General features: G+C 68.2%; 59 protein-coding genes and 1 other RNA gene. 35 read left to right on the top strand and 25 right to left on the bottom strand.

Translation table 11 applies throughout. The features are described from left to right. Positions 1–64 precede the first annotated feature (64 nt). On the bottom strand, positions 65–901 hold the full coding sequence (locus AC3A5Z_RS19805; RefSeq protein ID WP_487521026.1) for an EAL domain-containing protein: 837 nt from the start codon (positions 899–901) through the stop codon (positions 65–67). A gap of 102 nt (positions 902–1003) precedes the next feature. Between AC3A5Z_RS19805 and AC3A5Z_RS19800 the strand changes: the two genes are divergently transcribed. Beyond that, on the top strand, positions 1004–1573 hold the full coding sequence (locus tag AC3A5Z_RS19800) for a DNA-3-methyladenine glycosylase I (RefSeq protein WP_487521025.1): 570 nt from the start codon (positions 1004–1006) through the stop codon (positions 1571–1573). 1 nt (position 1574) lies between these two features. On the opposite strand, the gene AC3A5Z_RS19795 is transcribed toward AC3A5Z_RS19800, so the two are convergent. Next, a complete protein-coding gene (locus AC3A5Z_RS19795) occupies positions 1575–2120 on the bottom strand; it encodes a TlpA disulfide reductase family protein (RefSeq protein WP_136793544.1) in 546 nt (181 codons plus the stop codon). 21 nt (positions 2121–2141) lie between these two features. Here AC3A5Z_RS19795 and argH point away from each other — a divergent pair, with 21 nt between their 5' ends. From argH to AC3A5Z_RS19765, 6 genes are read left to right on the top strand one after another with little or no spacing between them, the layout of a single operon-like run. Then, a complete protein-coding gene (gene argH, locus AC3A5Z_RS19790) occupies positions 2142–3572 on the top strand; it encodes an argininosuccinate lyase (protein ID WP_487521024.1) in 1431 nt (476 codons plus the stop codon). Beyond that, the gene (locus tag AC3A5Z_RS19785; RefSeq protein WP_487521023.1) at positions 3569–3709 is read left to right on the top strand and encodes an argininosuccinate lyase; all 141 of its coding nucleotides are present in this window, start codon (positions 3569–3571) and stop codon (positions 3707–3709) included. The genes argH and AC3A5Z_RS19785 overlap by 4 nt, the downstream gene beginning before the upstream one ends. Beyond that, positions 3709–3930, top strand: coding sequence for a hypothetical protein (locus AC3A5Z_RS19780; protein ID WP_487521022.1), 222 nt, complete (start codon positions 3709–3711; stop codon positions 3928–3930). Before AC3A5Z_RS19785 ends, AC3A5Z_RS19780 begins: the two co-directional genes overlap by 1 nt. Beyond that, the gene (locus AC3A5Z_RS19775; protein WP_136793549.1) at positions 3930–4247 is read left to right on the top strand and encodes a DUF2834 domain-containing protein; all 318 of its coding nucleotides are present in this window, start codon (positions 3930–3932) and stop codon (positions 4245–4247) included. Before AC3A5Z_RS19780 ends, AC3A5Z_RS19775 begins: the two co-directional genes overlap by 1 nt. Positions 4248–4255: 8 nt before the next feature. Then, on the top strand, positions 4256–5521 hold the full coding sequence (lysA, locus tag AC3A5Z_RS19770) for a diaminopimelate decarboxylase (RefSeq protein ID WP_487521021.1): 1266 nt from the start codon (positions 4256–4258) through the stop codon (positions 5519–5521). A gap of 28 nt (positions 5522–5549) precedes the next feature. Further along, a complete protein-coding gene (locus AC3A5Z_RS19765; RefSeq protein ID WP_487521020.1) occupies positions 5550–8084 on the top strand; it encodes a TIGR02302 family protein in 2535 nt (844 codons plus the stop codon). A 193-nt stretch (positions 8085–8277) separates the two neighbouring features. Here the strand turns inward: AC3A5Z_RS19765 and AC3A5Z_RS19760 are convergent, their stop codons facing one another. Next, on the bottom strand, positions 8278–9183 hold the full coding sequence (locus AC3A5Z_RS19760; protein ID WP_487521019.1) for a zinc-ribbon domain-containing protein: 906 nt from the start codon (positions 9181–9183) through the stop codon (positions 8278–8280). A 182-nt stretch (positions 9184–9365) separates the two neighbouring features. Here AC3A5Z_RS19760 and AC3A5Z_RS19755 point away from each other — a divergent pair, with 182 nt between their 5' ends. The 4 genes from AC3A5Z_RS19755 to AC3A5Z_RS19740 are packed head-to-tail and all read left to right on the top strand — an operon-like array spanning position 9366 to position 12294. Beyond that, a complete protein-coding gene (locus AC3A5Z_RS19755; RefSeq protein WP_487521018.1) occupies positions 9366–10037 on the top strand; it encodes a cell division ATP-binding protein FtsE in 672 nt (223 codons plus the stop codon). Beyond that, on the top strand, positions 10034–10936 hold the full coding sequence (locus AC3A5Z_RS19750) for a cell division protein FtsX (protein WP_487521017.1): 903 nt from the start codon (positions 10034–10036) through the stop codon (positions 10934–10936). The genes AC3A5Z_RS19755 and AC3A5Z_RS19750 overlap by 4 nt, the downstream gene beginning before the upstream one ends. Next, positions 10936–11673 carry a lysophospholipid acyltransferase family protein gene (locus tag AC3A5Z_RS19745; protein ID WP_487521016.1) on the top strand — a complete coding sequence of 246 codons (738 nt, stop codon included), beginning with the start codon at positions 10936–10938 and terminating at the stop codon, positions 11671–11673. The genes AC3A5Z_RS19750 and AC3A5Z_RS19745 overlap by 1 nt, the downstream gene beginning before the upstream one ends. A gap of 15 nt (positions 11674–11688) precedes the next feature. After that, positions 11689–12294 carry an MSMEG_1061 family FMN-dependent PPOX-type flavoprotein gene (locus AC3A5Z_RS19740; protein WP_487521015.1) on the top strand — a complete coding sequence of 202 codons (606 nt, stop codon included), beginning with the start codon at positions 11689–11691 and terminating at the stop codon, positions 12292–12294. A 1-nt stretch (position 12295) separates the two neighbouring features. On the opposite strand, the gene AC3A5Z_RS19735 is transcribed toward AC3A5Z_RS19740, so the two are convergent. From AC3A5Z_RS19735 to mobA, 3 genes are read right to left on the bottom strand one after another with little or no spacing between them, the layout of a single operon-like run. Next, the gene (locus AC3A5Z_RS19735; RefSeq protein WP_487521179.1) at positions 12296–12862 is read right to left on the bottom strand and encodes a GNAT family N-acetyltransferase; all 567 of its coding nucleotides are present in this window, start codon (positions 12860–12862) and stop codon (positions 12296–12298) included. A 14-nt stretch (positions 12863–12876) separates the two neighbouring features. Then, complete coding sequence (gene mobB, locus AC3A5Z_RS19730) at positions 12877–14229, bottom strand: molybdopterin-guanine dinucleotide biosynthesis protein B (protein ID WP_487521014.1); 1353 nt, start codon at positions 14227–14229, stop codon at positions 12877–12879. Continuing rightward, positions 14226–14801 (bottom strand): molybdenum cofactor guanylyltransferase MobA, encoded by a 576-nt coding sequence (mobA, locus tag AC3A5Z_RS19725; RefSeq protein WP_487521013.1) that lies wholly within the window; start codon positions 14799–14801, stop codon positions 14226–14228. The genes mobB and mobA overlap by 4 nt, the downstream gene beginning before the upstream one ends. Before the next feature lie 122 nt (positions 14802–14923). On the opposite strand from mobA, the gene AC3A5Z_RS19720 reads away from it, so the two are divergent. Together AC3A5Z_RS19720 and AC3A5Z_RS19715 are read left to right on the top strand one after the other, a co-directional pair. After that, complete coding sequence (locus AC3A5Z_RS19720; protein WP_487521012.1) at positions 14924–15631, top strand: AzlC family ABC transporter permease; 708 nt, start codon at positions 14924–14926, stop codon at positions 15629–15631. After that, positions 15628–15954, top strand: a complete 327-nt coding sequence (locus AC3A5Z_RS19715; RefSeq protein ID WP_487521011.1) for an AzlD domain-containing protein — start codon at positions 15628–15630, stop codon at positions 15952–15954. Before AC3A5Z_RS19720 ends, AC3A5Z_RS19715 begins: the two co-directional genes overlap by 4 nt. On the opposite strand, the gene AC3A5Z_RS19710 is transcribed toward AC3A5Z_RS19715, so the two are convergent. From AC3A5Z_RS19710 to AC3A5Z_RS19695, 4 genes are all read right to left on the bottom strand, one after another. Continuing rightward, positions 15955–16569 (bottom strand): hypothetical protein, encoded by a 615-nt coding sequence (locus AC3A5Z_RS19710; protein ID WP_487521010.1) that lies wholly within the window; start codon positions 16567–16569, stop codon positions 15955–15957. A 46-nt stretch (positions 16570–16615) separates the two neighbouring features. Then, a complete protein-coding gene (locus tag AC3A5Z_RS19705) occupies positions 16616–16771 on the bottom strand; it encodes an aa3-type cytochrome c oxidase subunit IV (protein WP_487521009.1) in 156 nt (51 codons plus the stop codon). A 114-nt stretch (positions 16772–16885) separates the two neighbouring features. Further along, positions 16886–17914, bottom strand: coding sequence for an MBL fold metallo-hydrolase (locus AC3A5Z_RS19700; RefSeq protein ID WP_487521008.1), 1029 nt, complete (start codon positions 17912–17914; stop codon positions 16886–16888). Beyond that, positions 17911–19599, bottom strand: coding sequence for an acyl-CoA dehydrogenase (locus AC3A5Z_RS19695; RefSeq protein ID WP_487521007.1), 1689 nt, complete (start codon positions 19597–19599; stop codon positions 17911–17913). Before AC3A5Z_RS19695 ends, AC3A5Z_RS19700 begins: the two co-directional genes overlap by 4 nt. Positions 19600–19707: 108 nt before the next feature. Between AC3A5Z_RS19695 and AC3A5Z_RS19690 the strand changes: the two genes are divergently transcribed. Continuing rightward, complete coding sequence (locus AC3A5Z_RS19690; RefSeq protein ID WP_487521006.1) at positions 19708–20652, top strand: L-threonylcarbamoyladenylate synthase; 945 nt, start codon at positions 19708–19710, stop codon at positions 20650–20652. Positions 20653–20918: 266 nt separating this feature from the next. Here AC3A5Z_RS19690 and AC3A5Z_RS19685 read toward each other — a convergent pair whose 3' ends face one another. Beyond that, positions 20919–21611, bottom strand: coding sequence for a glutathione S-transferase N-terminal domain-containing protein (locus AC3A5Z_RS19685; protein ID WP_487521005.1), 693 nt, complete (start codon positions 21609–21611; stop codon positions 20919–20921). A 148-nt stretch (positions 21612–21759) separates the two neighbouring features. On the opposite strand from AC3A5Z_RS19685, the gene mscL reads away from it, so the two are divergent. Continuing rightward, the gene (gene mscL / locus AC3A5Z_RS19680) at positions 21760–22194 is read left to right on the top strand and encodes a large conductance mechanosensitive channel protein MscL (protein WP_487521004.1); all 435 of its coding nucleotides are present in this window, start codon (positions 21760–21762) and stop codon (positions 22192–22194) included. A 37-nt stretch (positions 22195–22231) separates the two neighbouring features. On the opposite strand, the gene ald is transcribed toward mscL, so the two are convergent. Further along, positions 22232–23350 (bottom strand): alanine dehydrogenase, encoded by a 1119-nt coding sequence (gene ald / locus AC3A5Z_RS19675; RefSeq protein ID WP_487521003.1) that lies wholly within the window; start codon positions 23348–23350, stop codon positions 22232–22234. A gap of 141 nt (positions 23351–23491) precedes the next feature. Here ald and AC3A5Z_RS19670 point away from each other — a divergent pair, with 141 nt between their 5' ends. Then, a complete protein-coding gene (locus AC3A5Z_RS19670) occupies positions 23492–23950 on the top strand; it encodes an Lrp/AsnC family transcriptional regulator (protein ID WP_487521002.1) in 459 nt (152 codons plus the stop codon). 6 nt (positions 23951–23956) lie between these two features. Here the strand turns inward: AC3A5Z_RS19670 and AC3A5Z_RS19665 are convergent, their stop codons facing one another. The 4 genes from AC3A5Z_RS19665 to rpsU form a co-directional block, all read right to left on the bottom strand. Then, entirely contained in the window at positions 23957–24574 is a 618-nt protein-coding gene (locus tag AC3A5Z_RS19665; protein WP_487521001.1) for a class I SAM-dependent methyltransferase, read from the bottom strand. A 20-nt stretch (positions 24575–24594) separates the two neighbouring features. Further along, on the bottom strand, positions 24595–25308 hold the full coding sequence (pssA, locus tag AC3A5Z_RS19660) for a CDP-diacylglycerol--serine O-phosphatidyltransferase (RefSeq protein WP_487521000.1): 714 nt from the start codon (positions 25306–25308) through the stop codon (positions 24595–24597). A 27-nt stretch (positions 25309–25335) separates the two neighbouring features. Beyond that, the gene (locus tag AC3A5Z_RS19655) at positions 25336–26040 is read right to left on the bottom strand and encodes a phosphatidylserine decarboxylase (RefSeq protein WP_487521178.1); all 705 of its coding nucleotides are present in this window, start codon (positions 26038–26040) and stop codon (positions 25336–25338) included. Between the two features lie 358 nt (positions 26041–26398). Then, positions 26399–26605 (bottom strand): 30S ribosomal protein S21, encoded by a 207-nt coding sequence (gene rpsU, locus AC3A5Z_RS19650; protein WP_107325789.1) that lies wholly within the window; start codon positions 26603–26605, stop codon positions 26399–26401. 109 nt (positions 26606–26714) lie between these two features. Here rpsU and AC3A5Z_RS19645 point away from each other — a divergent pair, with 109 nt between their 5' ends. Together AC3A5Z_RS19645 and AC3A5Z_RS19640 are read left to right on the top strand one after the other, a co-directional pair. Further along, positions 26715–27404, top strand: coding sequence for a COQ9 family protein (locus AC3A5Z_RS19645; protein WP_487520999.1), 690 nt, complete (start codon positions 26715–26717; stop codon positions 27402–27404). A 28-nt stretch (positions 27405–27432) separates the two neighbouring features. Continuing rightward, positions 27433–28419 carry an NAD(P)H-quinone oxidoreductase gene (locus tag AC3A5Z_RS19640; protein WP_487520998.1) on the top strand — a complete coding sequence of 329 codons (987 nt, stop codon included), beginning with the start codon at positions 27433–27435 and terminating at the stop codon, positions 28417–28419. 69 nt (positions 28420–28488) lie between these two features. Here the strand turns inward: AC3A5Z_RS19640 and AC3A5Z_RS19635 are convergent, their stop codons facing one another. Continuing rightward, positions 28489–29109 (bottom strand): ribonuclease T2 family protein, encoded by a 621-nt coding sequence (locus tag AC3A5Z_RS19635; RefSeq protein WP_487520997.1) that lies wholly within the window; start codon positions 29107–29109, stop codon positions 28489–28491. 122 nt (positions 29110–29231) lie between these two features. On the opposite strand from AC3A5Z_RS19635, the gene AC3A5Z_RS19630 reads away from it, so the two are divergent. Then, positions 29232–29984, top strand: coding sequence for a DUF1013 domain-containing protein (locus AC3A5Z_RS19630; RefSeq protein WP_487520996.1), 753 nt, complete (start codon positions 29232–29234; stop codon positions 29982–29984). A 347-nt stretch (positions 29985–30331) separates the two neighbouring features. Here AC3A5Z_RS19630 and recR read toward each other — a convergent pair whose 3' ends face one another. The 5 genes from recR to AC3A5Z_RS19605 all read right to left on the bottom strand — a co-directional run bounded on the left by recR (position 30332) and on the right by AC3A5Z_RS19605 (position 33956). Next, on the bottom strand, positions 30332–30931 hold the full coding sequence (gene recR / locus AC3A5Z_RS19625) for a recombination mediator RecR (protein ID WP_487520995.1): 600 nt from the start codon (positions 30929–30931) through the stop codon (positions 30332–30334). A gap of 1 nt (position 30932) precedes the next feature. Next, on the bottom strand, positions 30933–31277 hold the full coding sequence (locus AC3A5Z_RS19620) for a YbaB/EbfC family nucleoid-associated protein (RefSeq protein ID WP_487520994.1): 345 nt from the start codon (positions 31275–31277) through the stop codon (positions 30933–30935). A 12-nt stretch (positions 31278–31289) separates the two neighbouring features. Next, positions 31290–33020, bottom strand: a complete 1731-nt coding sequence (locus AC3A5Z_RS19615; RefSeq protein ID WP_487520993.1) for a DNA polymerase III subunit gamma/tau — start codon at positions 33018–33020, stop codon at positions 31290–31292. A 164-nt stretch (positions 33021–33184) separates the two neighbouring features. Further along, positions 33185–33282: signal recognition particle sRNA small type (ffs, locus tag AC3A5Z_RS19610), an RNA gene on the bottom strand. A gap of 41 nt (positions 33283–33323) precedes the next feature. Next, the gene (locus AC3A5Z_RS19605) at positions 33324–33956 is read right to left on the bottom strand and encodes an HAD family hydrolase (RefSeq protein ID WP_487520992.1); all 633 of its coding nucleotides are present in this window, start codon (positions 33954–33956) and stop codon (positions 33324–33326) included. Between the two features lie 135 nt (positions 33957–34091). Here AC3A5Z_RS19605 and nudC point away from each other — a divergent pair, with 135 nt between their 5' ends. Together nudC and AC3A5Z_RS19595 are read left to right on the top strand one after the other, a co-directional pair. Continuing rightward, the gene (nudC, locus tag AC3A5Z_RS19600) at positions 34092–35045 is read left to right on the top strand and encodes an NAD(+) diphosphatase (RefSeq protein ID WP_487520991.1); all 954 of its coding nucleotides are present in this window, start codon (positions 34092–34094) and stop codon (positions 35043–35045) included. Between the two features lie 19 nt (positions 35046–35064). Next, positions 35065–35538 (top strand): SRPBCC family protein, encoded by a 474-nt coding sequence (locus AC3A5Z_RS19595; protein ID WP_487520990.1) that lies wholly within the window; start codon positions 35065–35067, stop codon positions 35536–35538. A 4-nt stretch (positions 35539–35542) separates the two neighbouring features. Here AC3A5Z_RS19595 and AC3A5Z_RS19590 read toward each other — a convergent pair whose 3' ends face one another. Beyond that, on the bottom strand, positions 35543–36346 hold the full coding sequence (locus AC3A5Z_RS19590) for a prephenate dehydratase (protein ID WP_487521177.1): 804 nt from the start codon (positions 36344–36346) through the stop codon (positions 35543–35545). A 150-nt stretch (positions 36347–36496) separates the two neighbouring features. On the opposite strand from AC3A5Z_RS19590, the gene AC3A5Z_RS19585 reads away from it, so the two are divergent. From AC3A5Z_RS19585 to AC3A5Z_RS19560, 6 genes are all read left to right on the top strand, one after another. Beyond that, positions 36497–37009, top strand: coding sequence for a c-type cytochrome (locus tag AC3A5Z_RS19585; RefSeq protein WP_487520989.1), 513 nt, complete (start codon positions 36497–36499; stop codon positions 37007–37009). Positions 37010–37156: 147 nt separating this feature from the next. Further along, entirely contained in the window at positions 37157–39085 is a 1929-nt protein-coding gene (locus tag AC3A5Z_RS19580) for an extracellular solute-binding protein (RefSeq protein WP_487520988.1), read from the top strand. A 19-nt stretch (positions 39086–39104) separates the two neighbouring features. Next, positions 39105–40190 carry a microcin C ABC transporter permease YejB gene (locus AC3A5Z_RS19575; protein ID WP_487520987.1) on the top strand — a complete coding sequence of 362 codons (1086 nt, stop codon included), beginning with the start codon at positions 39105–39107 and terminating at the stop codon, positions 40188–40190. Beyond that, positions 40191–41297, top strand: a complete 1107-nt coding sequence (locus tag AC3A5Z_RS19570; RefSeq protein ID WP_487520986.1) for an ABC transporter permease — start codon at positions 40191–40193, stop codon at positions 41295–41297. Further along, positions 41294–42898 (top strand): ABC transporter ATP-binding protein, encoded by a 1605-nt coding sequence (locus AC3A5Z_RS19565; protein WP_487520985.1) that lies wholly within the window; start codon positions 41294–41296, stop codon positions 42896–42898. Before AC3A5Z_RS19570 ends, AC3A5Z_RS19565 begins: the two co-directional genes overlap by 4 nt. Positions 42899–42907: 9 nt before the next feature. Next, positions 42908–44122, top strand: a complete 1215-nt coding sequence (locus tag AC3A5Z_RS19560) for a glycosyltransferase family 4 protein (RefSeq protein WP_487520984.1) — start codon at positions 42908–42910, stop codon at positions 44120–44122. Here the strand turns inward: AC3A5Z_RS19560 and hemN are convergent, their stop codons facing one another. Continuing rightward, on the bottom strand, positions 44123–45475 hold the full coding sequence (gene hemN / locus AC3A5Z_RS19555; protein WP_487520983.1) for an oxygen-independent coproporphyrinogen III oxidase: 1353 nt from the start codon (positions 45473–45475) through the stop codon (positions 44123–44125). Between the two features lie 61 nt (positions 45476–45536). Here hemN and fnrL point away from each other — a divergent pair, with 61 nt between their 5' ends. Beyond that, complete coding sequence (gene fnrL / locus AC3A5Z_RS19550; RefSeq protein WP_487520982.1) at positions 45537–46283, top strand: transcriptional regulator FnrL; 747 nt, start codon at positions 45537–45539, stop codon at positions 46281–46283. Between the two features lie 3 nt (positions 46284–46286). Here fnrL and AC3A5Z_RS19545 read toward each other — a convergent pair whose 3' ends face one another. Further along, on the bottom strand, positions 46287–47135 hold the full coding sequence (locus AC3A5Z_RS19545) for a universal stress protein (protein WP_487520981.1): 849 nt from the start codon (positions 47133–47135) through the stop codon (positions 46287–46289). A gap of 198 nt (positions 47136–47333) precedes the next feature. On the opposite strand from AC3A5Z_RS19545, the gene ccoN reads away from it, so the two are divergent. The 7 genes from ccoN to AC3A5Z_RS19510 all read left to right on the top strand — a co-directional run. Further along, positions 47334–48935, top strand: a complete 1602-nt coding sequence (gene ccoN / locus AC3A5Z_RS19540) for a cytochrome-c oxidase, cbb3-type subunit I (RefSeq protein WP_487520980.1) — start codon at positions 47334–47336, stop codon at positions 48933–48935. A 12-nt stretch (positions 48936–48947) separates the two neighbouring features. Then, positions 48948–49721: a cytochrome-c oxidase, cbb3-type subunit II gene (gene ccoO, locus AC3A5Z_RS19535; RefSeq protein WP_487520979.1), complete on the top strand. Its 774-nt coding sequence runs from the start codon at positions 48948–48950 to the stop codon at positions 49719–49721. Between the two features lie 12 nt (positions 49722–49733). Beyond that, positions 49734–49937 carry a cbb3-type cytochrome c oxidase subunit 3 gene (locus tag AC3A5Z_RS19530; protein ID WP_487520978.1) on the top strand — a complete coding sequence of 68 codons (204 nt, stop codon included), beginning with the start codon at positions 49734–49736 and terminating at the stop codon, positions 49935–49937. Next, complete coding sequence (gene ccoP / locus AC3A5Z_RS19525) at positions 49934–50812, top strand: cytochrome-c oxidase, cbb3-type subunit III (protein WP_487520977.1); 879 nt, start codon at positions 49934–49936, stop codon at positions 50810–50812. Before AC3A5Z_RS19530 ends, ccoP begins: the two co-directional genes overlap by 4 nt. Before the next feature lie 226 nt (positions 50813–51038). Next, a complete protein-coding gene (gene ccoG, locus AC3A5Z_RS19520; protein WP_487520976.1) occupies positions 51039–52469 on the top strand; it encodes a cytochrome c oxidase accessory protein CcoG in 1431 nt (476 codons plus the stop codon). A 1-nt stretch (position 52470) separates the two neighbouring features. After that, a complete protein-coding gene (locus tag AC3A5Z_RS19515; protein ID WP_487520975.1) occupies positions 52471–52929 on the top strand; it encodes a FixH family protein in 459 nt (152 codons plus the stop codon). 3 nt (positions 52930–52932) lie between these two features. Then, positions 52933–53153: heavy-metal-associated domain-containing protein (locus tag AC3A5Z_RS19510; RefSeq protein ID WP_487520974.1), on the top strand; the 221-nt coding region annotated here is incomplete at its 3' end.

Raw genomic sequence — 53153 nt, 5'->3', positions numbered from 1 at the left:
CAACCTAAGAGGCGGATGCTGTCAGCGCAAGGATATTGCCGTCGCAGGGCGGGGGGCGCAAGCTTCATGCCGTCTTGCGGCGGGCCTCCTCATCCCAGGCGGGGCGGACCATCGGGGCGCCGAAAAGGTAGCCCTGCATGCAGTCCACCCCGGCGCGGCGCAGCCAGTCGGCCTCCTCCGGCGTTTCGACCGATTCCGCCACGGTGAACATGTCGAAATGCTTGCCGATTGACAGCAATGCCTGGGTCATCACCTGATTGTCGGGGTCGCGGTGGATTCCGCGGATGAATTGGCCGTCGATCTTGAGGATGTCGAAGAAAAAGTCCTTCAGGTAGCGGAAGGCGGTGTAGCCGGCGCCGAAATCGTCCAGCGCGAAGGCGATGCCCTTGCGCTGCAGTTCGGCCATGAAAGCGATGACCAGCTCGGGCACCAGCATGGCCGAGCTTTCGGTGATCTCGAGGATCAGCCGCTCGCCCAGCGTCGGGCAGGCGGTCAGCCCGCGGGCCAGCGTGTTCATCCAGCGGGTATAGCCGACCGAGCGTGCCGACATGTTGATCGCCAGCCGCAGTCGCGGATTGCGCGCCAGCGCCGCCAGCCCCAGCTGCAGCGCCGCGCAGTCGATCAGCCGGCCCAGTTCGTGCGTTTCGACCGCTGCCATGAAATCCTTGGCCGGGATGATCCGCCCGGTGTCGTCGAGCACGCGGATCAGTCCCTCGTAGAAGGCAATGCGCGTGGGGTCGCTGCCCAGGACCACCGGCTGATAGGCCAGGAGCACCCGCTTTCGCGTCAGCGCCGCCTCGACCATGCTCAGGGTCTGGCGATCGACCTCCGACATGGCGAAATCAAGCGGGGTGGAGCCGCCCACCAGCGATGTCGTCGGAATGCGATCCTGTCCTGTCATCGTCGGCTCCCCGCAGCAAATCCGGTGACAGACTGCGGCGGCAACGGTAAACAGAGGCTTAAGATTCGCATTTTGTTCTAATTCTCAGCATTCGGAGAGCCGATGACCGAAGTCCGCTGCGCCTGGTGCGGCACAGACCCGCTTTATGTCGCCTACCACGATCACGAATGGGGGGTGCCCGAGCGGGACAGCCGCGGCTTGTGGGAGAAACTGGTGCTCGACGGCTTTCAGGCGGGACTGGCCTGGATCACCATCCTGCGCAAGCGCGAGGCCTTCCGCGCCGCCTTCGCCGGTTTCGATCCCGCAGTGGTCGCCACCTGGGGCGAGCCGGAGGTGCAGCGCCTCCTGGCCGATCCGGGCATCGTCCGGCACCGCGGCAAGATCGAGGCCACCATCGGCAATGCCCAAGCCTACCTGCGGATCGAGGAGCGGGGGAGTTTTTCGGAATTCCTCTGGCAGCATGTCGGCGGCCATCCGGTGCAGAACCGCTTCACAGGCGGCGACATTCCGACCGAGACGCCGGAGGCCCGCGCGATGTCGAAGGCGCTGAAGGCCGAGGGCTTCAAGTTCTGCGGCCCGACCATCGTCTATGCCTTCATACAGGCGACGGGCATGGTGAACGATCACGTCGTCACCTGCCACGTCCACGACCGGGTCGCGGCGCTGGGCTGACTCAGCCGCCCGCCATCAGCGCGGCCAGCGCCGCCTTGGCCTCGGGCGCGTCCCATTCGGCATCGCCGATCAGCCGCGCCACCTCCTGCCCCTCGGGGTTCAGCACCAGCGTCACCGGCAGGCCCATCACCCCTGCCTTCCGGGCCAGCGCCGACTTCGGGTCGCGCAGGCCGGGCAGGGTGGTGACCTCGGCCTCGGCGAAGAACTTGCGGATGCCGGGCACCGCGTTGCGCCCGGTTGCCACCGTCACCACGGCGAAATCCTCGCCGCCCATCTCGGCATTCAGCCGGTCGAGCCCCGGCATCTCGTGCCGGCAGGGCGCGCACCAGGTCGCCCAGAAGTTCAGCACCACCCATTTGCCGCGATACTCCGACAGCGAGCGCGGCTGGTCCTCCAGATCGACGAGGCCCTCCTCGGGCAGGTCGCGTGCTTCGGAATGGATGGCGAGCTTCTTCATGTCGCCCGTCAGGGCCGGGGCCTGGGCTGCCGCGCCATTTGCACCGAAGATCAAGGCCGTGTAGACCACGGCAACCAGCAGACGCAGCATATTCCCTCCCGAAGGCTTCCCATGACCGCTTCGCCCAAATCTCCCGATGCCGCCACTCAAGCCAATGCGATGTGGGGCGGGCGTTTCGCTGCCGGACCGGACGCGATCATGCAGGCGATCAACGCCTCCATCGGGTTCGACCAGCGGCTCTACGCCCAGGATATCCGGGGGTCGCGCGCCCATGCCGCGATGCTCGCCGCACAGGGTATCCTGACCAATAAGGATGCCGAGGCCATCGGGGAAGGCCTTCTCACGGTGTTGTCAGAGATTGAAACAGACGCCTTCCCCTTCCGGGTGGAGCTGGAAGACATCCACATGAACGTGGAGGCCCGGCTGAAGGAGATCATCGGCGAGCCCGCCGGACGGCTGCACACGGCAAGGTCGCGCAACGATCAGGTGGCCGTCGACTTCCGGCTTTGGGTCCGCGACCAGTGCGATGCCGCCATCACCGGGATCGAGGCGCTCATCGCCGCCTTCCTCGCCCAGGCCGAGGCCGGGGCCGATTGGGTCATGCCGGGCTTCACCCATCTGCAGACCGCGCAGCCGGTGACCTGGGGCCATCACATGCTGGCCTATGTCGAGATGCTGGGTCGCGACCGCTCGCGCTTCGTCGACGCCCGGGCCCGGATGAACGAATGCCCGCTCGGCGCCGCCGCCCTCGCCGGCACCGGCTTTCCCATCGACCGCGAGATGACCGCCCGGGCGCTTGGCTTCGACCGCCCGACCGCCAACAGCCTCGATTCCGTCTCCGACCGCGATTTCGCGCTGGAGTTCCTCTCGGCCTCGTCGATCTGCGCGCTGCACCTGAGCCGCTTCGCCGAGGAGCTGGTGATCTGGTCCTCGGCCCAGTTCCGCTTCGTCCGGCTGTCGGACAAGTGGACGACCGGCTCCTCGATCATGCCGCAGAAGAAGAACCCCGACGCCGCCGAACTGCTGCGCTCCAAGATCGGCCGCATCCTCGGCGCGACGGTGGCGCTGTTCACGGTGATGAAGGGCCTGCCGCTGACCTATTCCAAGGACATGCAGGAGGACAAGGAGCAGGTCTTCGACGCCGCCGACACGCTGATGCTCGGCCTCGCCGCGATGACCGGCATGGTGCAGGACATGACCGCCAACCGCGACAGCCTCGCCGCCGCGGCCGCCTCGGGCTTCTCCACCGCGACCGATCTCGCCGACTGGCTGGTGCGCGAGCTGGACCTGCCGTTCCGCGAGGCGCATCACATCACCGGCGCGCTGGTGGCCGAGGCCGAGGCGCAGGGCTGCGACCTGCCCGACCTGACGCTGGAGCAGATGCAGGCCGTCCATGCCGGCATCCGCGCCGATGTGTTCGAGGTGCTGGGCGTCGAGAATTCGATCCGCAGCCGCACCTCCTACGGCGGCACCGCCCCCGACAACGTGCGCGCGCAGGTCGCCCGCTGGAAGACCGCCCTCTCGACCCTGGAGAAGTCATGACCCGTCCCCTGCTGATCCTCGCCCTCCTTGCCCTCGCCGCCTGCGGAGCCGATGGCCCGCCGAAGAAACCCGGCACCGACGAGCCGGGCATCAGCATCGGCGGTCAGGTCAAGCTCGGCGTCTCCGGCACGCTCTGATGCGCGCCCCGGCCCTCGCGCTCGCGGCGCTGCTGGTGCTGGCGGGCTGCGCCGACCCCAATGCGCCACGTCTGGGCATGGGGGTCGGGTTCGGTCCCAACGGGGTGCGGGTGACGCCACGCGTCACCACCCGCGTCGGAGCGACCAGCCTGGGCGTCAGCCCCTATGGCACCTCGGTCGGCACGACCGTGGGCAATGTCGGTATCGGAGCCTCGCTATGATGTCACCGTTGCGCCTGATCTTCCTCGCCCTCGCCGTCTGGGGCGCGATCCACCCGATGTACTGGTTCCTGCGCCATATGGCCGAAACCGGCGGCGGCCTCTCGGGCCTGATCGACGCATGGTATGTGAACGCCTCGACCACCGGCCTCACCTGGGATCTGACGATCGCCGCGGTCACCCTGACCGTCTGGATCATCGCCGAAACCGCCGTGCGCAGGAACTGGCTGGCGCTGGTCGCCATCCCGGCGACCTTCTGCATCGGCGTCTCCTGCGGCCTGCCGCTCTATCTCTTCCTCCGCTCCCGACCCGTTACCTGAAGGCCAAGATGGACCATTTCCTTTACCGCAACGGCGCGCTGCATGCCGAAGACGTGGCCCTCGCCGATATCGCGGCGACGGTCGGCACGCCGTTCTACTGCTACTCCACCGCCACGCTGACCCGGCACTACCACCTCTTCACCGAGGCGCTGAGCCCGCTGCCGCACATGGTCTGCTTCGCCATCAAGTCGCTCTCGAACATCGCGGTGTTGAAGACGCTGGGTGACCTCGGCGCCGGCATGGATGTGGTTTCGGGCGGCGAATACCTGCGGGCGAAGGCGGCGGGCGTCCCGGGCAGCCGGATCGTCTTCTCCGGCGTCGGCAAGACCCGCGAGGAGATGCGGCTGGCACTGGAGGGCGGCATCCGCCAGTTCAACGTCGAGAGCGAGCCCGAGATGCGGGCGCTGTCCGAGGTGGCCTCGTCGATGGGCGTGACCGCCCCGATCACCGTCCGGGTGAACCCCGATGTCGATGCGCGCACGCATGAGAAGATCGCGACCGGCAAGAAGGAGAACAAGTTCGGCATCCCGATCGCCCGCGCCTCCGAAGTCTATGCCGAAGCCGCCCGCCTGCCGGGGCTCGAGGTCATCGGCATCGACGTGCATATCGGGAGCCAGCTGACCGAGCTCGAACCCTTCGAGCAGGCCTATCTCAAGGTGGCCGACCTCACCCATCGCCTGCGCGCCGAGGGACATGACATCCGCCGTCTCGATCTGGGCGGCGGTCTGGGCATCCCCTACGAACGCTCCAACTCCGCCCCGCCGCTGCCGGTGGAATATGGCGCGCTGATCAAGCGCACCGTCGGCGATCTCGGTTGCGAGATCGAGATCGAGCCGGGGCGGCTGATCTCGGGCAATGCCGGTATCCTCATCAGCCGGGTGATCTATGTGAAAGAGGGCGAGGGCCGAGACTTCCTAATCCTCGACGCGGCGATGAACGACCTCGTGCGGCCCTCGATGTATGGCGCGCATCACGACATCGTCCCCGTGGTCGAGCCCGAGCCCGCCACCGAGGCGCAGCCCTATGACGTGGTTGGCCCGGTCTGCGAGACCGGCGACACCTTCGCCAAGGCCCGCCCGCTGCCCCGCTTGGCCGAGGGCGATCTGGTGGCCTTCCGCTCGGCCGGGGCCTATGGCGCGGTGATGGCCTCGGAATACAACACGCGCCCGTTGATCCCCGAGGTTCTGGTGAAGGGCGATCACTTTGCGGTCATCCGGGCAAGACCGACGTTTGACGAAATCCTGAACCGCGATACCATCCCCGAGTGGCTGTGATCGGCGCAGCCGCTCCCGAGCGAGGCGCATGACCGAAAATCCCCGCGAGACGGCAACCCAAGCGGCGCTGCACCGGCTGATCTGGCCGATGCGGCTCACGCTGGCCGGTCTCTGGGCCGAGCGGATCGCTCGCGCCTTCTGGCCACTCTGGACGCTGGTCATCGCCACGCTGGCCGTGCTCTCCTTCGGCGCGCAGGACACCTTGCCGCTCGAGGCGGTCTGGGCAGGGGCGGTGCTCGTCGTGCTCGGGCTGGTGGCTTCGCTGGTCTATGCCTTCCGCAACTTCCGCCGACCCACGAGAACCGAGGCGATGGCCCGGCTCGACGCCTCGCTGCCGGGGCGGCCGATTTCGGCGCTGACCGACACGCAGGCCATCGGCGCCACCGATCCGGCCTCGCTCGCGGTCTGGCAGGCGCATCTGCGGCGCATGGCGGCACGGGCGGCGGCGGCGAAACCCATCGCTCCCGATCTGAAGCTCGCCCGCCGCGACCCCTTTGCCCTGCGCTATGTCGCGCTGACTGCGCTGGTCATCGCGCTGATGTTCGGCTCGATCTGGCGCGTCGCTTCGGTCGCGGGCATGGGGCCGGGCGGGGCAGATGCCATGGCCATGGGGCCGACATGGGAAGGCTGGGCCCAGCCCCCGGCCCATACCGGCAAGCCCTCGCTTTATCTCAACGACATCAAGGAAGGCGCGCTGACCCTGCCGGTCGGCAGCCGCATCCAGCTGCGGCTCTACGGCGAGGTCGGCGACCTGACCGTGGCCGAGACCGTCTCGGGCAGCACCCAGCCGGAGCCCGCCTCGGCCCCGGCGCAGGATTTCGTCGTCACCCGCAGCGGCAAGATCAGCATCGAGGGTCAGAACGGCCGGACATGGGAGATCACCGCGCTGGCCGACGCCCCGCCGAAGGTCAGCGCCACCGGCGACATGGCACGCGAGGCCGATGGCCAGATGAAGCTGCCGTTCAGCGGGCAGGACGATTACGGCGTGACCGGAGGTCAGGCGGTGATCGCGCTCGACCTGCCTTCGGTGGATCGTCGCTTCGGCCTCGCCGCCGATCCGGAGCCGCGCGAGCCGGTGACGCTGGATCTGCCGCTGCCGATCTCGGGCAACCGCGCCGATTTCAACGAGGTGCTGATCGACGACCTGTCGAAGCACCCTTTCGCCAACCTGCCCGTCACCATCACCCTCTCGGCCAGCGACGCCGCCGGCCAGACCGGCACCACCGGGCCGCTGAACGTCGTGCTGCCCGGCAAGCGCTTCTTCGACCCGCTCGCCGCCGCGTTGATCGAGATGCGGCGCGACCTGCTCTGGGCGCGCGGCAATGCCCCCGAAACGGTGATGCTGCTCAAGGCCGTCACCTACAAGCCCGAGGGCCTGTTCCGCAACGAGCGCGCCTACCTGCGCACCCGCGTCATCCTGCGCCGTCTGGAGGCCGAGGCCACGACCCTCGCCCCCGAGGCGCGCGACGAGATGGCCGAACAGCTCTGGGAAATCGCGCTGATGGTCGAGGAGGGCGATCTGGCCTCCGCGCTCGAGGCGCTGCGCCGCGCGCAGGACCGGCTCGACGAGGCGATCCGCAACGGCGCCTCCGAGGACGAGATCCAGCAGCTCATGGACGAGATGCGGCAGGCGCTGGACAATTACATGAAGGAGCTGGCCGAAGAGGCGCAGCGCAATCCCGACCAGCAGCAGGCCGAGAACCAGCAGACGATGGAGATGTCCTCCGACCAGTTGCAGGAGATGCTCGACAAGCTCCAGCAGCTGATGGAGGAGGGCAAGATGGCGGAGGCCGCCGAGCTGATGGAGATGATGCGCCAGCTGATGGAGAACATGCAGGTGGCGCAGGGCCAGGGGCAGGGGCAGGGGCAGGGCGAAGGCAGTCAGGCCATGCGCGATCTGGCCGAGACGCTGCGCGACCAGCAGGGGCTGTCCGACGACGCCTTCAACGACCTGCAGAACCGCCAGCCCGGTCAGGGCCAGCCGGGGCAACCGGGCCAACCCGGTCAGCCGGGCGAGGGTCAGCAAGGTCAGGGCCAGCAGGGTCAGCAGCCGGGGCAGGGCGGCCAGAGCCTCGCCGAGCGCCAGCAGGAACTGCGCGACCGTCTGAACGGGCTGAACGGCCTGCCCGGCGAAGGGTCGGAGCGGGGCGAGGCCGGGCGGCAGTCGCTTGACGAGGCGGGCCGGGCGATGGAAGAGGCCGAACGCGCGCTGCGCGACGGCGACCTGCCCGGCGCGCTCGACCGACAGGCCGAGGCAATGGAAGCGATGCGCGAGGGCATGCGCGATCTGGGCGAGGCCATGGCCGAGGAGCGCCAGAACCAGCAGGACGGCACCTCGCAGGGCGAGGCCTTCGGTCGCGCCGATCCCAACAGCCAGCGCGATCCGCTGGGCCGCGAGCCGGGCGACTCCGGCCGCATCGGCTCCGACCGCAACCTGCTGCAGGGCGAGGACGTCTATCGCCGGGCGCAGGATCTCTTGGACGAGATCCGCCGCCGCTCGGGCGAACAGGCCCGCCCCGAGACCGAACGCGACTATCTGAGGCGGCTGTTGGAGCTGTTCTAGGCCGCGCGTCCCGGCCCTGCGGGGGATCGCATCGCCCACCCGACCGGGGACGCCCGGGTGTCGACAGCGACGATCTTCGGGGGTTGTGGGAGTTGTTCTGGACTGTAGGGATCAGCCCTGCACGCTGATCGCTTCCGCCCAGCCACGCCCCGAACCGGGTGGAAGCTTCCACCGCCGTCTCAGGCCGTCAGCCTCAGCCCTGCAGTCCCTGCAGCGCGCTGATTGCTGAGCGCATCAGCCCGTCGAGCCAGACCCGCCCCTGATCCACCTTGGCGACATAGGCCTGCATCGCGGACGCGCTGGCCGGGATCTGATCGGCAATCTTGGGCGCCATCACATAAGCTGCCGCCAGCCCCGCCGCCACCGCCAGCATCAGGAAGAACCCGGTGCGGAAGCCGCCGCGCTGCTCTTCCGCCGGCGCGGGCAGGTCTTCGGTCTCGGTCCGCCGCTCGTTGCTGGCGCGGAGCGTGGAGTTGATCTCTTCGATATCGGGCAGCAGGTCGCGGCTGCGGCCCGCCTTTGCCGGTTCGCTCTCCGCCGCGGCTTCGGTCTCCTCGGCCTCCGGCTCGGGCGTGGCGGTCACCGACCGCAGCGCCGGGCGCGGACGCGGCTCGGGCTCTGACAGGCCGAGATCGGGCTGGGTCTCGATCGGGCGCGCAGTCTCGGCCTTGCGCTGGGTCGCCTCGAGCGCGGCTTCCTCGCGCAGGACGGCCAGCAGGCTCTCGTCCAGACTGCGGCGCGGCGGCGGCGGCGGGGTGGCAGGCTCGCCCTCCTCCTCCTCGTCGGGTTCCGCGGCGGGCGTCGCTGCGGGCTCCGGCATCTCCACCATGACCGGGGCAGGGGAGGGCTCCGGCGCGGCAGGTTCCGCCACCTCGGGCTCCACGGCGGAAGGCTCCGCCACGACCTCGCGCGGGCGGGACGCGGCGTGATGGCCCAGCACCTCGGGCGAGCCGAAATCGGTTTCTTCTCCGGCGTTCATGTTCGGCATCTGGAACCAGCCATGCCCGCAATTCGAGCATTGCACGTCGCGACCGCTGGGGGGGATAGCATCGTCGCCGACCTCGTATTGAGCGTCGCAATTCGGGCAAATAAGCCGCATACCTTTTGTCCCCGCCCTCATCACTGAAGTCTTTGCGTCATCTTGTAGCAATGATACCGCTGTTCTCCAAGCCTTTGCGGCTCGCGGGCGCGGAGAAGCGGTTGGAAACGCTGGTTCTGCCGGATAGTCTCCGCCGCGCGTGACATGAAACGCACACCACCCGCCCGGAACGGAGACACCGTGTGATCGCCTTCGAGAATGTTGCCTACAGTTACGGCGGGGCCGAGCTTCTCACCGAGGTGACGCTGCGCCTCACGCCGGGATCGTTCCACTTCCTCACCGGCCCTTCGGGGGCAGGCAAATCCACCTTCCTCAAGCTCTGCTACGCCGAGCTTCTGCCCACGGCGGGCCATGCGATGATCTTCGACCGCGAGGTGCGCAGCCTCGACCGCGACGAGGTGGCGCGGATGCGCAGACGGGTAGGGGTCGTTCATCAGGATTGCCAGTTTCTCGACCATCTGCCGCTTGCCGCCAATGTTACCCTGCCCTTGGCGGTTTCGGGCCGTGACACGGGCGCGCAGGATCTAACCGATCTGCTGACCTGGGTCGGGCTCGGCCATCTGGCCGATGCCCTGCCGCCCTCGCTCTCGGGGGGCGAGCGGCAACGCGCGGCGGTGGCCCGCGCCGTCATCACCTCGCCCGATGTGGTGCTGGCCGACGAGCCCACCGGCAACCTCGACTGGGAGATGTCGCTGCGGCTTCTGACGCTGCTGGTCGAGCTGAACCGGATGGGCAAGACCATCCTGATCGCCACCCATGACCTGAACCTGATCCGCACTGCCAAGCAGCAGGTTGCGGCGCGGGTTCTGAGGATCAAGAACCGGCGCATCCAGCTTGCGGGGGCCGACTTGTGACCTTCCGCGACATCCTCGCCGATCTCACCACCCCCGACCGCCACGCCGCCCGCGTCGTGCCGCCCTCGGGTCACACCGCCTGGCTCACCAGCTTCACCGCCGGAGCGATGACCTTCCTCGCCGTCTTCGCGCTGGCCCTCTCGCTCGCCTCCGGTCGCCTTGCCGACCGCTGGTCCGAGGCGCTGGCCCGCACCGCGACCATCCGCATCTCGGCTCCGCCCGATCAGCAGGCGGCGCAGACGCAGGCAGTGCTCGACCTGCTGGCGACGACGCCCGGCATCGCCTCGGCCCGCGCCCTGACCGACGAGGAGCAGCGCGCCTTGCTGGAGCCGTGGTTCGGCCCCGACCTGCCGCTCGACACCCTGCCGGTGCCGCGGCTGGTGGAACTGACCGAGACCGGCGACGGCTATGACGCCGAGGGCCTTCGCCAGCGCCTCGCCGCCGAGGCGCCCGGCGCGCTGCTCGACGACCACACCCGCTGGCGTCAGCCCCTGGCCACCGCTGCGAGCCGCCTGCGCCTGCTGGGGGCCGTGTCGATGCTGCTGATCCTCGCCACCATGGGGGCGATGATCACCCTTGCCGCCAATGCAGCCCTTGCCGCCAATGCGCAGGTGATCCGCGTGCTGCGCCTCGTGGGCGCACGCGACACCTACATCGCCCGCGCCTTCGTCCGCCGCTTCACCCTGCGCGCGCTGACCGGGGCGGCGGTGGGGACGGTGGCCGGAACGCTCGGCATCGCCTTCCTGCCCTCCGCCGATGCGGCGGGCGGCTTTCTCACCGGGCTCGGCTTTCAGGGAGCGGGCTGGTTCCTGCCGCTGCTGCTGCCGCCTCTCGCCGCGCTGGTCGCCTTCTTCGCCACGCGCCTTGCCGCCTTCACCAAACTCAAAGAGCTGACCTGATGCGCCACGCCCTGCAATGGATCCTGTCGGTGCTGTTCATCGCGCAGATGTATGTCACCATCATCACCATCGCGCTGCTGTTCACGCCCGCCGCGTTCTTCACCCGCCGCGCCTCCTTCGCCTGGATGCGGATATACTCCAACTGGATCCGCTTCTCGGCCCGCTGGATGCTGGGCCTGCACACCGAGGTGCGCGGCCCGGTCCCGACCGGCGCGGCGCTGATCGCCTCCAAGCACCAGTCATTCCTCGACAGCCTGCTGCTCTTCGCCATCCTCGACACTCCCCGCTTCATCATGAAGAAGGAGCTGGCCTGGATCCCGCTGATGGGCTGGCACGCCATGCGCATCGGCTGCGTCCCGGTGGACCGGGGCCGTCGCGGTGCCGCGATCAAGAAGATGCTGTCCGATGTCGACCGCGGAGAGCAGCGCCCGGGCCAACTGGTGATCTACCCGCAGGGCACCCGCGTCGCCCCCGAGGCGAAGCTGCCCTACAAGGTCGGCACCGCGCTGATCTACTCGCAGCTCGACCAGCCCTGCATCCCGGTTGCCACCAATGTCGGCTTCTTCTGGCCGCGCCACGGCTTCTACCGCCGCCCCGGCAACGCGATCATCGAGTTCCTCGAGCCGATCCCGCCCGGCGTGCCGCTGAAGGTCTTCATGGCCCGGCTGGAGCTGGAGATCGAAACCGCCTCGGACCGGCTTCTGGCCGAGGCCAAGGCCGCCGCCACCACCCTCTGACCAGCCGAGACCGCCATGGACTTCATCGACACCCTCGACGATCTGCACGCGCTCTACGGCACCCCCTCGGAGCCTGCGATGCTGAAGGTCACGCCGCGGCTGACCGATGCCTATGCCGCCTTCCTCGCCCGCAGCCGCTTCTGCATCCTGACCACGGTCGGCCCCGAGGGCACCGACGGCAGCCCGCGCGGCGACGAGGGGCCGGTGGCGACCATCCTCGACGCCGGCACGCTGGCCTTGCCGGACTGGCGCGGCAATGACCGGATCGACAGCCTGCGCAACATCGTCCGCGACGGGCGGGTCAGCCTGATCTTCCTGATCGCCGGTGCCAAGAACGCGCTGCGGGTGAACGGCACCGCCCGGCTCACCGCCTACGAGGGGCTGCGCCGCCGCTTCGAGCGCGACGGCAAGCTGCCGCGCACGGTGATCGTCGTCGATGTGGCCGAGGTCTATTCGCAATGCGCCCGCGCCATCGTCCGCGCCGAGCTCTGGACCTCGGGCGACCAGTCGCAGGGCCTGCCCACCGCGGGCGACATGCTGCGCGACGCGACGGATGGCAGCTTCGACGGCGCGGCCTATGATCGCAACTGGAAGACCCGCGGTCCCGCGACGCTCTGGTAGCTCAGACCGGGCGGACCATGGTGATGGCGCTGGAAAAGCCGAAGACCAGCCGCAACAGGCCGATGCCATGGCTCTGCACCGCGACGAAGCCGAGCCGGCGATACAGCGCCTGCGCCCGCCAGTTGCTGTCGATCACGTCGAGCCGCACCGCGCGATAGCCGCGCCGCACCGCCTCGCCGCAGATCTCGCGCAGCAGCGCCGAGCCGATGCCGCGCCCGCGCATCTCGCGCGCGACGCAGATGCCGTCGAGCAGGAAGCGGTCGTTGTCGGTGTCGCCGTGCAGCAGCCGCAGCAGCAGGGCGCGCCATGTGCCGCCGTAAAGGCCATAGACCGCCTGCATGTCGGCGATGCCCCCCGCGGCAAAGGCGCCCCCCGGTGTCTTGAACCCGGCGAGACCGACCAGCGCACCCGCCTCGTTCACCGCGGCGATCGCATGGTCGTCGCGGATCACCCGCGCCAGAAACTGCAGCGCCAGCGGCTCCGGCCCCATCACCCGCTCCAGCTTGCCGCCGAAGGCCTGCCAGTAGAGCCGCGCGGCCGCCTCGCGCTGCTCGGGCTCCAGCCCCATCTGCAGCGAGACCTTCACGACAGCGCCTGCCGCAGCAGATCGGCCTGACCCGCGCCGAGGATCCAGCCCTCCTCGGACCGTCCCGGCCAGTCGGGCACGGCGTCGAGCAGCTGCCCCAGCTCCCCCGCCCGCCCCAGCCGGTAGAGCGCCCGCGCCAGAAGCCGCACCTGCGCCCGGTCCTTGATCTCGTCGCCCGAGGCCGCGACCTGCGGGGCGAGCAGCGAGGGGTAGATCTCGGCCAGCACCAGAGGCCCGGTCGCCGGCTCGAACGGCCAGACACTCGCGCCGAAGCGCTGCCGCAGCCGCGCCAGCACCGGCAGGCCCATGAGCGCCTGCGAGCCGACCGAGCCGGTGGTGTAGAGCTTCCACACCGATTGCGCCCGCGGCACCGTCCGCTCCACCCGCCGCCGCTCGGCCAGCCCCAGCACGTCATGGTCGCAGAGCCTGCGCTCGGGCAGATGCGCCAGCGGCTGACCGGCGGGCCGTCCCCAGAACGGCCCCTGCACCGGGAAGCCCGCGTTGATATCGCTGGCGACCTCGAACCGGTTGTTGCCATTGTCGGGCGCATCCTCGATCCGCGCCGCCAGCCAGTCCCACAGCGCCAGCGCGCTCGCCTCGCCGGTCAGGCGCCGGGCGAAGCCCTCGGGATAGCCCAGAGGGAAGTCGAAGCCCGCCAGCACCCGCCGCCCCGCCGCCGCCTCCAGCGCGAAGAGGTCGTTCAGATGCGCCTCCGCATCGGCACGGGTGCGGTGATAGCTGACCGTCTCGCCGGTGACCCCGGCCACCCCGATCCAGATCGCATCCGCCGACGGCCTGCGCGGCGAGGGTGTCGCCGCCCCCGACCAGTCCACCACCACCACCGTATCGAAGCCGCTGCCCGCCAGCCCGGTCTCGGTCAGGATGAAATCGGCCACCGCGCCCGTGTCGTTCAGGTCCAGTACCGGCACCGGCAGTTCCAGCGGCAGGTCGGTCGCCACCGCCCGCACCAGCGGATCGCCGGGCTGGATCAGCGATTGCCCGGTCTCCTCGCGGAACACCTCGATCTTGGGGTGGGCGTCGCGCTTGTAGCCCTCGACCAGCACCAGATCGACCGGGGCCATCCGCGCCAGAACCGCCGTCAGCTCCGGCTCCGGCCCGCGATGCTCGCGCATCAGCGCAAAGCGATGCGCCGAGGCCAGCATTACCTCCGAGGCCCCCGCCGCGCGGTGGCGGTAGCTGTCCTTGCCGGGCTGGTCCAGATCGACGTCGTGATGCACATGCTTCACCGTCGAGACGGTGAAGCCGCGCCCGGTGATCTCGGCCACCAGCCGCTCCATCAACCCCGTCTTGCCCGAATTCTTCCAGCCGATGATGCCGTAGACCTTCATGCCCTCAGTGCCGCCTCCGCTGCCGCAACGTCTTCCGGCGTGTTCAGGTTCATGAAGCCGGTCGGGTCGGAAAAGCCAGCCCGTGCGGCCCCATGCCGCGCGGCAAAGCCCATGACCTTCGCTTCGCCCGAGGCGAGCCAGCCGCGCAGATCGTCGCGCAGGCTGACCGGCCAGAGCGCACAGGTCGGATGCAGCCGCCCGTCACACTCCGCCACCGCCATCCCGCCATCACCCGCCAACCACAGCTGAGGCACGAGGTCGCCGGGCAGGAAGGGCGTGTCCACCGAGGCGCTGACCACGGCATCCGCGCCTTGTGCCGCAGCCCAGTCGAGCGCCGCCAGCACGCCCGACAACGGCCCCTGCGGCGTGGCATCGGCCAGCACCGGCAGGCCGAAGCCCGCAAAACGTGCGGCATCGCCATTGGCACTCAGCGCCAGCGCCTCCACCTGCGGCTCCAGCCGGTCGCGGACATGCGCGAGCAGCGGCCGCCCACCGATGCTCAGCAGCGCCTTGTCGGTGCCACCCATCCGCCTGCCTTCCCCGCCCGCAAGGATCACGCCGAAAATCCGCACCCTGCGCCTCCTGCCCACCGGCCCTGTCTCGCCCGACGATTGCATCGTCAGGTGAGATTGCCTAAGCCCTGCAGGCCGGGCCGTAAAGCCCGGGCGCCACGCAAAGCCCGAGGTCCCCGCCCATGACGCAACGCCGCTCCGCCTTCCTGCGCGGCTGCCTCGCCTCCGCTCCCTTCGCGCTGGTGATCGTGCCCTTCGGCATGCTCTTCGGTGTGGTCGGCACCGAAGCGGGGCTGAACCTCGCCGAGGTGATGGGCTTCTCGATCATGGTCATCGCCGGGGCGGCGCAATTCGCCGCGCTGCAGATGATGGCCGATGACGCGCCGACGCTGATCGTTTTGGCCACGGCTCTGGCGGTGAACCTGCGCATGGCGATGTATTCCGCCGCGCTGACGCCGCATCTGGGCCAGGCGCCGACGGGCATGCGGGCGCTGATGGCCTATTGCCTCGTCGACCAGACCTTCGCCGCAAGCTCCATGCAGTTCGAGCGCGAGCCCGCCATGCCGCTGCCGCAGAAGATCGCCTTCTTCTTCGGCACCGTCACGCCGATCTGCCCGCTCTGGTATGTCGCGACCTATCTCGGCGCGGTGGTCGGCACTGCCATTCCGCCGGAATTCGCGCTCGATTTCGCCCTGCCGATCACCTTTCTCGCGATGATCGCGCCGCTGCTTCGCACGCCCGCCCATATCGCCGCCGCCTTCGTCTCCATCGCGGTGACGCTGGCGCTGGCCTTTCTGCCCTACAACACCGGCCTGCTGATCGCCGCCGTCGCCGCCATGGTTACCGGCGCGCAGGTCGAGATCTGGACCGAACGGAGACTCGCGCGATGATCGAAGACACGGCCCAGATCTGGACGGTGATGATCGCCCTCGGGCTCGGCACCTTCCTGTTGCGATTCTCGTTCCTCGGGATGATCGGCAGCCGCCAGATGCCGGGCTGGGCGCTGCGCCTCCTGCGCTACACGCCGGTCGCGGTGATGCCGGGGCTGGTGGCGCCGCTGGTGCTCTGGCCCGCGGCGACGGGAGGCGAAACCGATCCCGCCCGCCTGACCGCCGCGCTCGTCACGCTGGCGGCAGGCGTTCTCACCCGCAATGTGCTGGCGGCGATCTGTTTCGGGGCGGCGGCGCTCTATCTCACGCCGCTGCTCCTCTGATCAGTAGTTCAGCCGCGGATCGCCGGCCTGCACCAGCAGCACGCCGTGGTTGTTGTCGGCATCGGTGTCGGTGATCGTGCGCTGGGTGACGCCAGGCAGCTTGGCGAAGGCGCGCATCAGCTTGTTGGGGAAATAGGTCGTCGGCAGCGACTCGAAGCCCGGCACGTCACTCAGGATGCTCGAGATGCTGCGCGCGCAATTGGCCTTCGGCACCGCGCCATAGCCCATCGCCCGCTGCATCACCAGCTCGGCCACCTGCGGCGAGACGATGACCGTCTGCTCATGCACGTCGAAGGTCTCGCGGGCGTGGTAGTCGATGTAGAAGTTCACCATCTTCGGCGTCAGCCCGAAATGCACGTCGTTGCGTTCGGGCAGACCGGGGTGCATCCAGGTGCCCGCCGGGTCGAACATCACCCGTTGCGAGCCGTTGATCAGCAGCCCCGAATGCGCGCCGCTGCCGTTGGTGGTGCTGGTGACGGTGAACAGCGTGATCGAGGGCGGGCCGTCATGCACATAAGTCGCCCGCGCCACATCGGCATCGGGCGCCCATTTCGGCTCGGCGGCGCCGCAGGCGGTCAGGACGATCAGCGCCAGACACAGGAAGAGATTACGCATGAGGCATCCTTTGCGTGGCGCGTCGGTCAGGTGGCTGTAAGGAGGGTCAGACGTTCACGAGGGCCATGAAGACGAGGATCGCGATGCAGATCCCGGCGCCCCAGGTCACCATGCGGATGAAGCCCGCGAAGGTCTTCTCGTGCTGCGAGATGTCCATCGTTCCGACAACGTGGTCATGCGTGTCGTGCGAGTGATCGGCCATCGGTTCGGTTCCCTTATTCTTTGCTGTGCTTGCCATTAGCTGATTCATCCTGCCCTGTCACGCGCTGGCGACGCCCCGCGGCCCTCGTTTTCTGGTGCCGTTGCAGCTCTGCCCTCAGGCGAGCTGCCAGTGCCACGACCCGTCCGCAGCCTCAACGCGCCGGACCTCGCCGCGGTGCCACAGATAGTTCAGATGCGCCACCGCCTCGACCAGCCCCATGCCATAGGCGTCGCCGGTCAGTTCGCGCCGGAACAGCGGCACGAAGCATTGCACCGCCGTCCGCGGCTCGCGCAGATGCGCCCGGAGCCGCTCCAGAGCGCCTAGATGGTTGTCGATCATCTGCTCCAGCCGCACCGGCAGCCCGGTGAAGGGCAGCTTGTGCCCGGGCAGGATCAGCTGCCCGCCCTCGGCAAAGGGCTTGAACCCCTCGCAGGAGGTCAGCCAGTCCCGCAGCGGATCCGCCTCCGGCTCCGAGGCATAGACCCCGATATTGGCCGAGATCGAGGGCAGCAGCTGATCGCCCCCCAGCACCAGCCCGTCATCCAGGCTCCAGAGCGTCGCATGCTCCGGCGCATGGCCATGGCCGATCCGCACCACCCATCTGCGACCGCCCGTCTTGACCACGTCGCCCTCGGTGATCCGAGTAAAGCCGAGGGGCAGGGGGGCCACCACATCGGCAAAGTTGAAGGGTCGCGCCAGCGCCCGCTCGGCCAGCATCGGCCCCGGCATCCCCGCCGCGCGCCAGAAGGCCAGCGTCTCCGGCCCCGGCACCGCATGCTGATCCAGCACCAGCATCCGGGCGTAGAGCCACGAGGTCCGCGTCGTCACCAGCTCGGCGCCCTGCGCCTGAAACCAGCCGGCGAGGCCGATGTGGTCGGGATGGTAATGCGTGACGATCACCCGCTTCACCGGCCTGCCGCCCAGAGGCCCTGCCAGCAGCCGCTGCCAGATCGCCCGCCCGCGCCGGCTGTCGAAGCCGGTATCGACCAGCGTCCAGCCGTCGCCATCGTCGAGCGCGAAGACATTCACATGATCGAGCTGCATCGGCAGCGGCAACCGCAGCCACAGCACACCTTCGGCCACCTCGGTCGCTGCCCCCTCGTCGGGCGCGAGTTCGAACGGGCTGCGGATCGGCGCGGTCACGCCGCCAGATCCTCGGCGCTCAGCGCGAACAGCCCCTCGGCCCCCTCGCGCACCTGCGCCAGAAGCGCCGCATGCTCCGGCAGCAGCCGCCGGATCGCCACCCGCGCCAAGGCCAGCCGCGACGGGTCAGCCAGTGCCGCCGTCAGATGGTAGTGCGCCCCGAGCACCCGGGCAAAGGCGCGCAGGTAGGGCACCGCCCCGGCATTGCGGTCGGTTGCCCCCTGCGCCACCAGCGCCTCGGTCGCCTCCCACAGGGCTTCCGCCGCATTCCAGACATCGCCCGCCAGATCCGGCAACCGGTGCCGCGCCACCTCGGCGGCGTCCTGCACTTCCTGCAGCAGCCGGAAGGCCGCCTCGCCGCCATCCATCATCTTGCGCCCCACCAGATCCATCGCCTGAATCCCGTTGGTGCCCTCGTAGATCGCCGTCACCCGCACGTCGCGCAGATATTGCGCCGCCCCGGTCGCCTCGATGAAGCCGGTGCCACCATGCACCTGCACCCCCAGATCGGCGACCTCCACCCCCATCGCTGTGCCATAGGCCTTGGCGATCGGCGTCAGCAGCGCCGCCCGTGCCTGCCACTCGGCCGAGCCCGTGGCCCGCGCCATGTCGATGGCTACCGCGCAGGCCAGCGCAATGGCCCGGGCCGAGAAGGTCTCGGCCTTCATCACCGCCAGCATCCGCCGCACGTCGGCATGGTCGATGATCGTCCCGGCCCCGCCCTGCCGCCGCTCCAGCGCATAGCCGAGCGCCGCCTGCGTCGCCGCCTCGGCCACGCCGATGCCCTGCACCCCGACCCCGAGCCGGGCGTTGTTCATCATGGTGAACATCGCCGCCATCCCGCGGTGCGGTGCGCCCACCAGCCAGCCCACCGCGCCGTCATACTCCATGACGGCGGTGGGCGAGCCGTGCAGCCCCATCTTGTGCTCCAGACTGACCACGCTCAGGCTGTTGCGCTTGCCCGGATTGCCCTCGGCATCCGGCAGGAACTTCGGCACCAGGAACAGGCTGATCCCCTTGGTCCCCGCCGCGCCATCGGGCAGCCGCGCCAGCACCAGATGGCAGACATTGCCGGTGAAATCGTTGTCGGCCCAGCTGATGTAGATCTTCTGCCCGGTCACCGCATAGCTGCCGTCGCCCAGCGGCTCGGCCCGCGTCCGCAGGGCGCCCACATCCGACCCCGCCTGCGGCTCGGTCAGGTTCATCGTGCCGCACCACTCGCCGCTCACCAGCTTCGGCAGATAGAGCGCCTTCAGGTCGTCCGAGGCGTGATGCTCCAGCGCCTCGATCTGTCCTTGGGTCATCAGCGGATTGAGCTGCAGCGACAGGCAGGCCGAGGCCATCATCTCGTTCACCGCCGTCGTCACCGTCATCGGCAGCCCCATGCCGCCATGGTCGGGGCTGGCGGCGATCGACACCCAGCCGCCCTCGACGATGGCGCGGTAGCCCTCGGCAAAGCCCGGCGAGGTGCGCACCACCCCGTTCTCCAGCCGCGCCGGATGGATGTCGCCCGACCGCTGCAAGGGCGCCAGCACCTCCTCGCAGAGCTTGCCCGCCTCGCCCAGCACCGCCTCCACCGTCTCCGGCGTCGCCTCGGCAAAACGCTCGGTCGCGGCGACCTGTGCGAAGCCCACCACCTCGGCCAGAAGGAAACGGAAATCGGCGAGCGGGGCGCGATAGGGCATCGGTCTTCTCCTGCAGGCGCGGCTTGGCATTCGCGCCAAGCCCACGTATGTCGGCGGAAAGCCTATCCTAAGCGCCCTTCTCCTCAAGCTCAACGCTGCGTCACGCCCATGCCCGAAACCCGGACCCTCACAGCCACGCCGGATGGCATCGCCGAGGCGGCCCGCCTGCTGCAGGAGGGCGGTCTTGTCGCCTTTCCGACCGAGACCGTCTACGGCCTCGGCGGCGACGCCCGTTCCGACCGGGCGGTGGCGCGGATCTTCGACGCCAAGAACCGGCCGCAGTTCAACCCGCTGATCGTGCATCTCCCCGACCTTGCCGCCGCCCGCGCCTATGCCGAGATCGGCCCCGAGGCCGAGCGTCTGGCCGAGGCCTTCTGGCCCGGCCCGCTGACGCTGGTGTTGCCACTGCGCGGCGCCGGCATCTCGCCGCTGGTCACGGCAGGGCTCGACACCGTGGCGATCCGCATACCGGCGCATCCCTTGGCCCGCGATCTCCTGCGCGCCTTCGGCGGCCCGCTCGCCGCGCCCTCGGCCAATCCCTCTGGCCGGATCAGCCCGACCCGCGCCGCCCATGTGCTCGACGGGCTCTCGGGCCGGATCGAGGCGGTGCTCGACGGCGGCCCCTGCGCGGTGGGGGTGGAATCCACCATCCTCGCGCTCGAACCGCCCACGCTGCTGCGCCCCGGCGGCCTGCCGCTGGAGGCGATCGAGGCCTGCCTCGGCCAACCCGTCGCCAGCGGCGGCAGTGCCGAGAAGCCGAGCGCCCCGGGCCAGCTCGCCTCGCATTACGCCCCGGCCGCCAGCCTGCGTCTCGACGCGCTGCGCAAGCACCCGGGCGAGGTGCTGATCGGCTTCGGCCCGGTCGCGGCGCCGCTCTCTCTCTCGCCTTCGGGCGATCTGATCGAGGCGGCAGCGAACCTGTTCCACATGCTGCGCGAGGCCGACCGCCGCGCCGGGCCGGGCGGGCGCATCGCCATGGCGCCGATCCCGCAGCACGGTCTCGGCCGCGCCATCAACGACCGCCTGACCCGCGCCGCCGCCCCCCGGCCCTGACAGGGGCCCTCGCAAACCGGGAGCCGCCGCCGGGGGCATCGAGCCCCCGCCAGCGGCATTGCCATGGAAGGCGGAAGCCGGTCGCGGTTCGCCATGGTTTCGTCTTGGCTGAAATACTGCCGCCGGAGGCGCCCGCAGCCGACCGCGGACACTCCGCGGGGGGTATTTCCGCAGGGAAGAACCGCATCCGCTCCGCACCACGTCGGGCCTCCGGTCCATGGCAATGCCGCCCGAAGGGGCTCGATGCCCCTGAGGGCGGCTCCCCCTCAGCGCGGCGGTTGCTCCAGCCCGCGCTGCACGGCCGGGCGGGCGAGGAAGCGCTCGAGATACGCGGGCACGTTCTTCAGCGCGTCGAAGCCCACCATGTCATTGGCCTTGTAGAAGACGCCGAGCCCGCGCAGCCAGGGGCAAAGGGCGATGTCGGCGATGGAATACTCCCCCGCGATCCAGTCGCGCCCCTCAAGCGCGCCGTCCAGCACCTTCAGCAGCCGTTCCACCTCGGCGCGGTAGCGCTCCTTCGGGCGCGGGTCCTCGATCTCCTTGCCGGCATAGGCATGGAAATAGCCGAGCTGGCCGAACATCGGCCCGACGCCGCCCATCTGGAACATCAGCCACTGCAGCACCTCGTAGCGGTTCGCCTCCGGCAGCAGCTTGCCGCTCTTCTCCGCCAGATAGATCAGGATCGCCCCGCTCTCGAACAGGCCGAGTGGCGCGCCATTCGGTCCCTCGGGGTCGAGGATCGCCGGGATCTTGTTGTTGGGGTTCAGCGACAGGAACTCCGGGGTCATCTGGTCCTGGGTCTCGAAGCTGACCAGATGCGCGTCGTAGGGCAGCCCCATCTCCTCCAGCGCGATCGAGATCTTCACCCCGTTCGGCGTCGGCAGCGAATAGAGCTGGATCGCCTTGGGGTCGCGCGGCGGCCAACGGCGGGTGATCGGGAAATCGGCGAGGGAGGTCATCGGGCAACTCCTGTGAATTCCCTGCCAAGCTAGGGTCAATTTGCGGTAAGAAAACATGAATCCCTGTGACATACTGAGAGAGGCGCTGTGCGCCGCTGCGCAGGGCCCCGGTGCAACCCGACGGGCCATCAACGAGGATCATCGCGGAATGCTGAACGAATTCAAATCCTTCATCGCCAAGGGCAATGTCATGGACATGGCCGTGGGCATCATCATCGGCGCGGCCTTCACCGCCATCGTCTCGAGCCTGGTGGCCGATCTTATCAACCCGATCATCGGCATCATCACCGGCGGGATCGACTTCTCCAACCTCTTCGTCAACCTCGGCGACGGCGAGTTTGCCAGCCTCGCCGCTGCGCGCGACGCCGGGGCCCCGGTCTTCGCCTATGGCGCCTTCATCACCGCGGTGATCAACTTCCTGATCATCGCCTGGGTGGTGTTCCTCCTCGTGAAGGTGGTGAACCGGGTGAAGGACTCGGCAGTCCGCAAGACCGCCGCCGAGGCCGCAGCCGAACCCGCCGGCCCGACGCAGGAGCAGCTGCTGTCCGAGATCCGCGACCTCTTGCGCAGCCGCGCCGCCTGAGCCGAAGGCCCGTCCCCCAAAGGGACGGGCCGCCCGCTTATTGCTTCAGCGCCAGCCGGGGCGAGAGCACGTCGATCCCCAGCGCGATGCCCACTGCCGCATAGGTCAGATGCCCGGCATGGGTGTTGAGCCCGGCCAGGAGATGCGGGTCCTCCTCGCAGGCGCGGCGCCAGCCCTTGTCGGCCAGCGCCAGCAGGAAGGGCATGGTCGCATTGCCGAGCGCGATGGTCGAGGTCCGCGCCACCGCGCCGGGCATGTTGGCCACGCAGTAATGCAGGATGCCGTCCACCTCGTAGATCGGGTCCTGATGGGTGGTGGCATGCGAGGTCTCGAAGCACCCACCCTGATCGATCGCCACATCGACGATGGCCGCACCGGGCTTCATCGTCGCCAGCTGCGCCCGGCTCACCAGCTTCGGCGCCGCCGCCCCGGGGATCAGCACCGCGCCGATCACCAGATCGGCCTCGGCCACCAGCTCTGCCGTGTTGCCCGCCGAGGCATAGACCGACTTGAACGCGCGCCCGAAGACATCGTCGAGATAGCGCAGCCGCGGCAGCGAGCGGTCGAGCACGGTGACATCCGCCCCCATCCCCGCCGCGATCCGGCCCGCATGGGTTCCCACCACCCCGCCGCCGATCACCACCACCTTCGCCGGGCCGACCCCCGGCACACCGCCCAAAAGAACGCCGCGCCCGCCATTGGCCTTCTGCAGCGTCCAGGCCCCGACCTGCGGCGCCAGCCGCCCGGCGACCTCCGACATCGGCGCCAAGAGCGGCAGCCCGCCGCGGTCGTCTGTCACCGTCTCGTAGGCGATGGCGGTGACGCCCGAGGCCAGCAGGTCGCGGGTCTGCTCCGGGTCGGGCGCGAGGTGCAGATAGGTGAACATGAGCTGCCCCTCGCGCAGCCGCTTGCGCTCCACCGCCTGCGGCTCCTTCACCTTCACGATCATCCCGGCCTCGGCAAAGACCTCCTCCGCCGAACCCGCGATCCGCGCGCCTGCCGCCTCGTAATCCGCGTCTGCAAAGCCGGAGCCCACGCCGGCGCCGGTCTCCACCAGCACCTCGTGGCCATGGGCCACCGCCTCCCGCGCGGCATGGGGCGTCAGCCCCACGCGAAACTCCTGCGGCTTGATCTCCTTCGGACACCCGATCTTCATGGCTACGCCCTCCCTGCGTTCATTTGCCCCAGTCTCGCGCGGGCGGCGTGGCAATGCTTTGATTTCTGACGTGACGCGACGCGGGGTCTGCAGTAGCTTCTGCGGCGCACCGTCCCTCCCATGAAAGAACCTTGCGCGAAAATGGACCTCGACGCGACAGACCGCCGGATCCTCACCGTTCTGCAACGGCAGGGCCGCATCACCAACGCCGAGCTGTCAGAACAGGTGCATCTGTCGCCCTCGGCCTGTCACCGAAGGGTGCAGCGGCTGGAGGAGGAGGGGATCATCGCGGGCTATGTGGCGCTCTTGAACCCGCGCAGCCTCGGCCGTCCGACCACGGTCTTTGTCGAGATCACCCTGCAGGGGCAGGCCGACGAGCTTCTGGAAGCCTTCGAGCGCGAGGTGGCCCGGGTGCCGGACATCCTCGAATGTCACCTGATGGCGGGGACGGCGGATTATCTCCTGAAGATCGTCGCGCAGGACACCGAGGATTTCGCCCGCATCCACCGCCAGTATCTGACCCGCCTGCCGGGCGTGGCGCAGATGCACTCCAGCTTCGCGCTGCGCACCGTGTTCAAGACCACGGCGATCCCGGTCTGACGCCGGTCAGACCCGGCGCTGGAACCGCAGGAAGGTGAACAGACCGCCGGGCGAGAGCGGGCGGCGCTGCACCACCTCCAGCCGCGGATCGCCGCTGACCCGGTCGATCGAGAAATCCGAATGCCAGCCCAGTGTGTTCTCGAACCGGGCGAAGGCCTTCTCCACCGCCGCCAGCGGGCCCTTCTCGGTGGCGAAATGGTTCACGATCACCACCTCGCCGCCCACCTTGCAGACCCGCGCCATTTCCGAGACGACCTTCTCCGGCTCGGGCACCACCGAGACGAGGAACATCGCCACCACCGTATCGAAGCTCTCGTCGGGGAAATCCAACGCCCGGGCGTCCATCTGGCGCAAGGCCTTCACCGCGGTCAGCCCCAGCGCGCCGACCTTCTCCTGCGCCTTGGCCAGCATGTCATGCGAGAAGTCGATCCCGGTCACATCCAGTTGCGGATCGTAGAGCGGCAGCGACAGGCCGGTGCCGACCCCGACCTCTAGCACCCGCCCGCCCCGTGCGTTGACATGGGCGGCGGTCTGCCGGCGCGGGCTCTCGCTCACCTTGCCGAAGCTGAAGTCGTAGATCGGAGCCCAGCGTTTGTAGCTGCGGCTGACGGCGTCCAGTTCCATCCGGTCTTCCTTCTAGCAGGTCAGGGACGCTTTCCCCTGAGATACGACACGATGGCCCAGAGCGTGACCACCGCATATCCGGTTCCCGCCACCACCATCAGCAGCCAGAACCGCGTGACCAGCAGACCGATGGCGATCGCCATGCCGATCAGCACGAAAACCGTCTTGTCGCGCGGGATACGCATGGCCTTGGCCGAGATGGTGGGGATGCGGCTGGTCATCAAGAGGCCGACCAGCGCTAGATAGATGCCATAGGCCAGCGGCGCCGCCGAGAAATCGGCGATGTCCTGAAACGACATGAACAGCGGCAGCAGCGCCAGCATCGCCCCGCCCGGCGCCGGCACGCCGACGAAATGCGGCTTGGTGCCCGGCGGGGGAGGGGTGTCGCGATTGGTGTTGAACCGCGCCAGCCGCAGACAGGCGCAGATCGTGTAGACCAGCACGAAGACCCAGTTGGTCGTGTAGGTGCCCGCCAGCGCGTATTGGTAGACCATCAGCGACGGCACCACGCCGAAGTTCAGGAAATCCGCGAGCGAGTCGAGCTCGGCCCCGAAGGTGCTCTGCGCGTTCAGCCGCCGCGCGATCAGCCCGTCCAGCCCGTCGATGGCGGCGGCGAAGATGATCAGCATCGCGGCATAATCCAGCCGCCCCACCATGACGAAGCGGATCGCCGTCAGCCCCGCGCAGAGCCCGGTGATCGTCACCAGGTTCGGCAGCAGGAGCAGGATCGGCATGCTTCTCTCGCGATCGCGCGGCATGGCTCAGCGCACCATGCCGAGCCGGCGCGGCTCGGTCGAGGCCAGATCGGCCAGCACGGTCTCGCCCGCGATCGTCCCCTGTCCGAGGCAGACCAGCGGGTTCACCCCCTCCGGCAGATAGACATCGACGCGCGAGCCGAAGCGGATCATCCCGAAACGCTGCCCGGTCTGCATCGCCGCGCCCTCGGTGGTCTCGCAGAGGATACGCCGCGCCACCAGCCCGGCAATCTGCACCACCGCCACGTCGCGCCCGTCCTCCATGCGGATCACCAGCGCATTGCGCTCGTTGTCCACGCTCGCCTTGTCCAGCGAGGCGTTGAGAAACTTGCCCGGCCGATAGGCGATGCGGGTGATCGTCCCCGGCACCGGCGCGCGGTTCACATGGCAGTTGAACACGTTCATGAACACCGAGACCCGCATCCGCGGCTCCGGCCCCAGCCCCAGCTCCTCCGGCGGCACAGCCTGCTCGATCAGCGAGACGACGCCATCCGCCGGGCTGATCATCAGCCCCTCGCGCAGCGGCGTCACCCGGTCGGGATCGCGGAAGAAGTAGTAGCACCAGACCGTCAGCCCGACGCCGATCCAGCCGAGCGGCTCCCAGATCAGGAAGAGCACGAGCGTGACCGCGGCGAAGATCGCCACGAACTTGTAGCCCTCGCGGTGCATCGGCTTCACGAAGGTGGAGAGCATGTCTACGGCCATCGAAATCCTCTTAGCCTGCGGGTCGCAGGGCGTGGGTCGGTTATGCAGATAACACCCCACATGACAATCGGTTTCAACCCGGGGGGCGGATTGTGGCCGGGGCGGGGTGACGCAGCGGATGCGGGAAGGGGCCCACGGCTACGATCCGTGCAACGGGCGGTCGCTGCGCGGACGAAGCGGAGGGTCTGCGAGGGCGCGCCCGCCCATGGGGTTGTCGCTGAACAAGCTGCCGGGGGCCCGCGCCAGCCGAGGTCTCCCGTCCTCGGGGACTCACCCCCAATGAAAAACCCCCGACACTCGCGCGCGGGGGCCCTTCGCATGACGGTCGGGCCGGGGCCTTTCCATCACAGTGTCGCGTGACGTCTCAGAGACCGCCTTCGCGTTGCGCCTTCTTGCGCGCGAGCTTGCGCGCACGGCGGACGGCTTCGGCTTGCTCACGGGCGCGCTTGACGGAGGGTTTCTCGAAATGCTGCTTGAGCTTCATTTCGCGGAACACGCCTTCGCGCTGGAGCTTTTTCTTCAGGGCCCGAAGGGCCTGTTCGACGTTGTTATCGCGGACGCTGACCTGCATGTGGTTGTCACCACCTTCCTAAGTTAGAGTTGCACGAATGTGCAGGCTGGGCGCCTATATCAGAGCAAGGGGTGGCTTGTCCACCTCGCGAACCGCAAAGGAGACGGCAATGGAAGCGGAAGACGGACTGGAAACGGCGAAAAACGCCATTCTCGACGCAGCGCTGCTGCATGTGCCCTTCGACGGCTGGTCCGAGGCCACCCTGCGCGCCGCCGTGCGCGATTCGGGCGTGGCCCCCGGTCTGGCCAAGGCGCTGTTCCCGCGCGGCGGCGTCGATCTGGCGCTGGCCTATCACGCCCGCGGCGACGCGGCCATGCAGGAGAAGGCGGCGAATGCCAATCTCGGCATGATGCGCTACTCCGAACGGGTCGCGGCGCTGATCCGCTTCCGGCTCGAGGCGGTGGAGGACAAGGAACTGGTGCGGCGCGGCTCGACGCTGTTCTCGCTGCCCCAGCATGCCGCCGACGGCGCCGCCGCGATCTGGGGCACTGCCGACAGGATCTGGACCGCCCTCGGCGACAGTTCGCGCGACGTGAACTGGTACACCAAGCGCGCCACTCTCTCGGCGGTCTACGGCTCCACCGTGCTCTACTGGCTGGGCGACGACAGCCCCGGCCATTTCGCGACATGGGAGTTCCTCGACCGCCGCATCGAGAACGTGATGCGCTTCGAGAAGCTGAAGGCCGATGCCGTCAAGAATCCGCTGGTCAAGGCGCTGGTCGCCGGCCCGATGAAGCTGATCGACCGGATCAAGGCCCCGAACCTGCCCGCCGACCTGCCCGGCCAGAGCCGTCGCTGATCCCCCTCTCCCTACCGAAAGTCCCCGAATGACCCTGCCCGAAGACATGCGCGCCATGGCCATCCCCGAGCCCGGCGGACCGGAGGCGTTGCGCCCCGCCACCCTGCCGCTGCCGGTGCCGCTGCATGGCCAGATCCTGATCAAGCTGGCCTATGCCGGGGTGAACCGCCCCGATGCGCTGCAGCGGGCCGGGGCCTATGCCCCGCCGCCCGGCGCCTCGCCGCTGCCCGGTCTCGAAGGCTCCGGCCATGTCGCTGCCATCGGCCCCGGCGTCAGCCGCTGGTCGGTGGGCGACGCGGTCTGTGCGCTGCTGCCCGGCGGCGGCTATGCGGAATACGTCGTCACCAACGCCGCCCACGCCCTGCCGATCCCCGAGGGCCTCGGCCTGCGCGAGGCCGCCTGCCTGCCCGAGACCTGCTTCACCGTCTGGTCCAACATGGCGATGCGCGGCGGGCTGAAGGCGGGCGAGCGCTTCCTCGTCCACGGCGGCTCCTCCGGCATCGGCACCACGGCGATCCAGATCGCCAAGGCACTCGGCGCCCGCGTCTTCACCACCGCGGGCTCGGCCGGGAAATGCGAGGCCTGCCTCGGCCTCGGCGCCGACCGCGCCATCAACTACCGCGAGGAGGATTTCGTCGAGATCCTCAAGGCCGAGGGCGGGGCCGACCTGATCCTCGACATGGTCGGCGGCAGCTACCTGCCGCGCAACGTGAAGGCGTTGGCGATGGAAGGCCGCCTCGTGCAGATCGCCTTCCTCACCGGACCGAAGGTGGAGCTGAACTTCGCCGAGGTGATGATGCGCCGCCTCACCATCACCGGCTCCACCCTGCGCCCGCAGAGCGATCTCGCCAAGGCCCGCTACGCCGCCGAGCTCGAGACCCACGTCTGGCCGATGATCGCCCGCGGCGCGCTGCGCCCGCTGATCGACAGCGAATATCCGCTGGAAGACGCGGCAAAAGCGCACGCCCGGATGGAGAGCTCGGACCATATCGGCAAGATCGTCCTCAAGCTCTGATCCGGCATTTTCTGTCCTCAAATATCCCCGCCGGAGGCTCCGACGCCGGCGGGGAGCACAGCATCGGCCCTACCGCACCCCGTCCATCACCGCATCCGTCAGCCGGCAGTCGCGCACCGCGTCCGCGCCGCAGTCGCGGAAGTCGAGGTCGGGCGTCAGGCAGATCCGCGCTTCCTGGATCCGCCCCGCCTCGCAGGTCACGGTGATCGCGTCGCGCCGCAGCCCCGGGTTGGCCTCGCGGAAGGCGTCCTCCACCACGCTGGCGGGCAGCGCCAGATCCTGCCGCAGCCGGTCGAACACCTCCGGCACCGCCACCCGCTCCGCCGCCTCCCGCATCAGCGCGAAATAATCGGCGGCGGGCAGGCCCGAGCAGCGCCCGTGCTTCTTCCACTGATGCCACGCCAGCCCCGGCGCCATCACGTCGGCCATGGCCTCGGTCTGCCGCCGCGGCGGGTCGCGCTCCATCGTCGCACAGTAGGAGGGCCAGCCCCGCTCGTATTGCGGCCAGAGCCCGTGCAGCACGAAGCCCTGACCCCAGGTGCATTCCTCCGCCCCCCGCGCAGCCCCCTCCAGCGCGCACCAGGTCGGCTGCCAGCTCAGCGACAGCACGTAGTAATCGAAGTCCCCGGCCTGCTCGCCCTCGGCAAGTGCCGCCCCGCAGAGCCCCAGCCACGCAATCACCCAACGCATTTTCGCTTTTCCTTGACCGGATTCGAGATTATACAGCCCGCTGACTTCCCTGAAAACGAGAAGACGCGGCGACCGCCGCAGCCGTTTTCCCGGCACGGGAGAGATTTGCAAAGGATCGTCCGATGAACAAGCCACTGATGTCCAAGGCAACCGCCGTCTGGCTGGTCGACAACACGACGCTCACCTTCAAACAGGTCGCCGAATTCTGCGGCATGCACGAGCTGGAAGTGCAGGGCATCGCCGACGGCGACGTGGCCACGGGCGTGAAGGGCTTCGACCCGGTCGCCAACAACCAGCTCGATCCGATCGAGATCGAGAAGGGCCAGAAGGACCCGCTCTACCGGCTCAAGCTGAAGTTCAACGCCGCCGCCGTGGGCGAGGAAAAGCGCCGCGGTCCGCGCTACACCCCGCTCTCCAAGCGGCAGGACCGTCCGGCCGCGATCCTCTGGCTGGTGAAGTTCCACCCCGAGCTGAGCGATGGCGCCATCGGCAAGCTGGTGGGCACCACCAAGCCGACGATCCAGTCGATCCGCGAGCGCACCCACTGGAACATCGGCTCCATCACCCCGATCGACCCGGTGGCGCTCGGCCTCTGCAAGCAGTCCGAACTCGACTCCGCGGTGCAGGCCGCCGCCCGCAAGAAGGCCGCCGAAGGCTCGGTGATGACCGATGACGAGCGGCGCAAGCTGGTCTCGACCGAACAGTCGCTCGGCATGTCCGAAGAGCCCCGCATCCCCTCCAGCCTCGCCGGTCTGGAACAGTTCCGCCGCACCGAGGAAGAGGCCAAGCCCGCCGACTTCTCCGACGCGGACAGCTTCTTCAACCTGCCGCATGGCGATGACGAGGAAGACGAGGACGAGGACGACAAGCGCTGAGCGCCGCTGTCATCGTCACTCCGACGACAGAGCCCCGGACCCCCGGGGCTTTTTCTTTGCCCCTTCCCGCCAGTAGCGTGTGCATCCCTTGCACACCCACTGCCCCACCGGCGGCACCGCATCATTCACTTTGGCGTCACCCCCGCGTACCCCATTCCGCCGGCGCCCGGGCTTCTCCCGCTCCACCACCGCCGTGCTTCGATCGTAGGGTGGGGTTTCACCCCACCCCCCCCACGCCACCCGGGGGCCTCCATACACCGCTCCCAATCTGCACAGCCCGTGCATCATCCGTGCATCGCCTGTGCATTCCCGATAAAACCGCAAGACATCTACATCTGGCCCGCCGCTCAGAACCGCTTCCGCGCTCTGAGCGCCGCGCCGATCGTCCCGTCGTCGAGGTAATCCAGCTCGCCCCCGATCGGCACGCCCTGCGCAAGCGAGGTCAGCGACACGCCCGAGGCGGTCAGCACATCGGCGATGTAATGCGCGGTGGTCTGGCCGTCCACCGTGGCGTTGAGCGCGAGGATAACCTCGGATATGCCCTCATCCGCCACGCGATCCACAAGTTGTGGTATGCGCAGCTCCTCCGGCCCCACCGCGTCCAGCGCGGAAAGCGTGCCGCCGAGCACATGGTAGCGGCCCTTGAAGGCGCCGCCGCGCTCCAGCGCCCAGAGGTCGGCCACATCCTCCACCACGCAGAGCTCGCCCGTCGCCCGCCGCTCGTCACGGCAGATCTCGCAGAGCTCGGAGTTGGTGATATTCCCGCATCTGGTGCAGTCACGCGCCGAGACCGCAACCTGTGCCATGACGGTGGCCAGAGGGGCCATCACGGCCCCCCGTTTCTTCAGCATCAAAAGCACCGCGCGCCGCGCCGAGCGGGGCCCGAGCCCCGGCAGACGCGCCATCAGATCGATGAGTTGCTCGATGTCGCCCGGCGCTTCGGCCATGTCAGAACGGCAGGTTCATGCCCGGCGGCAGGCCCATCCCGTCGGTCAGCTTGGCCATCTCGGCCTGGCCCCGCGCCGAGGCCTTCTGCTGCGCATCCTTGATCGCCGCAAGGATCAGATCCTCCACGACTTCCTTTTCGGAGGCGACGAAGATCGACGGGTCGATCTCCAGCCCGGTCAGCTCGCCCTTGGCCGTCGCCGTGGCCTTCACCAGCCCCGCGCCGGATTCGCCGGTCACGGTGATCTTCTCCAGATCCTCCTGCAGCTGCGCCATCTTCTCCTGCAGCCCCTGCGCGGCCTTCATCATCTTGGCCATGTCGCCAAGCCCGCCCAAACCTTTCAGCATACCGTCATCCTTTCAGCCATCCTCGAAGGGATCCCATTCATCCTCGACTTCCGCCAGCGCCTCCACCGCCGCCAGTTCCTGCGGCTTGCGGATCTCGGAGATCCGCGCACCCGGAAAGGCGGCCAGCACCGACATGACCAGCGGGTTTTCCAGCGCCTTCGCCTCTTCCGCAAGCCGCCCCTTGTCGCGCTCCTCGGCAAGCGTCGGCGCGCCGCCGGTGTTCACCACCGACACGCCCCAGCGCATCCCGGTCCAGCCCTGCAGCCGCTGCGACAGCCGTGCGGCAAGGTCGGGGGCGGCATCGGCGGTCGGCTCGAACTCGATCCGGCCCGGCGCGAAGCGGACGAGGCGCAGGCAGGTCTCGATCTCGTAGAGCAGCTTCATGTCGCGCTTGCCGCGGATCAGCTCGGCCACCTGATCGAAGCTCTGGCAGGTGATCGGCGCACCCTGCGCCACGGCCACGGCAGGGGCGGCCCCGCCTGAAGCATGGGTTGTGCGCGTCGGGCCCTGCATCCGCGTGGCGGGCGCGGGCGCGCCGCCGCCGGAGGGGCCGCCCGGCGCGATCACGGCGGGGGCGGGGGTCGACTGCAGCTTGCGGATCAGCGTCTCCGGGTCGGGCAGGTCGGCGACATGGGTCAGGCGGATCACCGCCATCTCGGCGGCCATCATGGCGTTTGGGGCCAGCGCCACCTCTTCCAGCGCCTTGAGCAGCATCTGCCACATCCGCGTCAGCACCCGCATCGGCAGCCGCCCGGCCATGTCGAGCCCGCGCGAGCGTTCGTCGGGCGGGGTGGTCGGGTCTTCGGCGGCCTCGGGCGTGATCTTGATGACAGAGATCCAATGGGTGATCTCGGCCAGATCGCGCAGCACCGCCATCGGGTCGGCACCGTCGGCATATTGGCCCGAAAGCTCGGTCAGCGCCTCGGCCGCCTCGCCTTTCATGATCATGTCGAAGAGGTCGAGCACCCGGCCGCGATCGGCCAGCCCCAGCATGGCGCGCACCTGCGCCGCCGAGGTCTCGCCCGCGCCATGGGCGATGGCCTGATCCATCAGGCTCATCGCGTCGCGCACCGAGCCTTCCGCCGCGCGGGTGATCAGCGCCAGCGCGTCGGGCGCGAGGCTCGCCTTCTCCATCCCGGCTACTTTGGAGAGATGCGCCATCATCACCTCGGGCTCGATCCGCTTCAGATCGAAGCGCTGGCAGCGCGACAGCACTGTGACCGGCACCTTGCGGATCTCGGTGGTGGCGAAGATGAACTTCACATGGGCGGGCGGTTCCTCAAGCGTCTTCAGCAGCGCGTTGAAGGCGCTGGTGGAGAGCATGTGGACCTCGTCGATGATGTAGATCTTGTAGCGCGCCGATGCCGCCCGGTAATGTACCGAGTCGATGATCTCGCGGATGTCGCCCACGCCGGTGCGGCTGGCGGCGTCCATCTCCATCACGTCGACATGGCGGCCTTCGGAGATCGCGCGGCAGGCGTCGCAGGCGCCGCAGGGCTCGGTCGTGGGGCCGCCCGTGCCATCGGGGCCCGTGCAGTTCAGCCCCTTGGCGATGATCCGGGCGGTGGTGGTCTTGCCCACCCCGCGCACCCCGGTCATCACGAAGGCATGTGCGATGCGGTCGGAGGCGAAGGCATTCTTCAGCGTCCGCACCATCGCGTCCTGACCTATCAGGTCGGCGAAGGTCTGCGGGCGGTATTTGCGGGCGAGAACCTGATAGCCTTGCTCGGGTGCGTCGGACATTGGGCCTCTGGCAATTCGGGATTCGAGCGGGAAGATTAGGCCGGGGGGGCGGCGGCGTCCACCCGAAGGCGGCGCGCGGGGGAGGCGGGGGCAAGAGTTTTCGCAAAACTCTTGCCAAAATCCTTGGCAAGGATTTTGGGCGGCGACCGGCGACGGGGGTGAAGAGGTGAGAGGCTGACAACGACCCAAGCGGGGCTCGTTACGGCTGCTTCCTTCCGGACCTGACCGGGTTGGCGAGGCGCTCGCCCGCGCCAACCTCTCACCGCCGATATAGGCCGGTCCGCCGGGCAATGCAAGGCTGGCTTACTCGGGCAGGAGCCCCACCGCGATCGCCCCTGACAGCAGGTCCGTCGCCACCAGATGCGCGAAGCGCCCCTCGGTCGCCGTCACGTCCGGCACCTGGATCACATGCATCCCGGCGGCATGGGCGGCCTCGGCCCCCACGTCGCTGTCCTCGAAGACGACGCAGCGCGCGGGATCGACCTGCAGCAGCCGGGCGGCCAGCAGATAGGGGTCGGGGAAGGGCTTGTGGGCGCTCACATCGTCATAGGTCACCACATGCTCGAAGCGCGGGGCGAGGCCGGAGAGGCCGAGCTTCACCCGTGCCGCCTCGCGGGCGCTCGAGGTGGCGATGGCGCGCGGCAGGGCGAGGCGCGACAGCAGCTCCTCCACCCCCGGCTTCAGCGGCAGGCCCTGTTCCATCCGCGCCCGCATGCCGTCGGTCCAGCGGCGGTCGAGCTCGGCCAGATCGAGATCGGGGAAGGCGGCGGCGATGATCTTCGCCCCGGTGCGGGTGTCCTTGCCGACCAGCCCGTGCATGAAGTCGGGCCCGATCGGCTGGCCGAGGCTTTCGAAGGCGGCGATCCCCGAGGCCATGGCGAGGCTCTCGGTGTCGATCAGCGTGCCGTCGAGGTCGAAGATCACTGCATCGAACATGTAAGTTTCCTTCCGTCTGCCGCTGACCTAGCCCATCGGCGCCGTCTTCGGAAGGGCGAAGCGGGGGAGGCGCCGCGTTTGCCTCTGCCGGGGCGGCGTGGCATGAGGGGAAAAGGGCGGCGAGAGGCGGGCGGAATGCGGATTGCGGAGACGGTGACCTTCGGCGGCTCGGGGCTGGAGCGGGCGGCAGAGCTGCGGGGCGATGCCGGGAAGATGGCCATGTTGCTGGCCGAGGGGCAGGTGCTGCCCGTCTGGCGCGGCAAGCCGCTGTTCCGCGACCGGGCGGCGCTGGGCTGGATCGGGGCCGAGAGCCCGGTGTTGGCCGGCGGAGCGGCGCCGGTGTTTCTCGGGCTCGACGAGGGGGTGGCGCGCTTTGCCGTGGACATCTCAGACTGGTCGCCAGAGGCGGGGGCCGAGGCGGTGCAGGCGGGTTTCTTCGATCCGTCCTTCCAGAGCCACCCGGGGCTCGGCGACGATTTCGCCTTCGGGGAGCTGCGCGGGGTGATGCTGCAGCTCACGCCGCGCGAGGCGGAGCTGGCGGCGACGGCCAAGGCGCTGGTGCAGTGGCACCGCAGCCACGCCTTCTGCTCGACCTGCGGCGCGCCCTCGGTGCCGGCGATGGCGGGCTGGCAGCGCGGCTGCACGGTCTGCACCGCGCATCACTTCCCGCGCACCGATCCGGTGGTGATCATGCTGGTCACCCACGGCAACCGCGCGCTGATCGGCCGCTCGCCGGGCTGGCCGGAGGGGATGTATTCCTGCCTCGCGGGCTTCGTCGAGCCGGGCGAGAGCATCGAGGCCGCCGTGCGGCGCGAGGTCTTCGAGGAGGCGGGGGTGCGCGTGGGCGAGGTGCGCTATCTCGCAAACCAGCCCTGGCCCTTCCCGGCGTCGCTGATGATCGGCTGCCACGGCATCGCGCGGAGCGACGCGATCACCCTCGATCCGGTGGAGCTGGAACATGCGCTCTGGATCACGCGGGAAGAAATGGTCACGGTGATGGCGGGGGCGCATCCGACGGTGAGGCCCGCACGCAAGGGGGCTATCGCACATTTCCTGATGTCCAACTGGCTTGCGGACCGGCTGGACTGAGACGAGCGGAGGAGACGGCATGAGGCTGAGCACGCGGGAAGATGTCGAGGCGCCGATCGGGTTCGTCTTCGAGGCGCTCTGCGATTTCGACACCTGGGAACGCACCGCCCTTCGGCGGGGCGCCGATGTGCAGCGGCTCGACGACAACGGCGTGCCCGCGCCGGGGATGGGCTGGCAGGTGCAGTTCACCTTCCGCGGCAAGGAGCGCAGCGGCCATCTGCGGCTGACCGAGATGGAGGTGCCGCAGCGGCTCAGCTTCGCCGGGACGGGCAGCTCCTTCGAGGGGGTGCTGGAGATCGACCTGCTGGAACTCGGCCCGCGCCGCACCCGGGTCACGGTGATCTCCGAGGCGCGGCCGCGCACGCTTTCGGCGCGGATCCTGCTGCAGTCGGTGAAGCTCGGCAAGGCCAAGCTCGCCAAGGGCTACGAGCAGCGCATCGCCCGCTTCGCCGCCGAGGTCGAGGACCGCTTCAAGCGCGGCCGCAAGGCCTGAGGCGTCAGCCGCGCCCGGTATGGGCCGGGTAGACGCCGAGGATCTCGTGCTGGCTGGTGAAATAGCGCAGCTCGTCCAGCGCCCGGGCGACGTTGTCATCCTCCGGGTGGCCCTCGATGTCGGCGTAGAATTCGGTCGCGATGAACGATCCGCCGACCATGTAGCTTTCCAGCTTGGTCATGTTGATGCCGTTGGTGGCAAAGCCGCCCATCGCCTTGTAGAGCGCCGCCGGGATGTTGCGGACGCGGAAGGTGAAGGTCGTCACCATCTTGCCCGGCCCGCGCCGGGTCCAGTCGGCCTCGCGCGCCATGACGAGGAAGCGAGTGGTGTTGTTCGACTGATCCTCGATCTGCCGCGCCACCACGTCGAGCCCGTAGATCTCGCCCGCCAGCTCCGAGGCCAGCGCCGCCATCTTCGGATCGCCGAACTCGGCCACCAGCTTGGCAGACCCCGCGGTATCGGCGCCGGTGACGGCACGCAGGTTGTGCGTCTTGAGGAAACTGCGGCACTGGCCCAGCAGCACCGTGTGGCTCATCGCGGATTCGATCTGCTCGAGCGGCGTGCCGGGCAGGGCGAGGAGGTTGATGTGGACGCGGACGAAGGCCTCGTCGATGATCCGCAGCCCGGAGCCGGGCAGCAGCGAGTGGATATCGGCCACGCGGCCATAGGTGGAATTCTCGACCGGCAGCATCGCCAGGTCCGCCTCGCCGCCGCGCACCAGCTCGATCGCATCCTCGAAGGTCCGGCAGGGAACGGCCTCCATCGACGGGCGCGCCTGCCGGCATGCCTCGTGAGAATAGGCCCCCAGCTCGCCCTGGAAGGCAATCCGTCCGGTTGTCGTGCCCTGCTCCACCTCAAAACCCCGTAACTTGCGCGTAGGTTTTCGCTACTACACCTTGAAAGGGAGGGGGGGAAGCAGGTAGATACCCCCGGATTGGAAGCCAGAGGTGGACGCGACATGTTCGACACGATGACTAGCACCAAGGTGGTTGGCGCGGGCTGCGGCGCGCTGCTGGTGTTTCTCCTGGGCGGGTGGGCCGGGGAGACCCTGTATTCTGTTGGTGGCGGGCATGGTGGCGAAGAACAGCAGGCCTATGTGATCGACACTGGCGCGGCCCCCGAGGCCGAGGCCGAAGCGGCGGTGCCCTTCGCCGACCTGCTGGCGGCGGCCGACCCGGCTGCGGGGCAGAAGGTCTTCGCCAAGTGCTCGGCCTGTCACAAGCTCGATGGCGGCGATGCCACCGGTCCGCACCTGAACGGCGTGGTCGATCGTCCGGTCGCCTCGGTTGCCGGTTTCGCCTATTCCGACGGGATGATGAGCCATGCCGACAAGGCCTGGAACGGCGAGGAGCTGAACGCCTTCCTGCAGAACCCCAAGGGCTACGTCCCCGGCACCAAGATGACCTTCGCCGGTCTGCCCAAGGATACCGACCGCGCCAATCTGGTCGCCTATCTCGCGACGGTCCAGTAAGCCACCGCCGCATTCCACTGCAGGGCCGCTCTTCGGGGCGGCCTCTTGCTTTCTACCGCCGACGCTTCACGCAATCGCAACTTGAGCCATCGACAATCCGCGTTTTAGCATGATTGTAGGTTTGGAAGCGCCAGAGGGGAGAACGGCATGAAGAGACAGCAGCGCACGTCGCACGTCGGGGTCAGAACCGCTGACCGTCCTGATGCGCGGCCCTGGCTGGTGGCGGGTCTCGGAATGCTGGTGCTGGCGGGCTGGGCGGTCGCGGCTCAGGCACAGGAGACGGAGCAGACCGTCATCAAGGCGCATGGCATCTCGACCTTCGGCGATCTGAAATATCCTGCCGATTTCCAGCATCTCGACTATGTGAACCCCGAGGCGCCCAAGGGCGGCGAGATCGCCGAATGGGCCTTCGGCGGCTTCGATTCGATGAACCCCTATTCGGTGAAGGGCCGGGCTGCGGCCTTGTCGAGCATCAGCCTCGAAAGCCTGCTCACCGGAACCGCAGACGAGATCGGCGCGGCCTATTGCCTGCTCTGCGAGACGCTGGAGTATCCCGAGGACCGCTCGTGGGTGATCTTCAACCTGCGGCCCGAGGCAAGGTTCTCCGACGGCTCGCCGGTGACGGCCGCCGATGTGGTCTTCTCCTACGAGACATTCCTGGCCAAGGGCCTGACCGATTTCCGCACCGTCTTTGCCACGCAGGTCGAAAGCGCCGAGGCGCTGGGCGAGCATCGGGTGAAGTTTACCTTCAAGCAGGGCATCCCCACCCGCGACCTGCCGCAGGATGTTGGCGGCCTGCCGGTGCTGTCGAAGGCGCATTACGAGGCGAACGGGCTCGATCTGGAGCAGAGCAGCCTGACGCCCTTCCTCGGCTCGGGCGCCTATCTGCTCGACAGCATGAAGACCGGCCAGACCGTCGTCTATCGCCGCAACCCCGACTATTGGGGCAACGACCTGCCGATCAACCGCGGCACCAACAACTTCGACCGCATCCGCATCGAATATTACGCCGATTACAACGCGGCCTTCGAAGGCTTCAAGGGCGGCAGCTACACCTTCCGCAACGAGGCTTCCGCGATCCTCTGGGCCACGGGCTACGATTTTCCGGCGGTGCAGAACGGCGGCGTGATCAAGGCCGAGCTGCCCTCGGGCGCCAAGGCCTCCGGGCAGGCCTTCATGTTCAACCTGCGCCGCGAGAAGTTCCAGGACCCCCGCGTGCGCGAGGCTGTGGGGCTGATGTTCAACTTTGAATGGTCGAACCAGACGCTGTTCTACGGAATCTACGAGCGGGTGAACTCGCTCTGGGACAACAGCTATCTCGAGGCCGAGGGGCCTGCCTCGCCGGAAGAGGTGGCGATCCTGCAGCCATTGGTGAACGAGGGGCTCTTGCCCGCCGCGATCCTCACCGAGCCTCCGGTGATGGCCCCCACCTCGGGCGAGCGGCAGCTGGATCGCGGCAACCTGCGCCGCGCCAGCAAGCTTCTGGACGAGGCGGGCTGGCCGGTTGGCTCCGATGGGTTACGGCGCAACGCCGGGGGCGAGGTGCTGCGCGTCGAGTTCCTGAACGACAGCCAGACCTTCGACCGGGTGATCAACCCCTTCATCGAGAACCTGCGTGCGCTCGGGATCGACGCGCTGATGACCAAAGTTGACAACGCGCAACTCGAAAGCCGCACCCGCCCGCCGAGCTACGATTTCGACATCGCCACCGGCAACGCCACGACCAACTACATCTCCGGGTCGGAGCTGAAGCAGTTCTACGGATCGGGCACGGCGGATGTGTCCAGCTTCAACATGATGGGGCTGAAGAGCCCGGTGGTGGACAGGCTGATCGAGGTGGTGCTGGCGGCGAAGACCAGCGACGAGCTGACGGTGGCCACCAAGGCGCTGGACCGGGTGCTGCGCGCCGAACGCTTCTGGGTGCCGCAATGGTTCAAGAGCACGCACACCGTCGCCTATTACGACATGTACGAGCATCCCGAGACGCTGCCGCCCTATGCTCTGGGCGAACTGGCCTTCTGGTGGTACAACGCCGACAAAGCCGCCGCGCTGAAGACGGCGGGTGTGTTGCGGTAAGAAAGAGCAGTTCCCCCACATGGGTGCCTATATCCTCCGGCGTTTGCTGCTGATCATCCCGACGCTGTTCGGTATCATGGTCATCAACTTCGTCCTGACCCAGTTCGTGCCGGGCGGCCCGATCGAGCAGGTGCTTGCCCGGCTCGAGGGTGGCGGCGATGCCTTCCAGACCATCGCGGGCGGGGGCGACGCGGGCGGGGCGCCGCAGGATTTCGGCACGGATGAACGCTACGTCGGCTCGCGCGGCCTGCCGCCCGAGTTCATCGCCGATCTCGAGCGGCAGTTCGGCTTCGACAAGCCGCCGCTGGAACGCTTCCTGACGATGATGTGGAACTACCTGCATTTCGACTTCGGCGAGAGCTACTTCCGCTCGATCTCGGTGGTGGATCTGGTGCTGGAGAAGATGCCGGTCTCGATCTCGCTCGGGCTCTGGTCGACGCTGATCGCCTACCTGATCTCGATCCCGCTCGGCATCCGCAAGGCGGTGCGCGACGGCTCCAGCTTCGACACCTGGACCTCCGGCGCGATCATCATCGCCTATGCGATCCCGGGCTTCCTCTTCGCCATCCTGCTTCTGGTGCTTTTCGCGGGCGGTTCCTACTGGCAGTGGTTCCCGCTGCGCGGCCTGACTTCGGACAACTGGGACCAGCTGAGCCTCTGGGGCAAGGTGGTGGATTACTTCTGGCACATCACCCTGCCGGTGCTGGCCTCCACCATCTCGGCCTTCGCCACGCTGACGCTGCTGACCAAGAACAGCTTCCTCGAGGAGATCCGCAAGCAATATGTGATGACGGCGCGGGCCAAGGGGCTGAGCGAGGGCCGGGTGCTCTACGGCCATGTGTTCCGCAACGCCATGCTGATCGTCATCGCCAGCTTCCCCTCGGTCTTCGTCTCGGTCTTCTTCGGCGGCAGCCTGATCATCGAGACGATCTTCTCGCTCGACGGGCTGGGGCGGCTCGGGTTCGAGGCGGCGGTGGCGCGGGATTATCCGGTGATCTTCGGCACGCTCTTCGTCTTCGGGCTGATGGGGCTGCTGATGGGGATCCTGTCGGACCTGATGTATATCTGGATCGACCCCCGCATCGATTTCGAGACGAGGGGCTAGATGGCGCTGTCGCCGCTGAACCAGCGCCGCTGGCGCAACTTCCGCTCCAACGGCCGGGCCTTCTGGTCGCTGGTGGTCTTCTCGCTGCTGTTCGGCCTGTCGCTCTTTGCCGAGCTCCTGGCCAACGACAAGCCGCTGATCGTGAACTACAAGGGCGAGTACTACCTGCCGATCCGCAGCTTCTACCCCGAGACGGCCTTCGGCGGGGACTTCCAGACCGAAGCGGCCTATCGCGACCCCGAGGTGCAGTGCCTGATCGTCGCCGCGGGCAGCGAGGCCTGCTGGGACGACCCCGAAGGGGTGATGGCCGAGGCCAAGGGCGGCACGGTGGACGGCCAGCCGGTGCAGACCGGCTGGATGCTCTGGCCGCCGATCCCCTACAGCTACAACACGATCAACGACATCGGCGGCGCCGCGCCCTCGGCCCCCGATGCGCAGCATTGGCTCGGCACCGATGACACGGCGCGCGACGTGCTGGCGCGGGTGATCTACGGCTTCCGGCTGTCGGTCGCCTTCGCGCTGATCGTCACCGCGCTGACCTCGGTCATCGGCATCGCGGCGGGGGCGGTGCAGGGCTATTTCGGCGGGCTGACCGATCTGATCTTCCAGCGCATCATCGAGCTCTGGGGCTCCACGCCGTCGCTCTATGTCATCATCATCGTCGCGGCGATCTGGCAGATGAACTTCTGGCTGCTGGTCGGGCTGATGGTGTTCTTCGGCTGGACCGGGCTCGTCGGTGTGGTGCGGGCCGAGTTCCTGCGCGCCCGCAACTTCGAATATGTCCGCGCCGCACGGGCGCTCGGCGTCTCTGACCGGGTGATCATGTTCCGCCATGTGCTGCCGAACGCGATGGTCGCCACGCTGACCATGCTGCCCTTCATCATCACCGGCACCATCGGCAGCCTCGCGGCGCTCGACTTCCTCGGCTTCGGCCTGCCGGCCAGCGCACCGTCGCTGGGCGAGCTGACGCTGCAGGCCAAGCAGAACCTGCAGGCGCCGTGGCTCGGTTTCACCGCCTTCTTCGCCTTCGCCATCATGCTGAGCCTGATGGTCTTCATCTTCGAGGGCATCCGCGATGCCTTCGACCCGCGAAAGACGTTCAGATGACCGCCGTTCTCGACGTGCAGAACCTCACGGTCCGCTTCCGGCAGGACGGGCGGGTGATCGAGGCGGTGAAGGGCGTGAGCTTCACCGTCGACAAGGGCGAGACCGTGGCGCTGGTGGGCGAGAGCGGGTCGGGCAAATCCGTCACCGCGCTGTCCACCGTGGCGCTTCTGCCCGACAGCGCCGAACGCGGCGGCTCGGTGCGCTACAACGGGCAGGAGATGGTGGGGGCGGCGGAGCCGCTGCTGCGGAAGGTGCGTGGCAACGACATCAGCTTCATCTTTCAGGAGCCGATGACCTCGCTGAACCCGCTGCACACGATCGAGCGGCAGCTGAGCGAAAGCCTCGCGCTGCATCAGGGGCTGACCGGCGCCAAGGCGCGGGCGCGGGTGCTGGACCTCTTGGAAAAGGTCGGCATCCGCGAGGCGGAAAGCCGGCTCGGCGCCTATCCGCACCAGCTTTCGGGCGGGCAGCGGCAGCGGGTGATGATCGCGATGGCGCTCGCCAACGGGCCAGACCTGCTGATCGCCGACGAGCCGACCACCGCTCTCGACGTGACGATCCAGGCGCAGATCCTCGATCTTCTGGCCGAGCTGAAGGCGAAGGAAGGGCTGAGCCTTCTGTTCATCACCCATGACCTCGGCGTGGTGCGGCGCATCGCCGACCGGGTCTGCGTGATGCAGGGCGGCGAGATCGTCGAGCAGGGCCCGGCGGCGCAGATCTTCGCCGATCCGCAGCACCCCTATACCCGCAAGCTGCTCGCCGCCGAGCCGCAGGGCCGCCCCGACCCGGTGCCCGCCGATGCGCCCGAGATCGTCAGCACCCGCAACCTGCGGGTCTGGTTCCCGATCCATCGCGGCCTGCTGAAGCGCACCGTCGGCCATGTGAAGGCGGTGAACGACGCCACGCTGGCGATCCGCGCCGGCGAGACGGTGGGGGTAGTGGGCGAGAGCGGGTCGGGCAAGACGACGCTGGCGCTGGCGATCATGCGGCTGATCGCGTCGGAGGGGCCGGTGGTCTTCATGGGGCAGGACATCAGCGGCTATCGCAGCCGCCAGATGCGCGACCTGCGCCGCGACATGCAGATCGTCTTCCAGGACCCGTTCGGCAGTCTCAGCCCGCGCATGACGGTGGAACAGATCATCGCCGAGGGGCTGGGCGTGCACGGGCTGGAGCCGGGGCGCAACCGGCGCGAGATGGTGGCCGAGATCATGACCGAGGTCGGGCTCGACCCGGCGGCGATGGGGCGCTATCCGCACGAATTCTCCGGCGGGCAGCGGCAGCGCGTGGCCATCGCCCGCGCCATGATCCTGCGGCCGAAGCTGGTGGTGCTGGACGAGCCGACCAGCGCGCTCGACATGACGGTGCAGGTGCAGATCGTCGATCTTCTGCGCGACCTGCAGCGCAAATGGGGGCTGGCCTATCTCTTCATCAGCCACGACCTGCGGGTGGTGCGGGCCCTGTCGCACCGGGTGATGGTGATGAAGGAGGGCGATGTGGTCGAGGAGGGCGACAGCGCCACCGTTTTCGCCGCCCCGCAGAACGCATACACCCGCACCCTGCTGGCAGCGGCCTTCGGGCAGGCGGTTCCCGAGGCGGTGTAGAGCGGCGCGATGAAGATCCTGTTCGTCCACCAGAACTTCCCCGGCCAGTTCCTGCATCTCGCGCCGGAGCTGCAGCGTCGGGGGCACGACTGTCTCGCCCTGACCGATGTGGCCAACCAGCGGCCCTCCAGCACCCGGACGCTGCGCTATCGCCACGAGGTGCCCTTGCCCGACCCGGCGGCAACGCGGCTCGGGCGCAACTTCACCCAGATGAGCGACCGCGGCGTCAGCACCGCCCGCGCCGCGATGCAACTGCGCGCCAAGGGCTATGTGCCCGACGTGATCTTCGGCCATTCCGGCTGGGGCGAGACGCTGTTCCTCAAGGAAGTCTGGCCCGAGGCGAAGCTTCTGGTCTATGCCGAATTCTACTATTCCGGGCGTGGGCAGGATGTGGGCTTCGATCCGGAGTTCGACAAGCGCGGCTTCGATGCGGTGATGGTGGCACAGGGCCGCACGGCGCATCTGGGGCAGGCGCTGCTGCATGCCGATGCCGGGGTCTCTCCCACCGGCTGGCAGGCCAGCACCTACCCGCCGCCGCTGCGCCGGATGATCGAGGTGATCCACGACGGCGTCGATACCGCGGTGATGGCACCGGATGCCACGGCCAGCGTCACGCTGCCGGGCGGGCGGGTGCTGCGCGCAGGCGACGAGGTGTTGACCTTCGTCAACCGCAATCTGGAACCCTACCGCGGCTATCACAGCTTCATGCGCGCCCTGCCGGAGGTGCTGCGGGCGCGGCCCGAGGCGCAGGTGGTGATCGTCGGCGGCGACGGTGTCAGCTATGGGCAGGCGCCGCGCGAGGGCAGCTGGAAGGAGCGGTTTCTGGCGGAGGTGCGGGGCGGGCTCGATCTCGACCGGGTGCATTTCCTTGGCAAGGTGCCCTATCCGACCTTCCGCGCGCTGATGCAGGTCAGCCGGGCGCATGCCTATCTGACCTATCCCTTCGTGCTGTCATGGTCGATGCTCGAGGCGATGGCGGCGGGGGCGCTGGTGGTGGGCTCCGCCACCGCGCCGGTGGCCGAGGTGATCGAGGACGGGGTGAACGGGCGGCTGGTCGATTTCTTCGACATCGCCGGCTGGTGCGCCACCCTGACCGAGGCTCTGGCCGAGCCGGAGCGCTTCGCCCCGCTGCGCGCCGCCGCGCGCCGGACGATCCTCGAGCGCTATGATCTGCGCGGCGTCTGCCTGCCGCGCATGGTCGAGTTCGTGGAGCGGCACGGCTGATCAGAACGCAGGGCTGTGCTGCAGTCGGCTCTGGTCATAGGCGTCGAAGCTGCGGGCGATCATCCGCGTCAGGAGCCGCGCCCGGGGCGGGATCGCCAACCCGCGCGCATCCTGCTCCAGAAGCCCGGGGAAGGCCGCCAGCGCCCTGTCGAACAGCGCCTGCACCCGCTCCGGCGTGGTGTCGAGCAGCATGAGCTCATCCCGGTTCACCCGGAAATCGCACATGAGCGCCTCGATGATCCGGGCGCGCAGCCGGTCCTCGCCGAGAAAGACATGCCCGCGCGCGGTGGAGAAATGCCCCGCCCTGATCGCCTTCATGTGGTCCGCCGTGCCCGGCGCGTTCTGGGCATAGCCCTGCGGAAAGCGCGAGATGGCCGAGGCGCCGAGACCGACCAGCACCGGCGCCGTGTCGTCGGTATAGCCCTGGAAGTTGCGCCGGAGCCGCCCGACGGCCTGCGCCACCGCCAGCCCGTCGCCCGGGCGGGCGAAATGGTCGATGCCGATCTGGCGATAGCCGTCCCAGGTGAAGAGGTCGCGCGCCACCTCGAACAGATGCAGCCGCTCTTCGGCGCGGGGCACGGTATCGGTGGCGATCATCAGCTGCCGCCGCGACATCCACGGCACATGGGCATAGCCATAGAGCGCGACGCGGTCGGGCGAAAGCGACAGCAGTTTCTGCACCGAATCGGCGATCCGCCCCGTGGTCTGCGAGGGCAGGCCATAGAGGATATCGGCGCTCAGGCTGCGGATGCCGCGCCGGCGCAGCCCCTCGATCACGTCGCGCGTCAGCTCGTAGCTCTGCTCGCGGCCGATGGAGCGCTGGATCTCGGGGTCGAAATCCTGGATGCCGATCGAGGCCCGGGTCAGCCCCGCCGCGGCCAGCGCATCGAGCCGGGCATCGTCGATCTCGTTCGGGTCGATCTCTACCGAGAACTCGGCGCCCTTGCCCATCGGCACCGCGTCGAGGATCGCCGCCGCCAGCTCGCGCATCAGATCGGCGGGGATGAGAGTCGGCGTGCCACCGCCCCAATGCAGCCGCGAAAGTGTGACCCCCGGCGCGAGACGGGCCTTCAGGAGCGCGATCTCGGACTTGAGCGTTGCGACATAAGCGCGCACCGGAGCGTCGGAACTCGTGCCTTGCGTGCGGCAGGCACAGAAAAAGCAGAGCCGTCGGCAGAAGGGAACGTGGAGGTAGAGCGAGAGCGACGAACCGCCGGGAATGGCAGAAATCCAGTCGCATAAGGCGCGGCCATCGACCGCCCGTCCGAAGTGCGGAGCTGTCGGGTAGCTCGTATACCGCGGTACACGGGCGTCGAAGAGCCCAAGACGTGCGAGATCGGGTTGAGACTGCATCGACTTTCGTTATTGCCGAAACTCGGCTATGGCTTTGATACAGATCAAACGAGGTTAAGGCATGGCGCTGCACGAAGTTCCCACGCTGCATGGAGGATGTGGCGATTGTCCCATCCGCCACAGGGCGGTCTGTGCGCGCTGCGATACCGACGAGCTCGCGCTTCTCGAGAACATCAAGTATTACCGTTCCTATCAGGCCGGTCAGACGGTGATCTGGTCCGGCGACAAGATGGATTTCGTGGCCTCTGTCGTCACCGGCATTGCCACGCTGACCCAGACCATGGAGGACGGGCGCCGCCAGATGGTCGGGCTTCTGCTGCCGTCGGATTTCGTCGGGCGGCCCGGACGGCAGACCGTGGCCTATGACGTGACGGCGACCACCGACCTTCTGATGTGCTGTTTCCGCCGCAAGCCCTTCGAGGAGATGATGATCGCCACGCCGCATGTCGGGCAGCGTCTGCTCGAGATGACGCTGGACGAGCTCGACGCGGCGCGGGAATGGATGCTGCTGCTGGGGCGCAAGACCGCGCGCGAGAAGATCGCGAGCCTCTTGGCAATCATCGCCCGCCGCGACGCCTCGCTGAAGCTGCGCGATGCCAAGGGCCCTCTGGTCTTCGATCTGCCGCTGACGCGCGAGGAAATGGCGGATTATCTGGGGCTTACGCTGGAGACCGTGAGCCGGCAAGTCTCGGCGCTCAAGCGCGATGGGGTGATCGCGCTCGAAGGCAAGCGTCATGTCATCGTCCATGACCTCGGCAGGTTGCTCGAGGAAGCCGGCGACGACAGCGACGGCGGCTTCCTCGTCTGACGCCTAGTGCGCCATCAGGACCGGGACTTCGGCAAGTTCGAGCAGGTCACGAGTGGCGCCGCCAAGAATGGCCTCGCGGAAGCGCGAATGGCCGTAGGCGCCCATCACCAGAAGATCGGCGTTCAGGTCGCGCACATGCCGCGCCAGCACGTCTGACACGCGCGGCAGCGTCTTGGCCACGACCGAAACCTCGGCCCGCACCCCATGGCGCACCAGCATCTGGCAGAGCATGCCGCCCGGGTCGGAGCGCTCGGCCCCATGCGCCGACGGATCGACCACCACGACATTGACCATCTCGGCCCGCACGAGGAAGGGCAGGGCGCGGCGGATCGCGGTCAGCGCCTCGCGGCTCTGGTCCCAGGCGATGACGATGCGGGTGCCGATGCTGGCGCTGAGCGCCGGATCGTCGGGCAGCACCAGAACCGGCGCCTGCCCGTCGAAGAGCGCGGCTTCAACCACCGCCTCGGCCTCGGGGCCGCGGCCCTTGCCGTAGGGCCGGCCCAGCACGACGAGATCGGCGAAGCGCGCCCGCATGCCGACCAGCCCGCCCAGCCCCCCGAGCTGCGCCACCGCCGCCTCGACCGAGGCGCGCAGCCCGACCGGCTGGGCGACGATCGCGGTATTGGCCGCCGTCTCGATGCCCTGCGCCTCGGTCTCGGCACGCTCCAGCGCCATCTGCAGCACCACCGCGGTGCCGCCCATGTTGTAATAGGCTACCTGCGTCGTATCGATGCCCAGAGCCAGAACATCCAGATGCCCATCCGCGGCCATCGCCAGACGGGCGGCGACGGAAAGGGCGGGATCGATCCTGTCGGCTGCGGTCGCAACGGTCAGAATGGATTTGTAGGCCATTGCAGATCCTCCTTGGAAATTTCTGGTGCCCGCACTTATAGGGCCGCCAATCCCCTTGTTTCCTTGACTCGGATCAAGCTGCAGAACGGAAAGTCTTGATGTGGATCAAGGCAGTCAGAGCGGTATGCCATCACATACAGCGCTGTCGATAACGTCGGCCGACACCCGAGTCGGACCGGACAGACGAAGGGACGCACAATGTGGGATTACATAAAGCTGGTCGTGCTTGGCCTGATCGCGCTGGGTGCCGCGATCGTGGCCAACCGCGCGCACGACCTCGCATTCATGGTGAACGCAGTCGAGGTCATGCTGGCCGCCGGCATCGTTTTCCTCTGGACGCTTCGCTCGATGGGCGATGACAGGACGCCGGTCCTCCAGACCGAATACATGGACGGGGTGATCCGCTACGGGGTCGTGGCCACCGCCTTCTGGGGGGTCGTCGGGTTTCTCGTCGGTACCTTCATCGCGTTCCAGCTCGCCTTTCCGGAGCTGAACTTCGACTGGTCGCAGGGCTATCTGAACTTCGGACGGCTGCGGCCGCTGCACACCTCGGCGGTGATCTTCGCCTTCGGTGGCAACGCCCTGATCTGCACGAGCTTCTACGTGGTGCAGCGCACGAGCGCTGCGCGGCTGTTCGGCGGCAACCTCGCCTGGTTCGTGTTCTGGGGCTACAACCTCTTCATCGTGCTCGCCGCCACCAGCTATCTCTTGGGCGGGTCGCAGTCGAAGGAATATGCCGAGCCGGAATGGCACATCGACCTCTGGCTGACGGTGGTCTGGGTCGCCTATCTGCTGGTGTTCCTCGGCACGATCATCAAGCGCAAGGAACCCCACATCTACGTGGCGAACTGGTTCTACCTTTCCTTCATCGTCACCGTGGCGATGCTGCACATCTTCAACAACCTCTCGATCCCGGTCTCCTTCCTCGGCTCCAAATCCGTGCAGGTCTTCTCGGGCGTTCAGGATGCGATGGTGCAGTGGTGGTATGGCCACAACGCCGTGGGCTTCTTCCTGACGGCGGGCTTCCTCGGGATGATGTACTACTTCGTGCCGAAGCAGGCCGAACGCCCGGTCTTCAGCTACAAGCTGTCGATCGTCCACTTCTGGGCGCTGATCTTCCTCTACATCTGGGCCGGTCCGCACCACCTGCACTACACCGCGCTGCCGGACTGGGCCGCGACGCTGGGCATGGTGTTCTCGATCATGCTGTGGATGCCGTCCTGGGGCGGGATGATCAACGGTCTGATGACGCTCTCGGGCGCCTGGGACAAGCTGCGCACCGATCCGGTGATCCGGATGATGGTGGTCTCCATCGGTTTCTACGGCATGTCGACCTTCGAAGGGCCGATGATGTCGATCAAGGCGGTGAACTCGCTGTCGCACTATACCGACTGGACCATCGGACACGTCCATTCCGGCGCGCTCGGCTGGAACGGCATGATCACCTTCGGCGCGCTCTACTTCCTGACGCCGAAGCTCTGGAACCGCGAGCGGCTCTACAGCCTGACGCTGGTCTCCTGGCACTTCTGGCTCGCGACCATCGGCATCGTGCTCTACGCCTCGTCGATGTGGGTCACCGGCATCATGGAAGGTCTGATGTGGCGCGAGGTGGATGCCAATGGCTTCCTCGTCAACGCCTTCGCCGACACCGTCGCCGCCAAGTTCCCGATGTATGTCGTCCGGGGCCTCGGTGGGGTCATGTATCTCTCCGGCGCGCTCATCATGTGCTACAACCTGTGGAAAACCGCGACCTCGTCTCCCGCCCGGGTGACGACGCCGTCGGCTGTTCCCGCTGAATGACCGGAGGGAACAATGGCCTTTCTCGACAAGCATAAAGTCATCGAAACCCATGCCACGCTGCTGCTGATCCTCAGCTTCCTCGTGGTCACCATCGGCGGTCTGGTGCAGATCGTGCCGCTGTTCTACCTCGAGAACACCATCGAGGAAGTGCAGGGCGTGCGTCCCTACACCCCGCTGGAGCTCGCCGGGCGCGACATCTACATCCGCGAGGGCTGCTATGTCTGCCACAGCCAGATGGTGCGCCCGATGCGCGACGAGGTGGAGCGCTACGGCCATTACAGCCTCGCCGCGGAATCGATGTATGACCATCCCTTCCAGTGGGGGTCCAAGCGCACCGGGCCCGATCTCGCCCGGGTGGGCGAGCGCTACTCCGACGACTGGCACGTCGATCACCTGACCGACCCGCAGTCCGTGGTGCCGGAGTCGGTGATGCCGAAATACGGCTTCCTGCTCGACCGCCAGATCGACGGGCGCCGTATCGAGGCCGAGATGGCCGTGCACCGCACGCTGGGCACGCCCTATACCGACGAGATGCTGCAGAACGCCGTGGCGGACTTCAGGGCGCAGGCCGATCCGAACGCCGACTACGACGGCATGGTGGAGCGCTACAAAACCGCCATGCTGCCGGAAGACCCGGCGCAGGCCAACGGGCGCGACCCGCTGATCGCGGTGCGCAACTTCGACGGCCAGCCGCAGCTGACCGAGATGGACGCGCTGATCGCTTATCTTCAGGTGTTGGGCACGATGGTCGACTTCTCGACCTTCACCCCCGACGCCAGCCGGTGAGGGGGAAGGGACATGGATACCTACAGCCTGCTCCGTGAGTTTGCCGACAGCTGGATGCTTCTGCTGCTGACGGCCTTCTTCGTGGGCGTGGTGCTCTGGGCCTGGCGCCCGGGCAGCCGCCGCCTGCATCAGGAGGCCGCCACGTCGATCTTCCGCAACGATACGAAACCCGCCGGCGACGGCACGATCCCGTCGTCAAGGGAGACGAGGACATGAGTGTGAAACCGACCAACCGGAAACCCGGCGATCCGACCACCACGGGCCATTCGTGGGACGGGATCGAGGAGTTCAACAACCCGATGCCGCGCTGGTGGCTCTGGACCTTCTACGCCTGCATCGTCTTCGCGCTCGGCTACACCGTGGCCTATCCCGCCTGGCCGATGATCAGCCGGGCGACGCCGGGCATCCTCGGCGCCTCGACGCGGGCCGATGTCGCCTCGGAGATCCAGCGCTTCTCCGATGCCAACGGCCCGATCCGCGCCCGGCTGGAGGAGGCCGATCTGACGGCCATCGCCGCCGATCCCGAGCTGAACCAGTTCGCGACCAGCGCCGGGGCCGCGGTGTTCCGCACCAACTGCTCGCAGTGCCACGGGTCGGGTGCGGCGGGGGTGCAGGGGCAGGGCTATCCGAACCTGCTCGACGACGACTGGCTCTGGGGCGGTGATATCGAGGCGATCCACACCACCGTCACCCACGGCATCCGCAACACCACCGACGCCGAGTCGCGCTACAGCGAGATGCCGCGTTTCGGTGCCGACCAGATCCTCGAGCCCGCGCAGATCGGGCAGGTCGTCCAGCACGTTCTGGCGATCTCGGGGCAGGAGCATGATGCGGCGCTGGCCGCCGAGGGCGCAGCGGTCTTTGCCGAGAACTGCGTCGCCTGCCATGGCGAAGAGGGCAAGGGCGACCGCAGCCTCGGCGCGCCGAACCTGACCGACGCGATCTGGCTCTACGGTGGCGATCAGGCGACCCTGACCGACAGCGTCACCAACGCCCGCTTCGGGGTGATGCCGAACTGGACGCCGCGCCTCTCCGAGGCCGACATCCGCTCGGTCGCCGTCTATGTCCACGGGCTCGGCGGCGGCGAGTGACACGAGGTTCCCGGGGGGCACGCCTCCCGGGATCGCGGCCGGTCCCCTCGCTTTCGTGCGTCCGGGTGCGGGGGGCCGGTGCTTGTGAGCGGACTTGCGGAGCGGAGACCTCCGGGCGACGCCTGTCTCAAATGATGTATCACGAATGCGTATTTTGACTCAGGTCAATGCCCGCGGCTCGCTTCCGTCCGAGAACTCTCCCAACCCATCCAGCCGGAGTCCGCTTGTGACCAGCCCCGATACCCAGCCGACCAGCCTCTACGCCAAGCGCGAGCCGGTCTTTCCCCGCCGCGTGAAGGGTTCCTTCCGCACGATGAAGTGGTGGATCATGGCGGTGACGCTGGGTATCTACTACCTGACCCCGGCGATCCGCTGGGACCGCGGCCCGAACCTGCCCGATCAGGCGGTGCTGGTCGATATCGCCAACCGGCGCTTCTTCTTCTTCATGATCGAGATCTGGCCGCATGAATTCTACTTCGTGGCCGGCCTGCTGATCATGGCGGGCCTCGGGCTCTTCCTCTTCACCTCGGCGGCGGGGCGGGTCTGGTGCGGCTATGCCTGCCCGCAGACGGTCTGGACCGACCTCTTCATCCTCGTCGAACGCTGGATCGAGGGCGACCGCAATGCCCGGGTGCGGCTGCATCATCAGGGCTGGAGCGCCGAGAAGCTGCGCAAGCGGCTGGTCAAATGGTCGGTCTGGCTGCTGATCGCGCTCGCAACCGGCGGGGCCTGGGTGTTCTATTTCACCGATGCGCCGACGCTGATGCGCAATCTGCTGACCTTCAGCGCCCATCCGGCCGCCTATATCACCATCGCCATCCTCACCCTAACCACCTTCGCCTTCGGCGGCTTCGCCCGTGAGCAGATCTGCATCTATGCCTGCCCCTGGCCGCGCATCCAGGCCGCGATGGTGGACGAGGACACGATCACCGTCGCCTATCGCGACTGGCGTGGCGAACCGCGCGGCAAGCTGCACAAAGGTGCCGCCGACCCGGCCAAGGGCGACTGCATCGACTGCATGGCTTGCGTCAACGTCTGCCCGATGGGCATCGACATCCGCAATGGGCAGCAGATGGAATGCATCACCTGCGCGCTCTGCATCGACGCCTGCGACGACGTGATGGACCGGATCGGCAAGCCGCGCGGGCTGATCTCCTATCTCGCCTATACCGACGAGGTGGCCGAGCGGGCCGGGGGCAAGCCGAAATCGGCCTGGAAGCACGTCTTCCGCCTGCGCACGCTGCTCTACACCGGGCTCTGGGCCGGGGTGGGCACCGCGCTGGTGGTGGCGTTGTTCCTGCGCACCGACATCGACGTGAACGTGACCCCGGTGCGCAACCCGACCTATGTCACGCTGTCGGACGGGGCGATCCGCAACACCTATGACGTGCGGCTCCTGAACAAGCACGGCGACGACCGACCGTTCCGGATCTCGGTCACCAGCGAGGCCGATCTGGCGCTGACGCTGGAGGGCACGACCGAACAGGTGGTGACGGTGCCGGCCAACCAGACCATGACCCAGCGCGTCTATCTCACGGCGGCCCCGGGCAGCCCGGCGGCGCTGGCCGCGCGCAGCGACCTGCGGCTCTGGGTCGAGGATCTGGGCAATACCGAGCGTGTGCATCACGACACGATCTTCAACGGAAAAGGCGAGTGACATGGCGGAAATCACCGGGCGTAAAGTGTTCTTCATCACCACCGGCGCCTTCGGTGTCATCATCGCCGTCAATCTGGTGATGGCCTGGCAGGCGATCAGCACCTTTCCGGGGCTGGAGGTGGAGAACTCCTATGTCGCAAGCCAGACCTTCGATGCCGACAAGGCCGCGCAGCTCGCGCTCGGCTGGACGCTGGCCGCGGATTACGACGAGAGCGGCAAGGTTCTGCACCTCACCTTCACCGGCGCCGACGGGCGGCCTGCCGATGTGGCGACGCTGGGCGTGCTGGTCGGGCGCACCACGGAAAAGCAGGAGGACCGCAACCCGCAGTTCAATCAGGCGGCGGGCCGCTTCACCGCGCCGCTGGACCTGCGGCCGGGCAAGTGGATGATGCATGTCGAGGCCACCGCGCGGGATGGCACGCCCTTCCGCCAGCGGATCGACCTCTATGTGGAGGGCTGAGCCATGAGCATCGCCGAGCGCATCGACACGGGCGGGGGGCAGACCGCTTCGGCCTGCCCGGCCTGCGCCGTGGTCCCCTCGGCCGAGCGGCTGGCCCAGCTTGCGGCGCCAACCTCGGCGCGGCTGATGCTGTCGCTGCCCACGGCCCATTGCGCGGCCTGCATGTCCACTGTCGAGGGCGGGCTGGAGAAGCTGCCCGGCGTGCGCTCGGCGAGGGTGAACCT

This window comes from Cereibacter sp. Soil_C_27 (assembly GCF_057657095.1).
This window is presented reverse-complemented; position numbering and strand designations above follow the sequence as displayed.

Bases quoted from the DNA above. Each gene is read 5' to 3' on its own strand.
- argH (WP_487521024.1), top strand. From the start codon at position 2,142: ATGACCGCTTCGCCCAAATCTCCCGATGCCGCCACTCAAGCCAATGCG.
- AC3A5Z_RS19795 (WP_136793544.1), bottom strand. From the start codon at position 2,120: ATGCTGCGTCTGCTGGTTGCCGTGGTCTACACGGCCTTGATCTTCGGT.
- ccoN (WP_487520980.1), top strand. From the start codon at position 47,334: ATGTGGGATTACATAAAGCTGGTCGTGCTTGGCCTGATCGCGCTGGGT.
- AC3A5Z_RS19720 (WP_487521012.1), top strand. From the start codon at position 14,924: ATGACGCAACGCCGCTCCGCCTTCCTGCGCGGCTGCCTCGCCTCCGCT.
- AC3A5Z_RS19685 (WP_487521005.1), bottom strand. From the start codon at position 21,611: ATGACCTCCCTCGCCGATTTCCCGATCACCCGCCGTTGGCCGCCGCGC.
- AC3A5Z_RS19640 (WP_487520998.1), top strand. From the start codon at position 27,433: ATGACCCTGCCCGAAGACATGCGCGCCATGGCCATCCCCGAGCCCGGC.
- AC3A5Z_RS19560 (WP_487520984.1), top strand. From the start codon at position 42,908: ATGAAGATCCTGTTCGTCCACCAGAACTTCCCCGGCCAGTTCCTGCAT.
- AC3A5Z_RS19805 (WP_487521026.1), bottom strand. From the start codon at position 901: ATGACAGGACAGGATCGCATTCCGACGACATCGCTGGTGGGCGGCTCC.
- AC3A5Z_RS19710 (WP_487521010.1), bottom strand. From the start codon at position 16,569: ATGCGTAATCTCTTCCTGTGTCTGGCGCTGATCGTCCTGACCGCCTGC.
- ccoO (WP_487520979.1), top strand. From the start codon at position 48,948: ATGGCCTTTCTCGACAAGCATAAAGTCATCGAAACCCATGCCACGCTG.
- nudC (WP_487520991.1), top strand. From the start codon at position 34,092: ATGCGGATTGCGGAGACGGTGACCTTCGGCGGCTCGGGGCTGGAGCGG.
- AC3A5Z_RS19735 (WP_487521179.1), bottom strand. From the start codon at position 12,862: ATGGGGCTGGAGCCCGAGCAGCGCGAGGCGGCCGCGCGGCTCTACTGG.
- AC3A5Z_RS19800 (WP_487521025.1), top strand. From the start codon at position 1,004: ATGACCGAAGTCCGCTGCGCCTGGTGCGGCACAGACCCGCTTTATGTC.
- AC3A5Z_RS19775 (WP_136793549.1), top strand. From the start codon at position 3,930: ATGTCACCGTTGCGCCTGATCTTCCTCGCCCTCGCCGTCTGGGGCGCG.
- AC3A5Z_RS19690 (WP_487521006.1), top strand. From the start codon at position 19,708: ATGCCCGAAACCCGGACCCTCACAGCCACGCCGGATGGCATCGCCGAG.
- hemN (WP_487520983.1), bottom strand. From the start codon at position 45,475: ATGCAGTCTCAACCCGATCTCGCACGTCTTGGGCTCTTCGACGCCCGT.
- AC3A5Z_RS19595 (WP_487520990.1), top strand. From the start codon at position 35,065: ATGAGGCTGAGCACGCGGGAAGATGTCGAGGCGCCGATCGGGTTCGTC.
- AC3A5Z_RS19515 (WP_487520975.1), top strand. From the start codon at position 52,471: ATGGCGGAAATCACCGGGCGTAAAGTGTTCTTCATCACCACCGGCGCC.
- AC3A5Z_RS19785 (WP_487521023.1), top strand. From the start codon at position 3,569: ATGACCCGTCCCCTGCTGATCCTCGCCCTCCTTGCCCTCGCCGCCTGC.
- AC3A5Z_RS19575 (WP_487520987.1), top strand. From the start codon at position 39,105: ATGGGTGCCTATATCCTCCGGCGTTTGCTGCTGATCATCCCGACGCTG.
- fnrL (WP_487520982.1), top strand. From the start codon at position 45,537: ATGGCGCTGCACGAAGTTCCCACGCTGCATGGAGGATGTGGCGATTGT.
- ccoP (WP_487520977.1), top strand. From the start codon at position 49,934: ATGAGTGTGAAACCGACCAACCGGAAACCCGGCGATCCGACCACCACG.
- AC3A5Z_RS19620 (WP_487520994.1), bottom strand. From the start codon at position 31,277: ATGCTGAAAGGTTTGGGCGGGCTTGGCGACATGGCCAAGATGATGAAG.
- AC3A5Z_RS19670 (WP_487521002.1), top strand. From the start codon at position 23,492: ATGGACCTCGACGCGACAGACCGCCGGATCCTCACCGTTCTGCAACGG.
- AC3A5Z_RS19740 (WP_487521015.1), top strand. From the start codon at position 11,689: ATGGACTTCATCGACACCCTCGACGATCTGCACGCGCTCTACGGCACC.
- mobB (WP_487521014.1), bottom strand. From the start codon at position 14,229: ATGAAGGTCTACGGCATCATCGGCTGGAAGAATTCGGGCAAGACGGGG.
- AC3A5Z_RS19745 (WP_487521016.1), top strand. From the start codon at position 10,936: ATGCGCCACGCCCTGCAATGGATCCTGTCGGTGCTGTTCATCGCGCAG.
- AC3A5Z_RS19635 (WP_487520997.1), bottom strand. From the start codon at position 29,109: ATGCGTTGGGTGATTGCGTGGCTGGGGCTCTGCGGGGCGGCACTTGCC.
- AC3A5Z_RS19570 (WP_487520986.1), top strand. From the start codon at position 40,191: ATGGCGCTGTCGCCGCTGAACCAGCGCCGCTGGCGCAACTTCCGCTCC.
- mscL (WP_487521004.1), top strand. From the start codon at position 21,760: ATGCTGAACGAATTCAAATCCTTCATCGCCAAGGGCAATGTCATGGAC.
- AC3A5Z_RS19615 (WP_487520993.1), bottom strand. From the start codon at position 33,020: ATGTCCGACGCACCCGAGCAAGGCTATCAGGTTCTCGCCCGCAAATAC.
- AC3A5Z_RS19605 (WP_487520992.1), bottom strand. From the start codon at position 33,956: ATGTTCGATGCAGTGATCTTCGACCTCGACGGCACGCTGATCGACACC.
- AC3A5Z_RS19630 (WP_487520996.1), top strand. From the start codon at position 29,232: ATGAACAAGCCACTGATGTCCAAGGCAACCGCCGTCTGGCTGGTCGAC.
- recR (WP_487520995.1), bottom strand. From the start codon at position 30,931: ATGGCCGAAGCGCCGGGCGACATCGAGCAACTCATCGATCTGATGGCG.
- rpsU (WP_107325789.1), bottom strand. From the start codon at position 26,605: ATGCAGGTCAGCGTCCGCGATAACAACGTCGAACAGGCCCTTCGGGCC.
- AC3A5Z_RS19545 (WP_487520981.1), bottom strand. From the start codon at position 47,135: ATGGCCTACAAATCCATTCTGACCGTTGCGACCGCAGCCGACAGGATC.
- lysA (WP_487521021.1), top strand. From the start codon at position 4,256: ATGGACCATTTCCTTTACCGCAACGGCGCGCTGCATGCCGAAGACGTG.
- AC3A5Z_RS19715 (WP_487521011.1), top strand. From the start codon at position 15,628: ATGATCGAAGACACGGCCCAGATCTGGACGGTGATGATCGCCCTCGGG.
- pssA (WP_487521000.1), bottom strand. From the start codon at position 25,308: ATGCCGATCCTGCTCCTGCTGCCGAACCTGGTGACGATCACCGGGCTC.
- AC3A5Z_RS19665 (WP_487521001.1), bottom strand. From the start codon at position 24,574: ATGGAACTGGACGCCGTCAGCCGCAGCTACAAACGCTGGGCTCCGATC.
- AC3A5Z_RS19530 (WP_487520978.1), top strand. From the start codon at position 49,734: ATGGATACCTACAGCCTGCTCCGTGAGTTTGCCGACAGCTGGATGCTT.
- AC3A5Z_RS19585 (WP_487520989.1), top strand. From the start codon at position 36,497: ATGTTCGACACGATGACTAGCACCAAGGTGGTTGGCGCGGGCTGCGGC.
- AC3A5Z_RS19565 (WP_487520985.1), top strand. From the start codon at position 41,294: ATGACCGCCGTTCTCGACGTGCAGAACCTCACGGTCCGCTTCCGGCAG.
- AC3A5Z_RS19645 (WP_487520999.1), top strand. From the start codon at position 26,715: ATGGAAGCGGAAGACGGACTGGAAACGGCGAAAAACGCCATTCTCGAC.
- ald (WP_487521003.1), bottom strand. From the start codon at position 23,350: ATGAAGATCGGGTGTCCGAAGGAGATCAAGCCGCAGGAGTTTCGCGTG.
- AC3A5Z_RS19780 (WP_487521022.1), top strand. From the start codon at position 3,709: ATGCGCGCCCCGGCCCTCGCGCTCGCGGCGCTGCTGGTGCTGGCGGGC.
- AC3A5Z_RS19705 (WP_487521009.1), bottom strand. From the start codon at position 16,771: ATGGCCGATCACTCGCACGACACGCATGACCACGTTGTCGGAACGATG.
- AC3A5Z_RS19765 (WP_487521020.1), top strand. From the start codon at position 5,550: ATGACCGAAAATCCCCGCGAGACGGCAACCCAAGCGGCGCTGCACCGG.
- AC3A5Z_RS19760 (WP_487521019.1), bottom strand. From the start codon at position 9,183: ATGCGGCTTATTTGCCCGAATTGCGACGCTCAATACGAGGTCGGCGAC.
- AC3A5Z_RS19580 (WP_487520988.1), top strand. From the start codon at position 37,157: ATGAAGAGACAGCAGCGCACGTCGCACGTCGGGGTCAGAACCGCTGAC.
- AC3A5Z_RS19695 (WP_487521007.1), bottom strand. From the start codon at position 19,599: ATGCCCTATCGCGCCCCGCTCGCCGATTTCCGTTTCCTTCTGGCCGAG.